Here is a 57,671-nt window from a genome sequence, read left to right on the forward strand (position 1 = left end):
ATAGAGATCCGTTAGATGCTTACGGAAATACCACCGACTTAAATTGGATGGCAGGATCGCAATATGTCTACAGTTTCGGAAAATGTATCTTTATGCCTTCCGACCTGACTGCCGGAGTCGAATTCAATCAGGACAAACTGGGAGATAACATGTGGGGATATAATCGTACGGTAGACCAGAAAGTGAATATCGGTAGTGCTTTTCTTCAGAACGAATGGAAGAATAAGCACTGGGGATTCCTTATTGGCGGTCGTCTGGATAAACATAATCTGATTGACCATGTGATATTCAGTCCGCGTGCCAATCTGCGTTATAATCCGACGGAGAATATCAATCTTCGTTTCAGTTACTCGTCCGGTTTCCGTGCTCCTCAGGCTTTCGACGAAGATTTGCACGTGGAGAATGTGGGCGGTAATGTGGCGATGGTCGAACTGGCGGACCGTCTGAAAGAGGAAAGGTCGCAGAGCTTGAGTGCTTCTGCGGATATTTATCACCGTTTGGGTGCGTTTCAGGTTAACTTCCTGTTAGAAGGATTCTATACAAAGTTGTCGGATGTTTTTGCTCTTACCGACGGAGAGGTAGTGAACGGAATCTTGACACGTACACGCTACAATGCACCGGGAGCCCGTGTGATGGGATTGACATTGGAAGGAAAGGTGGCTTATCTGACTAAATTTCAGATTCAGGCAGGAGTCACTTTGCAACAGAGCCATTACAATGAACCGCACGTATGGAATAAGAAGGCTCCGGCTGTGAAAAAAATGATGCGTACACCGAATACTTACGGTTATTTTACGGCAACCTACACCCCGATAAAACCATTGTCTGTGGCTCTTTCCGGTACGTATACCGGTTCGATGCTGGTTCCCCATGAACCTGTGCCGGGATTCCTTGAACATCCGACAACGGTGAATACCAACGATTTCTTCGACATCGGTCTGAAGGCTGCTTATGATTTCAAACTTTACAAGTCGACGAACTTGCAGGTGAATGTCGGTATACAGAATATTTTCAATGCTTACCAGAACGACTTCGACAAAGGAGCCGACCGTGACTCCGGTTATATTTATGGCCCGTCGTTGCCGAGAAGTTTCTTTGCCGGGGTGAAGATCAGTTATTAAGGTTCGGGTAAAATCTAAAACATGGCTCGGGACTTTGGGGTTCCAGCCATGAAGCAGTCCGTTTCCAGTGTTTGAATTGTATATCACATGCATGATTGACAATGATCCTGTTTTCATGGGGGAATGGCACGGTTTAGAAAAGGATATACAAGAAAAAGTGAAGAATGAAGGAGTATGGCCGAAAATAGGATGGGAAAATCCCATTCATGATGAGAATTGTAGTGGGACAAGGTAACATAGTAACATAACGTAAGTTCGATATAAAATCAGGAAATGAAAAGTTACCCGTCATTGATAAAATTCATATCAATGGCGGGTTGCATCACACATGACCACATACGCATAAGTAAATCGGTTCTCCGGATTTATTCAATCCGGTTTCTTTTGATTGCCTAATCGGATTCATCGCTTTGCCTATTCCAACTTCGTATAACTATAGTTTCCCTTGTGCATGACTATAGTCTCCCTTGCGTATAACTATAGTCATACGCAAAGTACGTAAGCATTCAGTAAACCACGTTGCAATTTTTGTGAAATTAGTTCCGAATCGGTGCTATTCGTAGTCGATTCGGAACTAATAGTATCTATTCGGAACAAGTTTGATTGGATTTTACCCAATTACGTGGTAGAAGTTCTTCCATATTCTTCTCATCCCTTTCATAATATGGAATTTTGCTCAGGACATCTTCCATCCAGATTCTGGGGTCTACTTCTGCTGATTTGCAGGTTGAAATCAGTGAGTATACGATGGCAGCCCTGTATGCTGATGCATCGTTTCCGCAGAACAGATAGTTCTTTCTTCCCAAAGCCAAAGGTCTTATGGCATTTTCTATACGGTTGTCATCAATTTCGATTCTTCCGTCGTTTACGTATCTGGAAAGTCTTGGAAGGAGCGTGTACGTATATTCGATGGCTTTACCCATACGGCTTTTAGGAAGCACTCTAAGATAGGTGTCCTGCAGCCACTTTTCAAATTCAAGTATCAGCGGATAGGCCTCACTGATACGTTTTTCCTTACGCTCTTCAGCTGTGAGCCCTGCATCATTGGCTTCAGATTCTATCTTGTACAACTTGCCGATGTAGTGTATTGCCTGTGTGGCCAGGGTCCTGTTCTCTTCCAGGGCATCCACGTACTTCCTTCTGACATGTGCCCAACAGCCGACCATAGTGATTCCTTTCACCTGCTCAAACTGTTCGTAAGCTGCATAGCCGTCACATTGCACAATGCCATGGTAACATCCCAGCAGTTCACGGGCTACAGTCCCCGAACGGCTGCCACGGTCATAATGGAACATGACGTCCCCCGTGATGCCGTCGCGTACGCACCACTCATACCCCTTTTTCGCCTTATGTTTCTCATTGTCCAGCACAGGAATGACACTCTCGTCCACTTGTATATACTCACTGGAGAGTATCTTCTGTTTGAGCAGGTTGTACAGCAACCTGAGTTTCTCCACCGCCATTTCATACCATCCGCACATGGTAGATTCGCTTATGCTGATTCCTGATTCGCGATACTGCTGTATCAGACGATAGAACGGGAGATGATACATGAACTTGCCGATGATAATGTCTGTCAGGACCGAGGCGCCTGCCATACATTTACTGACCGGAACAAGAGGTAGAGGGTGAATCAGGATCTGTCTTTCCTCGGGGTATTTCTCCATATCGGACTTACTTATCACTTTGTGACGGACAGTCTTCAGGATATACAATTTTGCCGGAACACGTTCCAGGCGTGAACTCTCTTCCTTTCCGATTTCAATGAAATCATCCTTAAGCCTGCCTTCCTCGTCTGTTGTCCCTTCGGGGTAAAGATCAACAACCTCTACCGCAAGAGAAGATGTATCCAAGGGCTTGCGGGCCGGCTTCTCCTTGACTTTTATGGTTCTGGTGATTTCTTCATCGCTTTTGCGGACTTCCTCCTCCATCCGGGATATTTCCATGGAGGACATTTCAGCTTTTGAGAACAGGAACAGTTGGTTGGGATCAAGCGGAAGATTCTTCTCGCTCATCCGGCCAAAGACTTTTTTCCGAAGCCAGTACAGCGACTGTTCCAGTGAGGAAACCCTGCTGATAAGCGCCGCTTTATCCTGACGGAGCTGCTCTAATTCTTCCAATAAGGCTTTTTCCTGTTCCTCTGTAAGCATCTGCATCTCATTTTTTCACAATGTAAATATACTAAAATCCAATGACATACAAAAGCAAACAGAGTAAAAAATCCGATACTATTTTCGAAGTTTCTGCAGGTTTTCAAGTCTCGTGCGACGGGAGTCACGGGCTTCCATGATACCCTCCACTATCATGACAAGTTCCCGCCATTCTATATTTGTACAGACCTCATTGTCGTTGGCAGAATCAGGTTTACCTAAGGTACCGGCTTCCAGAAGTTTGGAATATAACACCATGCCGCCAGGCTCCCAATGCAGGAGTTTTATACGGTCACGGGCACGGTTTATGAAGATATACACGTTGCCGTTACAGGGGTCCTGACCCATGGCGTCGGTGATGATACCGCTGAGGGTATGGAAGCTTTTGCGCATATCAGTTGGGCGGTTATACAACAGATAGCGCATACTGTCATTAAGGCTGAACATGGCTGCAGGCCCGGATGATTGAAAACAGTTCCTTTTCATTTAGCTCACCACAAATGCGTATGGCACTACCGGCCGGTGTACGTATTTCTATCTCTTTCAATCCGCTTGGCGTGGTCGGTGTACTTTTCTGTTTCCGTCCGGTTGTACCGGCAAATGAAGGAACCGGAACAAAAAATCCGCTATGCGGAAGCTCGATAAACTCACCTTGAGCCGTTTTACCAGATGATTGCTCGGCGGCATAACGGGATTTGCTGTCATAAAACCGCCATACAGGGATATTGAGTTCCTCTAATCTTGACTTATAAGTCACTTTGTGCTCTTTGCAGTAGTTCATTATTTCTACTACTTCTTCTCGTGTCATCATAACTTGGCTTTTTGGACGTAAAGTTAATGATGGAAGGTGGAGACGAAAATACGTGGTTTACCGAATGCTTACCAAAGTACACTATAGTTATACGAAATAAAATTGCCTAACGGACAGCATCCTGGCAGGCAATTGTCCCAATTTAGAGATGCATGTGGGAATCATCATCTATAGAACCGTCTCAACGGGCCCTCATCATGCAATTCTCAATCAGAGAGGCTCCATTGCCATGGCTCATAATATAATGTAAGTTCGAAATTACTCAAAACAAATTCAGTTGCCTGTCCTTGATGAAATCCAATTCAATGGCGGGCTTTTTCTCAAAGAAGCAATACGCTGCGATGGCAGAAAGTGCATTCGCTATAAAGTTGTTGAAAAACCGATGCCTGGAATGCTCTATTTGTGCGATATTCTTCAATTCGTCATTTAGGAGATAAGTTTAGGGAACAGGTGGGGCAGATGTTTACTCACATACACCTTGTAATAATGCTTGAAGCATCTGAAACCGCCGGAATGAAACAAGATAAGAATAACCCTGATTTCCGTATCACTCAACCGGTTTAGCCTTATTACGATGCTTATGATTCTTCTCCGCAACCATATATTTTGCCTGCTGCAATGCAAATTCTTTGCAGAAATCATCTGCCATACAATAAATATCTGTAACTTTATCCTCTGAGAACATAGTGGTAATCGTTTAAATGTTATTTGGGGACACTATAAATTGAATACTTTTATTGCTATGTTCTTATTATTCAAGGATATATTTTAATCTGTTATATCGAACTCACGTTATGTTAGATGTTGTTTTGATTGCGATAAGTACCGTTTGTTTGATAGCCGGGCTCGTCGGTTGCATACTTCCTATGCTGCCCGGTCCGCCTGTCGCTTATTTGGGATTAGTCATTCTCCATTTTACGGATAAGGTGCAGTATTCTACCACGCAATTAATCGTGTGGTTATTGATTGTAGCTGTTTTGCAAGTATTGGATTATTTCATTCCGATGTTGGGAAGCAAGTATAGTGGCGGTAGTAAATGGGGTAATTGGGGATGCATCATCGGAACGTTGGTCGGACTTTTTTTCTTGCCTTGGGGCATTATTCTCGGTCCGTTTTTCGGGGCAATGATGGGTGAATTATTAGCGAATAAAGAGTTTTCGCAGGCATTCAAATCAGGTGTGGGCTCTTTACTCGGATTTATATTCGGAACTTTACTGAAGTTGGTTGTCTGCGGTTATTTCTGCTGTCAATTTATTACAGCTCTTGTTCGATAACCTGTTTGATGTTGCCCGTCGTTCGTGAGATAAGCTATCGGTTGAAAAATAAAGCGGCTGCCAAACAGGTATCGGTAATTAGAAGTCAAGGGAGTTTTGACACACTCTTGATTTTCAATCTCTGAGACTTTGTCAGACACTCCCTTTACTTATATTCGATTGATATTCAGCTCCTTATTTGACCGGAATCTTATCGATACGTTTCTGATGGCGGCCACCCTCAAATTTTGTAGAGAAGAACTCTGTCAGAATCATATCCGCTTCTTCCATGTTGATGAAGCGTCCCGGCATCACCAGAACATTCGCGTCATTGTGTTGACGGGCCAGGTGCGCAATTTCTGCATTCCAGCAGAGCGCAGCGCGAATTTCCCGGTGTTTGTTCAGTGTCATACTGATTCCGTTTCCACTGCCGCAGATTGCGATACCTGGATAACATTCTCCCGATTCTACTGCAAGAGCCAGTGGATGAGCATAATCCGGATAGTCTACGCTAGCGGTAGAGTTGGTCCCGAAATCCTTGTAAGCCCAGCCTTTTGCTTCCAGCCAGCCGCGAACAAACTCTTTCAGTTCAAAACCGGCATGGTCGCATGCTAATCCGATTGTTTTCATTAGAGCATTGCTTTTACTTGGTTATATACGTTCTCGGCAGTGAATCCCAGTTTCTCATCCAACACTTTGTAAGGAGCGGAGAAACCGAAAGATTCCAATCCCCAGATTTTACCGCGATACCCTACCAACCCTTGAAGATTAATGGGCAATCCGGCGGTCATACCGAAAATCTTCGCATCTGACGGAAGAACAGCTTCCTGATATTCTTTCGGTTGGCTGCGGAACAAACCTTCTGACGGAGCAGATACAATGCGTACCTTCACACCTTCTTTGCGAAGCAACTCTGTGCCGGCTACCAATGTAGCAACTTCAGAACCTGAAGCCACCAGAATCACATCCGGATTTTCGTCAGAACCTGCTACAATATAGGCACCCTTGGTAGCTTGTTCGTAATCGGTTCCTGCCGGTAAGTTGGCAATATTCTGGCGGGAGAAGATCAATCCTGTGGGAGTAGACATATTCTCCATGGCTAGTTTCCATGCAACAGTTGTTTCTTCTGCATCGGCCGGACGAAGTACCAGCATGGAGTTATGCCCCTTGTGGTTCTTCAGTTTTTCCATCAGGCGGATTTGTGCTTCCTGTTCTACCGGTTCGTGCGTAGGACCGTCTTCACCTACGCGGAAAGCATCGTGTGTCCAGATGAATTTCACCGGTTGTTCCATCAATGCAGCCATACGTATGGCGGGTTTCATGTAGTCGGAGAATACGAAGAATGTACCGCAAGCAGCGATTACACCACCGTGGAGTGACATCCCGATACAGATACAAGCCATTGTCAATTCGGATACGCCTGCCTGGAAGAATGCTCCGCTGAAATCACCCTTCTTGAATGAATGGGTCTTTTTCAGGAAACCGTCAGTCTTGTCAGAGTTGGAAAGGTCGGCAGAAGCAACGATCATGTTTTCTACTTGTGTGGCAAGTGCGCCCAGTACAGTGGCAGACGCAGCACGAGTGGCGATACCTGCTTTCTGTTCGATGGCAGCCCAAGCCACTTTCGGAGCTTTGCCCGAGAAGAAGAGTTCCAGTTTTGCGGCTTGTTCCGGGTTTGCTTTCGCCCATGCAGCTTTTACGGCATATTTCTTTGCTACGATTTTCTTCAGCTCTTCTGCACGTTTGGCATACAGTTCGGCTACTTCCGGGAATATGACGAACGGATGGGTAGGGTCACCACCCAAGTTCTTGATTGTATTTACATAAGCGTCACCGCCGAGAGGGGCACCGTGTGTAGCGCAGTTGGCTTCATAGCTGCTGCCATCTGCCTTGCGTGCACCTTTACCCATGACCGTTTTACCGATAATCAGTGTCGGGCGTTCTTTTTCAGCTTGTGCTTCTTGGATTGCTGCGCGGATTTCGTCAGGATCATTACCGTTGATGCTGAGTACCTTCCATCCCCATGCTTCATATTTCATGGCAGTATCTTCAACGGTTACATCTTTCGTTTCAGTAGAAAGTTGGATATCGTTGGAGTCATAAAACATGATCAGGTTATCCAATCCCAGTGCACCGGCAACACGTCCGGCACCTTGAGAGATTTCTTCCTGGATGCCACCGTCAGAGATGTAAGCATAGATTGTTTGGTTCATCACCTCGTTGAAACGGGCTTTCAGAAACTTGGCAGCAATGGCGGCACCGACTGCAAAAGTGTGTCCTTGTCCCAATGGACCGGAGGTGTTTTCAATGCCACGCATGATATCCACTTCGGGGTGTCCCGGGGTGGGGCTTCCCCATTGACGGAATTCTTTCAGTTCGTCCAATGTAAATTTGCCTGTCAACGCCAGTGTAGAATAAAGCATCGGAGACATATGCCCCGGGTCCAGAAAGAAGCGGTCGCGTCCTTCCCAACGGGGATTTTCCGGATCGTATACTAGAAATTCAGAGAAGAGCACGTTTACAAAATCAGCACCGCCCATGGCGCCACCCGGGTGACCGGAATTGGCTTTCTCAACCATTGAAGCGGCAAGAATACGGATGTTATCCGCTGCACGATTCATAAGCTTGTTATCGTTCATATCATTCATATTTAATTGATTTCTGTCAGATTGCTGGCAAAGATAACTCTTTATGCGGATTTAACAATCTAAAAGAACCATCTTTTTTATCGGCGGTTTTACAATCCTCTTGTTTGCGATACAATGAGTAAATCCCCTAAAACTATTGTAGCTCTAAAGTAACAATGGATTTGGCTGGAAGTTTTACCTTCATCGTACCTTTATTGATCTTTACCTCTTTGAACGGTGCCGGCTTTACCATATCAGGGTTTTCAAAAGAATTGTAATCGGTCAGTTTGGCAGAGGTCAGGATCTCTCCGACCGCCTTTTGGGCTTTCGTATCACCCAGCTTGATAGTGATTTCCTGTGCTTCGTCAGCATCTACATTGGAAAGAGAAAGGTGGATCACTCCATCCTTGTTTTGGGAAGCTGTGGCGCTTACCATCGGCACGGTACGGTTATCACGTACACTCATTTTTTCGCAAGTCAGGTCGATGGGAAGATAAGTAGCATCCTGATGTACTTTATACATCTTGAAAACATAATAAGTGGGAGTAAGCACCATTGCTTTGTCTTTCGTCAGGATCATGGATTGAAGTACATTGACAATCTGTGCGATGTTTGCCATCTTCAGGCGGTCTGTGTATTTATGGAAGACGTCAAGGCTTAAAGAAGCCACGAAAGCATCACGCAATGTGTTCTGCTGATACAGATGTCCTTTGATGGTTCCGGGTTCTTCATCCCACCAGGTTCCCCATTCATCGAGTAAAAGAGCGATCTTCTTGTCCTTGTCATATTTATCCATGATGGCGCAATGTTTCTTGAGTACATCTTCCACTTCCAGACATTTACCCATCGTCCAGTAATAATCATCTTTGTTGAATTGAGTGGCCGATCCTTTACTGCCGCTCCATCCCGTTACGGTGTAATAGTGGAGTGAAATCCCCTGCATACGATGTCCTACACGATTCATCAATACGTCTGTCCAGTGATAGTCGTAATCACTTGCACCGCTGGCAATTTTGAACAGGCGGTTGCCGTCGTAGTTGCGGCAATAAGTAGAATAACGGCGGTATAGGTCCGCATAATATTCCGGACGCATACTGCCACCACAGCCCCAGCTTTCGTTTCCTACTCCCAAGTACTTGAGTTTCCATGCTTTGTCACGACCATTCTTACGACGAAGATTGGCCATGGGAGAGTCTCCGTCCGAGGTTATATACTCCACCCATTTGGCAAGTTCTTCTACGGTGCCACTGCCCACATTTCCACTTACATAAGGCTCGCAACCCAGCATCTCGCAAAGATTCAGGAACTCATGTGTACCGAAACTGTTATCTTCAATCGTTCCGCCCCAGTTGTTATTCACCATCTTCGGGCGTTTTTCTTTCGGACCAATGCCATCCATCCAATGATATTCATCGGCAAAGCAGCCGCCCGGCCAGCGTAGAACGGGAATGGCCAAGTCTTTTAATGCATTGAATACATCTGTACGGTATCCTTTGATATTGGGTATATCCGAGTTTTCGCCTACCCAAAGACCACCGTAGATACATGAGCCCAGGTGTTCGGCAAACTGCCCGTAGATCTCTTTCGGGATAATTTCTTTGCCTTGGTCGACATGTACGGTTAGGGTCGCACTCTTTTGTGCGGAAAGAGACACTGATGCTGCCAACAAGGCTGTACTGACTAATAGTTTTGTTTTCATAAATGGTATTTGTTTAATGATTATAGATGTTTGATTTTGGTGATGATTACTTCTTTTTGAACGTTTATTTTAGTAAACGCACTTCGTAAATGGCAGGTGTCCATTCCGTTCCATCCGGAATGAAACGTATCGGGCAACTGCTTGTGTTCAGTTTTTGAGGCAGGTCGTAAGAAAAGGTGATAAAGTCCTCTTTGTCCGCTTCACTGATCGTTGGCTTAACAGCCAACTTTTCGTTATTCAGAAGAATAGTCACTTTGTTACGGTCATCTTTCCGTATTGTAATTAGGAGACGACTTGCTTCCTCTTTCACTTTCAGTTGATAGCCGAACCAGCCTTTGGCACGACGGAAATGCCGATCTTTATTCATTCCGGTTTCTGCCTGCTCATATTGGATGCCATGGTCGGACTCCGGCTGCTGTTCACCGGGGAAGATAAGATCAATGGTTTGATTCGCTAATTCGGTTGCTTTTCGTTCAGCTGTTGCCAGTTCTTCCTGAATTGCTTTGGACTGCTCCTCGCTTGCTTGCCGGAAATAAACGGCATAACGGGAATTATGCAGGCGGAAGAAGGGAATAAGTTCCAATGATTTGCCTTGTGCAGGATAAACATCTCCGTTGTAGCTGAAAGCAATCCGGCTGCTCTGTTTTTTGTGAAGAGATTTACGGATTGAATCGGGATTTCCTATCAACATCGGAACTTGCTGCAAAGGAATTTGTTGGGCATGGGCGATATGTCCGCCACGACTGTCATCGGCATATAAACCATCGAGGTGTTCAGTGCCTGTGGAAGCTGCAAGAACGATAGGACCGTATAGGAAAGCATAATAATCTTTCTTGTCGGGAATCTGTTCCATGCTGACTCTCATCGGTAAATTGAAAGTAACGATATCTCCTTTCTTCCATTTGCGGGAGAGAGGAAGATACTGATTACCTTTTGCCATTATGAATATTTTTCTTTTTCCATTGATGCTGATACTATAACTTTCTGATTGGTTAGCCCATTCCGGGATACGTACCATTAAAGTACGTTTTTTCTGGGGTGCTTCATCTATTCGTAAAGTTACTTTGCCGTCATCGGGGAAACGGGTTTCCTGTGTCAAAATGATACCTTGCTCTTTCCAGGTCAGTTGTGAAGGGATGAAGAGATTGATATAAAGCGTATCTTTCTGATGTGCATAAATAAATTCACCGTATTTGGTATGATTCTCCAAGCCGGAACCAACACAGCACCACATTGATGTTTCCGGTTGTGAGTACACACGATAGTGTCCCGGGCGCATAGGAGTGAAATAGACAAATCCACCTTTATTCGGTTCTTGGGACGCTAGGATGTGATTGTAAAGCGCACGCTCGTAATAATTTACGTAGTTGGGATCGGGTTCGTTTGTCTGATTCGGATTGCGAGAATTCTGATAAAGCATTTTAGTAAGACGGAGCATGTTGTAAGTATTACAGGTCTCTGGTCCTTGAATATCGTTCAGCATGGATGTGAAGTCGTCAGACGGGTGGAAATGTTCGCGGACACTATTTCCTCCGATGCAGACGGAACGGTGATTGACTACCGTATTCCAAAAGAAACGGGTGGCATGATCCCATTCTGCAGCATGATTCCAATTTTTGTCATCTTGCGAAAGTTCGGCTATTCGTTTGTAACCGATCACTTTGGGAATCTGTGTGTTGGCGTGCATACCTGTCAGCTTGTCTTCATCTTTGATAAGTGGGTTTAAGATAAGCTTATGAGAGAAACGGCGTGCCAGCTCCAGATATTTCTTGTCGCCTGTGATTGCAGCCACATCAGCGAAAGTCTCATTTAATCCGCCATGTTCGCTGCGAAGCATATCCTGAATTTGTTCGTCGCTCAAACCGGAAGTGATGTCAATCATCCAGTCTGTAAGGTCGATCAGCATTTTGCGTGCCAGCTCGCTTCCTGCATGCAGGTAAGCATCCCGCAGTCCGGCATACGTCTTATGGATATTGTATAGCGGTACCCATTTGCCGTTAAGGTCGAAACCTCCGGCACGGATCTTTCCGGCTTTTATATTTTCCCAAAGTTGGAGGCTTCCCGGAGTTCCTCCGATGAATCCTGTGCCTACAGCTTGCTGTGCACGATACAACTCATTCAGCATATAACTGAGGCGGTTGTAAACGGTAGTATCTCCGGTAGCGGCATACATCATGGCGAGTGCGGATAGATAATGTCCGCCGATATGTCCGTCCAGTCCGGTATTTTCCCAGTTGGTGTAGCTAGGAGCTTTAGGTTGCAATCCTGCTTCGCGTAGAAAAGGAGCGAGCAGACGATCGGGGTTTAAGGCAAGTATATAATGTAAATCAGTCTGTTGGGCTTGCAGGAACGGGCTATCCAATAGTTTCACATTCTGTAAAGGGAAGTATGACACCTGTGGAGCATTTTGTGCTTTGGCCAGTGAGGTGGACAGGACAAGGGCAAGTATGAATGAGGTGGTTTTCATGATCATAGTTTCCTCTTGTCCCTCTCCTCTTTGGGAGAGGGACAAGAGGGTAGTTAATGTTAATATTCAGTGGATTGGGGTTCTTGATAAACAGCGGTTTGTCGAGGGGATGTCAAAATTTCTTTTTTGAGGAAATTACCCCTGCTATAGCTATCGGTGGCAGGGGTAAATCTTTATATTTAGGCATTATGACACACTCTTAATTGCCAACTATTTAAATTTGACCGCAGCCTCTTCGATGGGCAATCCTGCCTTGTAGTTTTCGATGTATGTATTAAAACCGGCTACATCTTCGGGGGTAGGTGATACCTCGACCCCGGCATCTCCGATAAATACACTTTCATCCAGGAAGTCGGCAAGAGATTGTTGCTTTTTGTTGTTCACGAGGTAAGAGCCTAACAGGGCGATACCCCAGGCACCACCTTCACCGGCTGTTTCCATTACCGAAATAGGCGAGTTGATGGCTGCTGCGAGGATTCTTTGACCTACTCCCTTTGTTCTGAACAGTCCTCCATGACCTGTAATTCTATCCACTTTGATTTTTTCTTTGTTGAACAGGATGTCATTACCAATCTTGAGAACGCTTATTGAAGCATATAAATGAGCCCGCATAAAGTTGGCCAAATTGAACTTGTCATTGGCAGAACGTACAAACAACGGTCTTCCGTCCGCAAGTCCTGTTACAGGTTCGCCTGAAATATAGTTGTATGAAAGAAGTCCTCCGCAATCTGCGTCACCGGTAAGTGCGATATGGTAGAGTTTGCTATAGATTTCATCCATATTTACAGGTATGCCCAGAAGTTCCTGATATTCTTTAAACAGGTTGACCCATGCATTGAGATCGGAAGTACAGTTGTTGCAATGTACCATGGCTACGAGGCTTCCGTCAGGAGTTGTGACCAGGTCGATCATTTCGTACGGCTGGGACAGGTCTTTCTCCAATACAATCATGGAGAATGAAGAAGTACCAGCCGATACGTTTCCGGTGCGCTGTTTCACAGCATTGGTTGCCACCATACCGGTGCCGGCGTCTCCTTCCGGAGGACAAACGGGTATCCCTGCTTTTAAATGCCCCGATACGTCAAGCTTTTTACTTCCTTCCGGTGTGAGGACACCTGCGTTTTCACCTGCCGATAACACTTTAGGCAGAATATCCTGCAGCTTCCAGCTATATTCTTTCGGAGCGATCAGCTTGTCGAACTTAGCCATCATTTCGGCAGAATAGTTGTGGGTAGTCGGATCTATGGGAAGCATACCCGAGGCATCACCTATTCCCAACACCTTTTCACCCGTGATCTGCCAATGCACATAACCAGCCAGAGTGGTCAGGAAATCAATCTCGTTAACGTGTGCCTCATTGTCCAAAATAGCTTGATACAAGTGGGAAATGCTCCACCGCAGAGGGATATTATAGACAAACAGTTCGGATAAAGCAGCCGCTGCACGACCTGTATTGGTATTTCTCCAAGTGCGGAAAGGCACGAGGATTTCCTCTTTTTGGTTGAATGCCATATAACCATGCATCATGGCACTGACGCCGATGGCAGCCAGCGTCTTGATCTCTATGCCGTATGCGTTCTTTACGTTCGTACGAAGATCGGCATAGCAATCTTGCAGCCCTGACCAGATAGCTTCAATGCTATATGTCCAAAGTCCGTCAACTAGCTGGTTTTCCCAAGTGTGGCTACCTTGAGCGATTGGCCTGTTTTCCTGGTCAATCAAGACAGCTTTTATTCGTGTTGAACCGAGTTCTATACCAAGAATAGCTTTACCTGCCTCGATGGTTGATTTTGCATCTAATTTCATGTTGAAATCCATATTTTAGGTTTAGCAAAGTGCTTTATTCAACAGGTAATAAACTTCGTTCATGCGGAGTTCTTTCTTGAAGCAGCTGATCGTAGTATCCTTGTTGATATGCACCATTTCGATACCTGCGATTTCAGCATAATCTTCCCAATATTCTGCTGTCAGGTCGTAAGAGAAGCAAGAGTGGTGAGTACCACCGGCGAGGATCCATGCACCCGCACCCACTTCAAGGTTTGGCATCGGAATCCAGAGAGCAGAAGCAACCGGTAACTTAGGCAGCGGTTTCGGTTCGATACATTCTACGTCATTCACGATCAGACGGAAACGGTTACCCATATCTACAACAGTAGCGGTGCAGCCCGTACCTACTTTGGAAGTGAAGACCAAACGTGCAGTCTGACTCTTGCGGATACCTATACCAAGGAAGTGCACTTCCAGACGAGGTTTGTTGGCCGCGATAAGCGGGCAAACTTCCAACATGTGTGACTGAAGAATGGAGCTGTTTGCACCATCGAAGTTCAGCGTATAATCTTCCAGGAATGAACAGCCTTTAGGAAGTCCCTGATTCATAACCCATACGGTGCGGTAAAGAGCAGCCGATTTCCAGTCGCCTTCAGCACCGAATCCGTAACCTTCCGCCATTAGACGTTGTGAAGCGAGCCCCGGGATCTGATCGAAACCATTGTATTCGATGTCGCCCAAATCATCGAAGTTGGTAGTGAATCCTTTCGCACCTTTAGCTTTCAGGATAGCACGAAGGGCCAATTCTGCTTTAGCAGCATTCCATACTTTCCGATAAGCTTCAGTTGATTTATCTTCCAGAGAAGCATCGTGATCGTATTCCTTGAAGTAAGTAGCTACCAATGCATCTACATCTTCATTCTTGATGTCCTTGTGATATTCCATCAATTCGCTTACCGGACAGTAATCTACGTGGTAACCCATGCGTTGTTCAGCTTCCACTTTATCGCCATCGGTTACAGCAACATTATTCATCTGGTCACCGAAACGGATAATCAGCATATCCTGTGAATCTGCCCAACCGGCACAAACACGCATCCAAACAGCAATCTTATGCAAAGTCTCTTCTTCTTTCCAGTAACCTACCACCACTTTACGCCGGATACGCATACGGGTACAGATATGTCCGAATTCGCGGTCACCGTGAGCTGACTGGTTCAGGTTCATGAAGTCCATGTCCATTGTATCCCAAGGAATTTCCTTGTTGAATTGAGTATGCAGGTGCAACAGAGGCTTCTTCAACTGTTGCAAACCGTGAATCCACATTTTAGCAGGTGAGAACGTATGCATCCAAGTGATAACACCTGCACACTTTTCGTCATTGTTGGCTGCTTTGAAAACAGCTTCCACTTCTTTAGAAGAATTGACTGTTCCTTTGTATATCACCTTTACAGGGAGTTTACCGGATTCGTTCAATCCGTTAACCATTTCGTTGGAGTGTGCGTCTACTGCGATCACTGCGTCGCCTCCGTACAAAAGCTGTGCTCCTGTTACGAACCATACTTCATATTGATCAAATGCGTTCATAATGTTATTGCTTTAATTGTTATTATTCTAATCTTTAATTATTTCTGTCCGTAATAAGCATTCGGACCATGCTTGCGGCTGAAATGTTTCTCTATCAGCAGCGGATTCATTGTTAATTTGGGATTTACCGCATAAGCGATACTTGCCATTTTAGCGACCTGTTCCATAACCACAGCATTGTGTACGGCATCGTGCGCGTCTTTTCCCCAAGAGAAAGGACCGTGATTTTTCACCAACACTCCCGGGGTGTGTATAGGATTCAAGCCTTCAAAACGTTTCACTATCACGTTACCGGTTTCCAGCTCGTAAGCACCTTCCACTTCCGCTTTCGTCATATCCGCTGTGCAGGGAATGGCATCATGGAAGTAATCAGCATGAGTGGTTCCGATATTCGGAATGTCACATCCGGCTTGTGCCCAGGCAGTAGCATAGGTGGAGTGTGTATGTACCACTCCTCCGATTTCCGGAAATGCTTTGTAAAGTACTACGTGGGTAGGGGTGTCTGAAGACGGTTTCAGTCGGCCTTCAACGACCTTGCCATTCAGATCCACTACTACCATATCTTCGGCTTTCATGTCATCATAACTTACACCGCTGGGCTTGATTACCACCAGTCTGCTTTCACGGTCGATAGCAGAAACATTGCCCCAGGTAAAGATGACTAATCCATGCTTTACCAATTCGAGATTGGCATGAAATACTTTTTCTTTTAGATCTTCCAGCATAACGATTAGATTTTAAATTTCGGGTCTTTTCGATAGACCTTGCTGTTGAACTTATACAAGGCAGCACCGCGTTTGGAACCCAGTTTGTCAATTTTATCAGTCTTTTCGATGTAATCCATTTCGGCAACACGTTTGCGGAAGTTCCGTTTATCTATCGTTTCACCGTAAATGGCTTCATATAAACTTTGTAGTTGGGATAGCGTAAAAAGTTTCGGAAGCAGATTGAATCCGATAGGTTCCACGGATGCCTTCTGTTTCATCAGTTCCCGTGCTTTTTTTACCATTTCAGGATGGTCGAAGATAAGCGGGGGAAGTTCGTTCATATTTACCCAGTAGGCGTTGTGTTTCTGAACCAGTCTCCGGTCATACTCATTGATGTTAATCAATGCATAGTAAGCCACGGAAATAACTCGTTCACCCGGATCACGGTCAACAGCACCAAAAGCTCCTACCTGTTCCATATAAACGTTTTCCAGTCCGGTAAGCTCATACAAGACACGTTTGGCGGCATCATCCACACTTTCGCCTTTCTGCACAAATCCTCCCATCAGTGACCATTCCCCCATTGCCGGTTCAAAGTTTCTTTTCAATAAGAGCAAGCTGATTTCCCCCTCGTTAAAACCGAAGATGATACAGTCTATACCGATATAGAAGGTAGGATTCGAGTTGTAATAGTTGTTCATCATTAATCGGAATAAGTTTATTAATTACCAGAAATACCAGTAGAAAGCTCCTGTAATAGCCAGGATAATTGCTGTGTGAATGATATCCCAGTGATTCCAGCTGGCACGGGTAGCCGCCTTTTGTTCTTTAGTAGCTGTACCGAACACCAGTCCCTGAATCTTTTCTGCTGCCGGGGCCTTTGTTGTCAGGCTGACTACGATTACTACAATGATACAGAATAGGAACATCCATCCGCAGAAGAACAGCCAGTTCATATCAAAGAACAAATATTTGAAGGTAGAGTCTGCCACTTCACCAGCGTTGCTATAGTATACTTTAGCACCCAGGCGCGTCAGGCCGATGACCATACCGGAAATCAATCCCCACATCCCACCTTGAGCTGAAGTACGTTTCCAGCAGACACCCAGCAAGAACGCAGCGGCAATACCTGGAGCCAAAACAGACTGGACATCCTGCAAATAGGTGTAGAGCACATCACCTACACTACGCATGATAGGAATCCAGAGAATACCTAAAATGACGATTACAACTGTTGCAACTTGGCCGATACCGACCAGTCTCTTTTCTGGAGTCTCCGGTCTGAAACGTTTGTAAAAGTCGATAGTGAACAACATGGCCGATGAGTTGAACAAAGATGCAAGAGAACTCATTAAAGCGGCAAGAATGCCACATACTACCAGACCTTTCACACCGGCAGGAAGTAATTTGGCAACCAATGTAGGGAAAGCTGCGTCGGCATTTGCTGTTCCGTTAGCCAGTAGCGGAAGGAAGCCTTCGCCACCGGCACCGATATATTTCTGATGTAATGCAAATGCAATCATGCCCGGAATCAGGAAAAGGAATACAGGTAACAGTTTCAGGTAAGCACCGAAGATAGTACCACGACGGGCTTCTTGCTCATTTTTTCCTGAAAGTACACGCTGTACAATAAACTGGTCAGTACACCAGTACCAGAATCCAATGATAGCTGAACCGATCAAAGCGCCCAACCATGGGAAGTTTGCGTCATCATTGCTACGAATCAGGTTAGTCATGGTGTCACCATAATCATTTACAGTCACAGCACCGCAGACTCTCATCATTTCATTCCATCCGCCCAGTTCTTTGAAACCAAGCACAAGGATAATTAATGACCCTAATAATAGAATCGGAGTTTGAAGAACAGAAGTATAAAGAACAGATTTCATACCTCCGAAGATGGTATAAAGTGCGGTCAACACTACCAGACCGATAGCTGCGATCCAAAAGAAATCGATTCCCCACAGTTCTTTGATACCGAATACCTGTTGAAATACCAAGCCGCCGGCATATACGGTTACGGCTACTTTAGTCAGTACATAACTTACCAATGAAATAACTGATAAGATTGTACGTGATTGAGGATTATAACGACGTTCGAGAAATTCCGGCATTGTATATACCATGCTGCGTGAATAGAAAGGTACGAATACCCATCCCAAAATCAAAATCATCCATCCCTGAATTTCCCAGTGAGCCATGGCCATACCACTGGACGCACCGGCTCCTGCCAGTCCGATCAAGTGTTCCGACCCAATGTTCGATGCGAAAATAGAGGCACCGATCGCAAGCCATGTTGCGTCGCGTCCGCCTAAAAAATAATCTGCCGAGTCATTTTGTTTTTGTCTGACTACCCAAATAATAATACCAATCAGAGCCAGGAAAAAGACTCCGATTACCAGCCAATCCAATGCTTCCACGATAAATATGATTTATGAGTTAATATTATCTCTCTACAGAGAATTTGAAAATACATTCACTGTTGTAAGTCTGTCCCGGTTCCAGAACGACAGACGGCCAGTCTGCCTTGTTGGGGCTGTCAGGATAGTGCTGTGTTTCCAGGCATACGGAAGCACGCTGGTTGTAAACGATACCTTTCTTACCGGTTACGGTTCCATCGAGAAAGTTACCTGTATAAACTTGTATACCCGGTTCGTTGGTATATACTTCCAAAGTAATGCCACTTTCGGGTGAAGTAAGTCTGGCGGCTACTTGAGAAAGATCTCCCGGAGTGTTCAATACCCAGTTATGATCGTATCCGTTTCCATTCTTTAATTGAACGAAATCATAATTATTGATATCTTTACCTACGGCTTTCGGAGTAGTAAAATCCATCGGGGTGTCCTTAACCGGAGCAATTTCGCCTGTAGTCATAAAGGTGCTGTCTACCGGAGTATAGTAGTCTGCATTCACATACATGATATGGTCGGTTGAAATCTTAGACGGATCACCCGAAAGATTGAAATAAGAGTGGTTGGTCATGTTGATGATCGTCTTTTTATCAGTAGTTGCGCTGTATTTGATGTCGATAGCGTTGTCATCAGTCAGTTTGTAGGTCACTTTAGCTGTTACATTACCCGGGAAATTAGCATCTCCATCCGGTGAAATACGAGTTAGCTCCAGTGTTGTCAGATCGATAAGATTGGCTTTATAAACCTGATATTGCCAGCCTTTCGGACCTCCGTGCAAGCAGTGCCCGTAGTTGTTTTGTGGCAACTGGATCGTATCGCCATCCAATACAAAACGTCCCTGATTGATACGGTTTGCATAGCGTCCGATAGAAGCACCGAAGTCACTGGGAATATTGATATAATCGGCAATGCTGTCAAAACCTAAAACAACATCTCGCATCTGACCGTTTTTGTCGGGTACCATGACAGACACGATACGTCCTCCGAAGTTAGTGATACATACTTCCATGCCTGCCTTATTCTTTAATGTGTAAAGAGCTGTTTGGGCATTATTCACTTCTGTTTGAAATTTTACCGGGTCAAGACCAGACAAAGTCAGCTCGGAAGCCGGCTTGTTTTTGCACGAAGCCAGCATCAGCACGGAAATTCCTGCAAGTAGAAAATGTTTTTTCATGGTTTTATTTTTAATGTAAATGAGATGTTTACCTTATTTTGGGTGTAAAAGTAACACTTTTGTTTGGTGTATCAAATACACTCTTATATGTTATGCAGCATAAAAGGTATGTTTTATAATTTTTCCACACCTTGATTATATATAAATGTACGCTTTCCGGTGTTTCATATTCGTATTATATGATTGTAATGAATAGGTGTTTTTTTATCTGATTTCGTATTATAAATACAGATACCGGATGGAAATTTTTACAAATGAATGGATTTTGGTCTTTTTTGACCGATAAACATCTGTTTATGATAAAATCGGGTACGCGGAAAAATGGGAATCTGATTATCTTTGCAATTTAATTATATATAATTTTTATTGAAAACCATGAGAAGATACACAGAATTACTGGCTACATTAGCCTTATCTGCTGGCATGGCACTTCATGCACAAACCAATGAAATAGTGATTCAGACTAAGAAGTTGGGGGCTGAAATCCAACCTACTATGTACGGACTCTTTTTTGAAGACATCAATTATGCTGCCGATGGCGGATTATACGCGGAACTGGTAAAGAACCGCTCGTTCGAGTTCCCCCAGCATCTGATGGGATGGAATACCTATGGCAAAGTGACTTTGCAGGATGACGGCCCTTTTGAGCGCAATCCGCATTATGTGCGTCTTGATAATCCGGGGCATGCTCACAAGCATACCGGACTGGATAACGAAGGCTTTTTCGGTATTGGCGTCAAGAAAGGAGAGGAGTATCGCTTTTCTGTTTGGGCGCGTTTGCCGCTAGGAAGTACGAAAGAAACATTGAGAATCGAACTTGTCGATACTAAATCAATGGGGGAACGTCAGGCTTTTGCTGCGGAGAATCTGACGATTGACTCCAACGAATGGAAAAAGTATCAAGTCATCCTGAAGCCCGGTATTACCCATCCAAAATCCGTACTCCGCATTTTCCTTACTTCTAAAGGAACGGTTGATTTGGAGCACGTTTCTCTTTTCCCGGTTGATACCTGGAAAGGGCATGAAAATGGTCTTCGCAAAGATTTAGCACAAGCATTGGCGGATATTCATCCCGGAGTCTTCCGCTTCCCCGGTGGTTGTATCGTAGAAGGTACGGATCTCGAAACCCGTTATGACTGGAAGAAATCCGTGGGGCCGGTAGAAAACCGTCCATTGAACGAAAACCGCTGGCAATATACCTTTACCCATCGTTTCTTCCCGGATTATTATCAGAGCTATGGATTAGGATTCTACGAATACTTCCTATTGTCCGAAGAAATGGGTGCAGCGCCTCTTCCGATCCTGAATTGCGGTCTTTCCTGTCAATATCAGAATAATGGTTCGAAAGCTCACGTTGCGGTTTGTGATCTGGATAGCTATATTCAGGATGCACTCGATCTGATCGAATTTGCCAATGGTGACGTTAATACTACATGGGGGAAGGTACGTGCCGATATGGGACATCCCACTCCATTTAATCTGCAGTTTATCGGTATCGGTAACGAACAATGGGGAAAAGAATATCCCGAACGTCTTGAACCGTTTATCAAAGCCATTCGTAAGGCGCATCCGGAAATCAAAATCGTAGGTAGCTCCGGTCCGAACTCCGAAGGAAAAGAATTCGATTACTTGTGGCCTGAAATGAAGCGTTTGAAAGTAGATCTGGTAGACGAACACTTCTATCGTCCCGAAAGCTGGTTCCTCAGTCAGGGAGCACGCTATGATAATTACGACCGCAAAGGACCGAAAGTATTTGCCGGCGAATATGCTTGCCACGGAAAAGGAAAGAAATGGAACCACTTCCATGCTGCCTTGCTCGAAGCTGCATTCATGACAGGTTTGGAACGCAATGCTGATGTCGTACACATGGCTACTTATGCCCCGCTTTTCGCTCACGTAGAAGGATGGCAATGGCGTCCTGACATGATCTGGTTTGACAACAACCGCTCGGTTAAGACCGTAAGCTACTATGTACAGCAGCTTTTTAGCGAGAACAAGGGATCGCATGTACTTCCACTTACAATGGACAATAAACCCCTTATGGGAGGAGAGGGGCAGAACGGTCTTTTTGCGAGTGCTGTCTATGATGAGAATCCGGATGAGATTGTGGTAAAGGTGGCCAATACTTCTGACACGGCCCAATCACTTGATTTCACCTTCAAAGGGCTGGGCAAGAAACAACGTATCACAGGTATTACAGTCACGACACTTTCCTCTTCAGATCTTGATGCCGATAATACTCTTGACGACCCTGAGAAAATAATGCCCTTAGTTGACAGGACTGATATTAATACCACCGAAGGTTGGTCGACAGAAATTGCCCCGAGTACCTTCTGTGTATTCCGATTCTCAAAAAAATAATCCAATTTGCCTACTGGTATGGATAATTTGGAAACACTTGCAAGACTTTTCGCTCAAAGAAGGTGTGTCGTAATGAACGATACGCCTTCTTTTTTTCATCACCTATAAAGAATCAGTAAACCTTCTTCAAGCTGCGCTCTTTTGAAGATTTGTTTGATAAATGTGTTCCCCCCATCTGAAAAGAGCGGGTACAAGTTTATAAAACAGTTTAATCATCCAGTCTATACCTTCTTTTCTCATTTTTGCACACATCTTTTTTATATTGAAGGCAATGGCCAAGAATGCGAAGTCCATAAAGACCTTCTCCTTTCCAAAATGGCGGAAACGTTTGTAGTTCATATTATATTTTATTTGCCCGAACACAGCTTCCGGTTCTATACATCTTTGCCCTCTGTGTTTCAGTCCTTCTTCGGAACATAGTAATTCTTTGGCTTTCTGCCTGTATTTCCTGAGTCTGTGATTCAGTTCTATTGTCCTGTTTCCCTTTGCCTTAAAACATGAAGGTGCGCATTTTGACACACCTTCTTTTTGTTGCTTGTGAGGAAATAAAATATAACCTTCACTTTTTGCGGGGTAGTAGAAATTTAGTGGGGATACCTATAAAGTCTGGTAATACAGCAAATGAAGAAATTCTTGTCGATTACGTCTCTTAGGTTGGATCGGAAAAGTTTACTCCGAGCGTTGAACGATTCAGTTATGGCGTTTGAAGCCCTACTGTTATAAAAGTTCAGGGTGTCCTCATCGTATTCACACAGCTCTTCTTTGATGCCAATGTTTTTTACTTGACTAAAGCATCGCTTTAGCCGGTCTAAAGCAATGCTTTTCATTCCTTAAAGCTACGCTTTAGAGAGTTAATCAGAGATACATTCATTCCGAAAGTTTGATGCACGAACGAATGTTATTACCGATCCTCTCCCTATTGATTTCGTCAATTCCTCTTTCATCCTATCACCGTCTTCCTGAAACTCCCTATTTATCGTATTTACAGAGCGGTGATAGGTTGTTATTAACCTATCACCTCATCTGTCACCTATCACCGCCTGTTTTTTGACAGCCCGATTTGTTTCAAGATGTTTCAATTGCTTGAAAACACTTTGTTTCAATAGGGTGAACACTTTGTTTCAATAGGGTGGAACACTCTGTTTCAACACGGTGAACACTTTGTTCCAAGGCGCGAAACACTTTGTTCCATGCCGCAAAACACTTTCAAAGGTGACTTATACTAGAAATGGTTGTCACTTTTAGAGGCTAGTTACTAAATAAGTTGTCACATTCTGTTATTCATAACTAAAACAGTTGTTAGTTTCTTCCCTTTGCTCCTAAGATAGTTGTCATACGTAAAAACAATGGACAAATCTGAGTGTGCTCGGGCTCTCGGTAAAAGTCAATAGGGTTCGACACCCTATTGGCTTTTGTGAGACAATGGCTTAAACCGTCATGTCCCGGGTTCTCGGTATCGCAAATATAGTATTTATTTATCATATGGAACCTTATTTTTTCCACAATGATTTTCCCGGCACCTCTCCATGATATACGTCCATGGGTTTTTTCATACCTATGCTCATATGCGGTCGTCCATTATTATAGAAGTCAATCATTCGCGTAATCTGCTCCCGTGCCATCTCTTTATCCCTGAACAGCGACATGCCGTATATCCATTCCGTTTTCAGGATGCCATTCATCCTTTCTGCTACCGCATTGTCCGTCGGGTTGTAATCTTCAGTCATGCTCACACGTATATGATGAGTGACCAGTGTGTCGATATAGGCATCGCAGGCATACTGTACCCCCCGGTCGGAATGGTGGATTGTGCCGCAAAGATTGCCACCTCCAGCCTCATTGATGGCCTGTTCCAGTGCCTGTAGCGTATATTCGGCATGCAAACTGGGAGAGAGCACCCATCCTAAAACGGCATGTGAGTACATGTCCGTTACAAGATGGAGGTAGCATACGCCACCTTCAATCCAGATGTAAGTGATGTCACATACCCAGATATGGTTCGGGTATTGTGCCGTTACCCCCTTGATCAGATTCGGATACTTCTTGTAAAGATGGTGGGAGTCCGTCGTATGCCTGGGTTTCTTCGGGGGCAGCATAAGGCGTTCCGAACGCAGCAGATGAAGGAAGGCATCCCGCCCTCCGGTTATCTCGCTTCCATAAAGGGAGCGGAGCTCATGGTATAATTTCAAACCACCGATGCCCGGAGCCTTTGAGCGGTAGAAGAAGACGGCATCCAAGATGGCTGTTCTGATCTGATGACGCGACAAAAGATTTTTTTTCTTTTTGTAATAGGCCTGGGAAGACATGCCAAACAGTCCGCAAAGGGTTTTCACACTGATGTGAGGAAACTCTTCACGAAGGCCGGTGACTATTTGGCACCATCTTTTTTTAAGATGGAAATCCCTTCTTCTCTTTCTGTGAGTTCAATCAGTCTTTCAAAGGCATGGGAACGAAGTTTTTCAAGTTCCAAAGCCTTTCTCAGACGCAAATTTTCCGCTTCAAGAAGTTCTTCTTTAGATTTTGATTTTGGATTCTTTTTCATTTGAAGATCTGACAGAAGTTCGGGGGACAAAGATAAGGAATCCGAATCAATTGCATAACACTTTTGCCAACGCAGAATATAAGTATGGTTGGGTAAACCCCATTTCTTGGCAGTAGCAAACATTGACAAACCGCTACTGAAGTAATCACGGAGAACTTCCAATTTGAAAGTCTCAGAATAAATCTTACGAGATAATTTAGACATAATTTTTCTTTTTTTATGTCTCTAAAAAGGTGTCAACCTAAATCCGTATAAGACAAAACAAATCGGCTTTCAAAAAAATAGGCGGTGATAGGTGATAGATGAGGTGATAGGTTAGTAGCAACCTATCACCGCTCTGTAAATACGATGAATAGGGAGTTTCAGGAAGACGGTGATAGGATGAAAGAGGATTTTCGTTTTTATGTATGAGAGAGCCGTGTATCTCACTGCCAAAAACTTGATCGGACTCAGCCTCTGTTCTCGTTATAAAATAAGGGCGTTTTTCCGGTCACATCCACCCTCTGCTGGGCAAATAAAGTAACCGGAAACTCCACAACAGAAGGTAGTGCTCTTCTACAGTGTACTTTTTTACCTATTCGCTAAGTGCTATACGCGCTTTTTTTTACTTTCTCCCAACTCACACTCTCCGCTCCTGAATGTCGAGGATGCGTTGCGCCTTGATTATGCTGTTTGCTCATTTCTTGTTCAAACAAGGGGAATGCAGGTCCTAGTATACGCGGTATGCCGATTGGGTTGCATCACCAATTTTAGCAAATCAACCATTAAATGCTTGATTCCTTTGGGTGAGATAGGATATAGTTGCTTGAGAAGTTCCTCCTTACCTGTATCTTTGCTAAGAGTAGCGCTATTGAATCGTTGAAAGACTTTTGTGTATGAGCTTGTACAGCACGTGATAAGAAGTAGTAATAGCTGTTTTTCATTCAGAGTTTATTTACGATATGAGTACTAAAAAGCCTTTTTATCCGTTACTTCAAAGGAATTACCATATTCCATGATTTTGTAGCGTTATCAAATCCGCCGGGACCATCCATTGTTGCAAAGAAGGCATGTGTGGCTTTTCCATTCTCAAAGAGAAGGAACGGGCGTTCCAGTTGTCCTTGCATTTCAACTTTTCCATCCTCCCATTCTACGGTGCGTGAATAGGCTTTCGGGTCTTTATCTACAGTCCAATGGATGCCGTCGGTTGAGTGAGCCATGACTCCGCCACCTCTTTCGCCAGTATATTTGGCTACGTGATCTTTGAAAATGGCATGATACCCTTTAGAGTCTTTCCATAAAAACGGATCTTCGGCTTCTCCCTGACCGTCTACTTGGAAGATGGGCTGATCATTGTTCAATACCGTATAAGGTCCTTCAATGTTGGGAGCATAAGCGATTCCTAATGCCATGTCCGAGTATTTGCCGTTTTCAGTATGAGCCCTTCCTTTGAAAATCATCATTACAGAACCGTCTTCTTGAATAACAGGCGAAGGGTTGGATACTAAATAACTATAGAAAGTATTGGCTTTTGTCTTTAATATCGGTTCATCGAAACGTTTCCAAGGACCGTAAGGAGAATCTGCAACAGCCAGTCCGATGCGTTTATTGACACGTCCGACGATGCACCATGGGCTGCTTAATGTCAGTTTATTATAAGTCGGTTCACCGAATGGGTGGGTGGAACCCATATATATAAGGTAATATTTGTTCTTGTACTTCAGGATACGCGGATTATGAGTGGAGCGTCCGTCCCAATATTGCGCACCACGTGCCGGCAGGGCAATGTCGCAGAATTGGTAAGGGCCTTCAGGTGTGCCGGATACGGCATGTACGATTTCTGAGGCAATCATCCATCCCGGATGGAAAGGTAGTGACTTCGGGAAACGGGAAACAAACATGTGATATTTTCCGTCTTCTCCTTTGATAACAGAGCTTCCCCAACTCCAATATCCTTCACATTCAAAAGCCGGAGTGCGGGGAGCTTTGTCCAATCGATGAAACAACTCATTATGCGATTGTTGTTTCATGACCAGTAAGTTTTCTAGTTTTTGAGCATGAGTATGTATCGCATATAGCACAAAGATTAAGGATAAAAGAGTCGGATGATAAGTTTTCACAGCCATTACTTTAATTTTTAACTAGTTTTCGGAAGCAAAGAAAGTATTTTTTCTTCTAAAGAAAGTGCTATTTAAGTCCTAAATAAGTGCTTCTTTAATCCAAAAACTGTTTTAAACCATCTTTTCGTCACTTTTTCCTTTTCGATATGCTTGCGGCACTACTTGATATTTTTCTTTGAAACTTTTGCTGAACTGCCGTGGAGACGAAAAGTCTAGTTTGTCGGATATTTCCGATATATTCAGTTCCGGATGTTCTTTCAATAAGATTGCCGCCCGTTTTAAACGGATAGTCACAATGAAGTCATACGGAGTTTTGCCGGTGATGTCTTTCAGTTTGGTGAATAGCTTGCTTCGTACGATTCCTATTTCACGGGCAAGCATATCTACATTGAATTCTATGTTGTCTATATGCTGGTCTATAATTTTCATGGCTTTGTCTATAAACTCCTTGTCCATTGGATTGGTAGCTATAATTTGTGGAGTTTCTTGCGGATGCTTGCTGAATTTTTCTTGTAACATGATCCGGTTGTTTATCAGATTGTTGCAACGGGATAACAGAATGTTGACATTGAATGGTTTGGTTATGTAGTCATCGGCACCCAGGCGCAACCCTTCCATACTATGCTCGATAGACGTTCTTGCCGTGAGGAGTACCACCGGAATGTGGCAGGTTTCTAAATTCTCCTTGACTAGCTTGCATAAGTCAGTTCCCGACATTTTAGGCATTACAACATCGCTTAGTATAAGATGAGGATGCTCCGATTGTACTTTCTCCCATCCATCTTCTCCATCGCAAGCGGTGAACACTTGATAGAATGGGGCGAATATGTCGGCGAGCATTTCCATCTGACCGATGATAAGTGTCAATGGAGTACGGGACTCATGGGAGATATTCGTAAAGAAACGGAGTTTCGTCTGGTTAAGCTGTTCAATATCTTCCGCATGCTTTTGTTCGTATCTCAGAGACCCTTGAAGTTTGATACGATTCTTATAAGTGCGGACGATGAAATAGAGGATGATACTGATGCAGAGCGTATAAAGTAGGTAAGACCAAGCGGTGCGGTAGAACGGCGGTAATATTTTAATGTCGAGATGACTTGTTTGTGAATTTGCGGCTGGGGTAGTCCAGAATAGAGAACCCGATATCTGTAGTGAATAAGATCTTATTCGGAGAAAGCTCGCATACATCATATACACAGTTACTTCCCAAGCCATTCTTTTGCTCATCGAAGTTTTCGAAGTCGTTCGTTTCATGCTTATATAAATCGACACCGCTTTCGGAAGTACAGAACCATAGTCTTTTCTGGCTGTCTTCATAGATACGTCCGATATGATTGCTGATGATACGATGTTCTAACGCATGGTTATGTTTATAGTTTTCTGTTTTCTTGGTATCGCTCCGATAGGCATAGACACCTTCTCCGTTTCCGCAGATCCAAAGTGTTCCCTGATAATCTACATGAACTGATACGGTACCTCTAATAGGACTATCTTGACTATCTTGAAATAAAAGGAGTGCCTTTTCAGTTTGGGGATTAAACAGGCAGACTCCTTTGTGAGTGGCAAGAAGAAGATTGTCTTTGTAAGGAACAATTTCTCGGATAATATTTGAGGGGAGAGTACCCTTGTCGCTATTTGTATGATACCGGATGAATTTGTTACTGCGAAGATCCAGCTTGTTCAATCCTCCCATGTGGGTGCCTACCCATACTTTCCCTGTAGAATCTTGAAGATATTGGTAATGTTCCCTTGTGGAAGGAGATGAACGGGTTCTTGCTTTTTATCGATCCGGAACAGTCCGTGTTCTTCCGTTCTATTAATCAATTCATCTAAATGAATTATGCGGTTGTACAAGTGTGATTTGATACTTGCCAGTTAGCTATGAAAATAATAGATGGAAGTCATTGCAATTCGTTGATTATTAATTTGATATAAGAGAAATACAGCTTTTCTTCAGGAAAAGACAAAAACATCCTATTGTTTTTAGTGAACTTATCTTAAAAATAGGATGTTTTTAGGTTTAACTATTTGATTATTATCTCTGTGATATTTTGTATTCCCCCCCCCCCCTATAGTACTTAAAAATAATACAAAAATATGGTAAGGGTTTATTCGGTTCGCTTACAGGAGTTTGTCAGAAAGAACTCGTTCAACGCATTTTCATAGTTTCCGTGAACCAGAATGTGATGATTGCCCAATGGATTCTTTAGGAAATACTCAGCGGGAGTATTCATACGGATGCGTACTTGCGTGCGGCACATATTGATATAATTCGTATTTTCGGATAATGTTCCGGTAGACAGGTAGTATTCATCCAGACATTCACCGCCGCACTTTATGATAGTCACGTCTCCTGTCGGAAGCAATCCCTGAATGGCAATACCTTTTTCCGTCTCGAAATGATTGCGGATAATATACCTTTCCGTTTGTTTGAGCCCGATGGTACAGTGGGCTAATATAAGTTCGTTGGTACGTGCATTAATCATGGAAGGGTTTGCCATGAATCCGTCTTTTCCGGTCAGAGACTTCACAGCCAGCAAAGTAAAGATTGATTGAAGATCTCCTTCGCAGCCTGCCATTATGCCATCGTCATTCAGCAAGGACAATGCCAGACAGCCGGTAGTGTCGATTTGCTCAATCAGTTTGAAGCAACCTAATGTCAATGCTTCCAGCTTCTCTTCTTCGCATACCTTCTTGATAGCCCGGTATAGCCGCATCGCTTTGATGATGTCTTCGGGAGTTCCCTCGCGGCAGGCAAGAGCTTGCGAAGCGACTGCGGCACAGGAAGCACCTACCTGTTCATCCGTTATTTGTTGAAAATGTTCATAAATCCGTTCCAATGGAATGTCTATGTATTCGATGCCCCAGCGGCGTTTTGCCAGCAGATAGTCAACATTACTGGCAACCAGCCAAGGTGAAGGAGAACCGATAACTCCGATACGTTTACCGAATAAAGAGCGTTGTGCCTGGAAATTATTATAAAGTGTGTGGATACGCAGGATGATGCCTGGTAGTTCACCGTGTAGAATCTCACTTTTCATTCCACGTCCCCGCAGCCAGGTAGAGATCTCCAATGCAGCTGCAAGGGAGTTCTGCATACCGTCCGCCAGTAAAATGGCAGGGCGGGGAAGGTCTTCGAAATGCTGTATGACCAGCCTTTCCACCCCACCGGTTGCGATGAAAATGATTTTGAAATCATCACTATTAAGTTTGTCCATATCTTGATAGTCGACTAGCTTTACAGTGTAATATTTTTCAATCTCGCTTAAAATAGCTTTGTGCGAGCCTCTTAGCGAGGACTGTTTGTGAAAGATTGACGCAAATGAGATAAGGTGTATGGTCATTATGATATTGTTTTAAGTTTTCCGTATTACAAATGTATAGCTTTCTTTTCAAAATCCCATAACGATTTTAATCTTACTAAGGTTTTTAAAGTTTTTATGTCTCTGTATTCAAATTATTGCGTACATTTGCAGCTCCAAATAGAAAAAGTAAATAGTAATTAGTAATTTGCAATTAAAATTATGCCAACCATATCCATTCGCGGAAACGAGATGCCTGCATCTCCTATTAGAAAACTGGCTCCTTTGGCAGATGCGGCCAAGCAACGCGGAGTCCATGTATTTCACCTGAACATCGGACAGCCTGATCTGCCCACTCCTCAGGCCGCGATTGACGCGATACGCAATATTGACCGTAAAGTTCTGGAATATAGCCCCAGTGCCGGTTATCGTAGCTATCGCGAGAAATTAGTGGGATATTATGCGAAGTTTAATATCAATCTGACTGCAGACGATATAATCATTACATCGGGAGGTTCGGAAGCCGTACTTTTTTCCTTCCTTTCCTGTCTGAATCCGGGAGATGAAATTATCGTTCCGGAACCTGCATATGCTAACTATATGGCATTTGCCATCTCTGCCGGAGCAAAGATTCGCACTATTGCTACGACCATTGAAGAGGGTTTTTCCCTTCCGAAAGTAGAAAAGTTTGAAGAACTGATTAATGAACGTACCAAAGCAATCCTGATTTGTAATCCGAATAATCCGACCGGTTATTTGTATACTCGTCGTGAAATGAATCAGATTCGTGACTTGGTGAAGAAGTATGATCTGTTTCTTTTCTCCGATGAGGTATATCGTGAGTTTATATATACGGGATCTCCTTATATCTCTGCCTGCCATCTGGAAGGAATTGAGAATAATGTCGTACTGATTGACTCCGTGTCCAAACGTTATTCAGAATGTGGTATCCGTATCGGTGCGTTGATTACCAAAAACAAAGAAATACGTGATGCTGTCATGAAGTTCTGCCAGGCACGCCTCAGTCCTCCATTGATTGGACAGCTTGCCGCAGAGGCCTCTTTAGATGCTCCGGAAGAATATTATCGTGAAACGTATGATGAATACGTTGAGCGTCGTAAATGCCTGATTGACGGTTTAAACCGTATTCCCGGTGTTTATTCACCCATTCCGATGGGAGCTTTCTATACAGTGGCTAAGCTTCCGGTGGACGACTCCGATAAGTTCTGTGCGTGGTGCCTTTCTGATTTTGAGTATGAAGGTCAGACTGTATTCATGGCTCCGGCTTCTGGTTTTTATACCACTCCGGGTTCCGGAATCAATCAGGTTCGTATTGCTTATGTATTGAAGAAAGAAGATTTAACCCGTGCACTTTTGGTCTTGCAGAAGGCTTTGGAGGAGTATCCGGGAAGAACAGAATAAATTTACGTATTAGGTATTAATCGTAGTTTTCAGGATGTTTGTTGCTGCTATACTTGATACCTAATACTTGAACCTAATACTTAAACAAATGTCTCTATCACTTTTTATAGCTCGACGTATCTATCGTGAAAGCGATGGCGGAAAGCAGGTGTCACGTCCTGCAGTCCTCATTGCGATGGCAGGTATTGCTATCGGTTTGGCTGTAATGATTATTGCGGTGGCGGTAGTTGTCGGGTTTAAAAGTGAAGTGAGAAATAAAGTTATAGGATTCGGATCGCATATTCAGATTACTAATCTGGATGCGGTCAGTTCTTACGAAACTCATCCGATTGTGGTAGGAGACAGTATGATGACTGCTCTTGCTGATTATCCGGGGATAAGCCATGTACAGCGTTTTTCTACCAAACCGGGAATGATTAAGACTGATGATGCTTTTCAGGGAATGGTATTAAAAGGCGTGGGGCCGGAATTTGACCCTCATTTTATAAAGGAATATTTGGTGGAAGGCGAGATTCCGGTTTTCAGTGATTCTGTTTCTTCCAATCAGGTGCTTATTTCCAAGGCGTTGTCCACTAAGATGAAGTTGAAACAGGGGGACAAGATATACACCTATTATATACAGGACGATATCCGTGCCCGACGTCTGACAATTGCCGGAATTTATCAAACGAACTTTTCTGAATACGACAATCTCTTTTTATTGACGGATCTTAATCTGGTGAATCGATTGAACGGTTGGCAACCGGAACAGGTGACCGGTGTAGAGTTACAGGTGAAAGATTACGATAAACTGGAGGATATAACATACGAAATCGCAACTGACATAGATAGCCAGATGGATAAACTGGGTGGTGTGTATTATGTGCGTAATATCGAACAGTTGAATCCGCAGATCTTTGCTTGGCTTGACTTATTGGATTTGAATGTATGGGTCATTCTATTTCTGATGATAGGGGTTGCCGGTTTTACTATGATTTCCGGTCTGTTGATAATCATCATCGAACGAACCAATATGATTGGTATTCTAAAAGCATTAGGAGCCAACAATTTCATGATTCGTAGAACCTTTCTTTGGTTTGCAGTCTTTTTGATTGGTAAAGGAATGCTTTGGGGTAATGCCATTGGTTTGGCATTTTGTGTTCTTCAATCCCGATTCGGACTCTTTAAACTCGATCCGGAGACATACTACGTAGATACTGTTCCGATTTCTTTTAATATTCTACTTTTTGTTTTGATTAATCTGGGCACTTTGTTTGCTTCTGTATTGATGTTGATCGGTCCTTCATATCTGATTACTAAGATCAATCCGGCAAGCTCTATGAGATACGAATAATCCTCTTTTTCCTATCTTCTCATGAAATCCCCTTTTCCCCGGAAGAAACGGCAGAGTTTGAACTTTAATGACTGTACAGGTTGGATCAGGTCGAAAACAGGTAATGAGAAATAGTATTTTCGTCCTCCCCCCATTTCTTTGGTCGTGCAATTGATAATGACAGCTTGTACCGTAAAGCGCAGTAGCCAGATCAGAAATGCGATACCTGCTACCAACCAGTGGAAATTTAGAATCCCGAATGCAATACCTGCGATACAGGCAATATAGAATAACAAGCGGGAGAAGGTCTCAAATCCCAGGAGGTAACGCTGTATTCCATGGTAGAATTTGGCAGTAGCCATATAGCTGACTTTTTCTTCTTTCCAATCTTTGTAGCGATATACGGGTTGTATTCGTGTGGTAGCGTTGAAGTCCGTTTCTACACGGGTATTGGAGGAGGTAGCTAGCTCATTAATGAATAAATCATCTTCTCCACGTTGCAGATTCAGGTATTTGGAGAAACCTTTCTGTTGAAAGAATAGTTCTTTCCGGTAAGCCAGGTTGCGTCCGATACCGATATAAGGTTTTCCGGCTAGAGCAAATCCCAGATAACGCAAAGACTGGAATAAAGTATCGAATGAAGTACGTTTGTGCAACCATCCCTTTGTGCGGTCGTATCCGCTATATCCCAACACGATTTGAGTCTGTGGAGTGAAATTACGTGCCATCAGTTTTAACCACTGGTTGCTGGCGGGCATACAGTTTGTTTCCGTAAATACCAGCCAATCATGTTTGCTGGCTTTGATACCCAACGTTAGAGCCAGTTTCTTATGACTGATATAACGTGCACTTTTGGGCGTAAAACTATGGTAAAGATGAGGATATTTTTCTTCCATCACTCCCAGTATATCCTCGGTGTCATCTGTGGAAGCATCATTGATGACAATCACTTCAAATTGCGGATAGTCCTGTTCCAGAATAGCAGGTAGAATTTTACGAAGATTTTCAGCCTCATTGCGTGCGCAGAGAATCACGGAAAGTGGAGGCAGTTCTCGTGTGAAATGTGTTTCTTCTTCTTTGCCTACAGCCTTATTGTGGAGATGTATCCGGTTGTACAGACTGAAATAATAAATGAGCTGAATGATAAAAAGAATACCTGCCGCTGATAAAAGAATCAGTTCGACAGTATTGAATGTAAATGTTTCCATCAAATTTTAGTGTCGTTTTTACAGCTGCAAAAGTACACAATTTTTTGGTAGTTCCGTTATCTCGATGGGAGGTTATTTCGCAGGTCGAGATATTCTTTCTTAAACATATCCACAAAAAGAAAGAATAATGAAAGCAACAGCGGACCGAAGATGACTCCCATAAACCCGAATATAGGCAAGCCGATGACTACTCCGAAAATAGTGATAAGCGGATGTGTATCCGCCATCTTCTTTTGGAGGATGAACCGAATGAGATTGTCTGATTGCGATACAATGATAGCTCCATAGCCCAAAAGCCCGATGGCGTTAAACCAGTCTCCATTGATGGCAAGATAAGCGGCTACGGGAAACCATACCAATGCTGTGCCTACCATCGGAATGATAGTTGCAAAGCTGGTCAGGAATCCCAGCATCAGTATGTTGGGTGCTCCGAAAAGCAGATAGCCTATCATAGCCACGCCTCCCTGGATGATAGCCAGTAAGGGAATACCGATGGCATTGGAACGGACAATCATATTGATTTCTTGAATGACTTCCTGCGTATTGGTTTCATTAAATGGCAGAATGTCATTGACATAAGTTTCCATCTTTTTTCCTCCGATCAGCATGAAGTAAAGCACAAAGATCATGACGAACAGGTTGATGGCAAGGCTGCTGATGCTTTCCATTATAATTTGTCCGATACGGGGAAGTATGGACATGATGAATGAAAGCGTATCTTTTCCCAATACATCGTATCCTGTTTTCTCTTTGATGAATTCTGCTACCTGTTGAATAGGTGCAATATAGGTTTGTGGATCCAGATTGATGTCCTGTAATTTGTTTGCCACCATCCAGACAGTCAATCCCAAAGGGATAAGAAAGACGAAAATCGTTTCTGTGGTAATCAGCAGTGCGCTGATGCTTCGTTTCAGCTTTCGTTTTTCTACCAGATGATTCATCTGTCCGCGTACTAGAATGTAGATGGTGAGTGCTCCCAGTAATCCCCCCAAGAAAGGAGTGATTTGGCGGAAGATGATGACTCCCATAAACAGGATGATGACAATGAGGGAATATTTCCAGTATTGTTCTTTGGTGCTCATATCGTGTAAAATTCGTTTATATGATAATAAACACTCGAAGGGCGTGAATGGTTTGTTTTACAGTGAAATGTCGATATGAATAATCCCTGAATCTACTCCTTCGGATATTCGTTAATATCCGGTGGAGTTATGTTAAATGTTAACGAATCTGTTTGTTTTATTAAACCATGTTATAAGATATGCCTCTTTACTCCGAAAATTTGGAGATATGTGGAAAGTACGTATCTTTGCAACATGTTTTTCATAGTATTAGATTTAAGGTTAATAAAAAAGATTGGCTGTCTGGGATAGATAGCCTTTTTTTATGCCCTTTATTTTCATTCTATTTTTCAGGATCAGTAGAAAAATAGTGGGGATACATTATTAAGAGATGAAGGGCTGATGGGATTTGCCGATACATTGTGGAATGTTATTATTGAACCTTGAACCGTATTTTACTTTCGTTCTTCCTTTCAAAGATGGTAAAACCAAAGCGACTTATATTAGGGAAAGAAATACATTGGATAAATATGTGAAGCCTTGGATGTGGCAAAGTGTTCGTTGTTTTTATATCGATAAACAAGGTGATAAGTTGAGATGCAAATACCGAATATACATTTACTCAATTATTTGCACTAGATTGTTTACAATTTGGTTACCGTGGATGTTATGACAGATTAGAAGAAAATAACATCGATTTGAATCAGGGAGCGGAATCCACCGTTTGCTATTTGATGGCAATATTGTCCTAAATAAATTGGGGGGAACAAATAAAAAGGAAGTAGAACTAAGGTAAAATGACTACCTTAGTAGCAAGCTACCAACTCATCTACTTCCTATGGCAAATATAACACTTTTCGCACAGGTAATATCACATCTCCCGAAAGAAAATATCAGGAAAATCATAAAATCTTCGGGGTCAGACAAGCATTGCAAGGGCTACAATACATGGAGTCAGTTTGTTAGCATGATTTTCAGCCAATTCTCAGGATGTGATTCAGTCAGAGATATCTCAAACGGGCTGAAATCAGCCACCGGCAACCTCAATCATTTGGGAATCAACCGTGCACCATCCAAGTCAACGGTAGCATATCAGAACGCCAACCGAGACAGTTCGGTTTTTCGCGGCATATTCTACTCGTTGTTTCAGTATTTCGGACAGCAAGCCCTATGGCAACGAAGAAAGTTCCGTTTCAAGATGCCGATAAAACTGCTCGACTCCACATTGGTGTCATTGACTCTGTCAATATATGACTGGGCACATTACACTACCACCAAGGGGGCGGTCAAGATGCACACGCTATTGGACTATGACAGTCTTTTGCCGGAGTTCGTGAATATCACCGATGGCAAAACCACCGACAACAAAGCTGCTTTTGATATTGAGTTACATCCGTATAGTATTGTAGTAGCCGACCGAGGCTACTGTGACTACTCATTGCTGAATAATTGGGACAGCAGCAACGTGTTCTTTGTAGTGCGTCATAAAGACAATATCCGGTACAAAGCCATAGAGGAGTTGCCTTTGCCTGAAAAACACGCTCAGAATGTACTTATTGACGAAATAATCGAGTTCGAACTCTCGGCGGCCAAATCCAAATATCCCAAACGTTTACGTCGCATCGCAGTATGGAACGATGAACACGGTTTTGAAATTGAGTTACTCACAAACAACTTCACATTGGCAGCATCAAGCATAGCGGCTCTGTACAAGGCTCGGTGGAACATAGAAATCTTCTTTCGCAACCTCAAGCAACTGCTACGCATCAAGAGCTTTATCGGCACATCCCGCAATGCCGTAGAGACCCAAATATGGACTGCTATGACTACAATGCTGATTCTGACATGGCTAAAGCACATCGCAAGATACAAATGGGCATTGGCTAACCTTGTGGTCACGCTCCGGCTGAACACATTTACCAAAATCGACCTCCAAAAATGGCTTGATCAACCATTTACACCACCTCCCGAAACCATCGAAAACGATTAGGGGGGATTGATTTTGAACTCTCGAGGCTATACTTAACAGTATAGTCAGTTAGCTCATGCTCAAAATTTATTTAGGACAATATTGATTTGATGGCGAGATTTTCTCTTTTATCTGATTAATTCCGTATATTTGCAGGCATAAACTGCAATATTATGAAACCGGTATTTATTAAGGTGCTTCGTGTACTGATGCTTTTTATAGTTATTGTTTCGTGTGCCATCGGTTATGCTGTTTATGAGGATACGTTGGTCAGTTGGTGGATACCTGTCGGGGTGGCTTTGGTGATTGCTATTCTTACATTTCCTTTTTATAAAAAGTGGACATGGTTGACGGCAAGAAGTAATAAATCTCTCAATCTGCTTTGTCATCTGGTTTGTGTGGGAGCTTTCAGCTATGCATTGTTTTTGGTGGGAAACTATTGTCTGGCGGATCCTGCTTCCACGCAGGACGAAAAAGTTGTTGTACAGAAGAAACTTCAGAAGACGTATAAGAAGACACGGCGGGTAGGTAAGTGGCGTTATGTGTCGGATGGTGTGCATAAGGAATATTATTTACAGGTGGCTTTTGAGAATGGAACCGTGGAAACGTTACACGTATCACTTTCTACCTATAATAAGACTCGGCAAGGCAAAACAAAGATACTGACTTTGCAGAAAGGATTCTTCGGGCTTCCGGTGATAACGAAAGGACTTTAAAAATATAATTTGCTGCAGTAACTCCCGGAACTGTTTTCTCTTGTAGTCTGTTATATTCTTTGCTAAGTTCTTCCAGAATCGTGTGTACCGTTAAATGAGGGATCCGTGTGATACCTTCGTCGTTTCTCTGTTTTACACTTTATCCAAGTGGCTATCTTATCTCAAAGGATGTGCTATTCCTTATCAGCCTGATCATCGGAGAATCGTAAAAATAGGCGTTAACTGTGATAGTGAGACAAGAAGTATGGGTGATTGGAAACCGTATAAGTCACCTATCACCTGGATAAAGCCTTGAAACTATTAGTTTCCCTGCTTGAAACTACAGTTTCCCCGCCTTGAAACAAAGTGTTTTGCGCCTTGAAACAAAGTGTTCACCGTGTTGAAACAAAGTGTTCACCGTGTTGAAACAAAGTGTTCAGCGCTTTGAAACAAAGTGTTCCACCATATTGAAACAAAGTGTTCAGCGCTTTGAAAGTGTTCCACCATATTGAAACAAAGTGTTCCACCATATTGAAACAGAGTGGTTTGCTGAAGTAACAACAAACACAAAATAGCATACGAGTTTACTTGTGGGATTGAAAGAGTAGTTTATCATGTTGTCAGACCATCATGAGCTAAAACAGATATGTTGCAGATACTTGACCTGCAACATATCTGCAACAGGTATCTGCAACGCCATAAGCCATTATATTTCAATTAGATACAACGAAATTGTTGCAGATGGCAGATAATTACCATAAATATATTCTTTTGTGTAGGAATCGGATGTAGGTTCCTCCGCTATTCCTTTCTGACGAAAAATCCTACGAATATATTCCTGTTGTTCAAGCGACAAATCTCCCTCTTTACGGTAAAAGCGGTAATATATCCCGCGTCCGATAAAGATAATTGACTGACAGACAAACATCAACCAATTACCCGGCTCGCATTGGACCGGATAAGGGGCAGTATGGCTATATTTTTATCTTAAATGAGAACCGTGATTGAACACTAAAATTTCTCTATTATTCTTTGGAGGAAATAAAAATAAACACTACTTTTGCCGCGATAAAATGAGTATTCACCCTTTAAAAACAGATGGAAAGGGTATTAATTATGTTGGAGTTATAATATTATCAAAATTAGGACTAAGTTGTCTTGTCGGGATGATGAGGCTTTGCAATTTATTGTTTTTACATTGAACCTATGGTTCTTATATTGACCGCAAATCTACTAACAAGCGGTAATGGTTGATTAGTCCTGCAATCCTTTTTATATTTTAAATTAATCACTTCAATGCGATGGTGGGTATTTCATATCCATATCCAAAAGCATTGGTATCACGTGTATTGCATTATCGTCTGCCGATGAGGTCGATAGGGAATGCTGTATGCGAACGAAAAAAGAGTATGGGAATACGATTAAAAGATTTAAGCAAACTGGGATACCGGGATAATGTTGCCCGTAGTCTGGTAGTGGACATTGTGAGCAAACATTGCAAACACGACACTAAAGAACAGATTGAAATGACATTGAGCGATATACTCGAGCATCCCGAATCTTACAAAAATAACGAAATTTGGAATAAGCTGGCCGAACGCCTTTCGCCTACTATAATAGCGAAAGAGTTGATAGCTTATGATTTATTGGACGAGCCGTTGATGTATAAAACCTATGGAGGTAAATTTATCGAAACGCTTGCTAAACAACAGATGAACTTGGCTATGCGCTTACCCGTAACGGTAGCCGGAGCATTGATGCCTGACGCTCATGCCGGATACGGGTTACCTATCGGTGGAGTGCTTGCTACGGATAATGCGGTGATTCCGTATGCAGTAGGGGTTGATATCGGCTGTCGAATGAGTATGACGGTATTTGATGCTAGCGCTGACTTCCTGAAACGATATATCTGTCAGATGAAAGAAGCCTTGAAGGATTTTACTCATTTCGGTATGGATGGCGGATTGGGTTTTGAACAGGAACATGAGGTGTTGGATAGGGAAGAATTCCGTTTGACTCCTTTGTTGAGGGATTTGCATGGAAAGGCAGTACGTCAACTGGGGAGTTCCGGTGGTGGTAACCATTTTGTAGAGTTCGGAGAGATCGCTCTGCAAGAAAATAATGTGTTGAATCTTCCGGAAGGAAATTATCTGGCATTGTTATCACATTCCGGTTCACGAGGTTTGGGAGCTGCCATTGCCAAACATTACAGTCTGTTGGCATGTGAGGTGTGCAGGCTTCCACGTGAAGCGCAGCATTTTGCTTGGTTGGATTTAAACACTGAAGCAGGGCAGGAGTATTGGATGAGTATGAATTTGGCAGGCGATTATGCCCGTGCCTGTCATGAACGGATTCATTTGAATTTGGCGAAAGCATTAGGGTTGAAGCCGCTCGCTAATGTCAACAATCATCATAACTTTGCTTGGAGAGAGGAAATAACATCGGGACGTATGGCAATCGTCCATCGTAAAGGGGCTACTCCGGCGCAAAAGGGACAAGCGGGATTTATTCCCGGAAGTATGGCCACCCCGGGTTATTTGGTTTGTGGCAAAGGGGCGGAAGAAGCGTTGAATTCGGCTTCTCATGGAGCCGGTAGGGCGATGTCCCGTCAGAAAGCAAAAGATAGTTTTACGCAATCGGCTTTGAGGAAGCAGCTGTCGCAGGCGGGAGTGACTTTGATTGGCGGGAGCGTGGAAGAAATGCCACTGGCATATAAGTACATTGACAGAGTGATGTATACTCAGGAGACACTGGTAGAGGTGCAGGGTAAATTTATGCCTCGCATCGTTCGAATGAATAAGGAGTGATATGATGAAAGAAAAAGTATATTTACAGATCACTTCCGGTAGGGGACCTGCCGAGTGTTGCCGGGTAGTGGCATTGGTGTTCGAAAGAATAGTGAGACAAGCGCAAGCGAGAGGATTGAAGGTGGAAATGATAGAGCGGAAAGTAGGTCCGGTGAACCGGACATTGCTCTCAGTTGTCATTTCCCTCCAAGGAGTGGCTTGTGGTGAAGTAGTGGATGAATGGGAAGGAACTGTGCAATGGATAGCTCAAAGTCCGTATCGCATTTATCACAAACGGAAAAACTGGTTTGTCAGTGTTCATTCATTTGTCTTGTCCGAGAATCAGGAGGTTACGGAACGAGATTTTCGTTACGAAACCTTGCGTGCCTCGGGACCTGGCGGACAACACGTCAACAAGACAGAGTCGGCAGTCCGTGCGGTGCATATTCCTACGGGAATGAGTGTGGTAGCTTCCGACCAACGCTCGCAATGGCAGAATAAGAAACTGGCAACGGAACGTTTGTTGGTGAAACTCTCGTCCTGGACGATGGAGCAGGCAATGATTCAGGCACAGGAGAACTGGGACAATCACAATCATCTGAAACGGGGAAATCCGGTGAAGGTGATTCAGGAGTCACTCATTTAACTATGTGGGAAGAATTTAGTATTTAATTAAAAAGAAGAAAATGATGTCAGAGAAATATGGTCGTACTTATCACTATCCATTCTCTCCCGGAACGACTAGTGACGACCGGATTAACCATACGTATTGGGAGGACATCCAACGGATTCGAACATTGGTGCATACCGAGAAGCTGGATGGAGAGAATAATTGTTTAAGTCAGTGGGGTGTCTTTGCCCGTTCGCATGTTGCTCCCACTACTTCCCCCTGGACGAGGCAATTGCGTGAGCGTTGGGAATTGATAAAGAATGATTTGGGTGATATAGAAATCTTTGGAGAGAATCTATATGCTGTTCATTCCATAGAATATCAGCGATTAGAAACGCATTTTTATGTCTTTGCAGTCCGTTGTATGGATCAGTGGCTGTCATGGGAAGAAGTAAAGTTTTATGCAGCTTTATTTGACTTTCCTACTGTTCCGGAGTTGAAGATAGAGCCTGTTTCCGGTTTGACACCGGAACTTTTAAAACAGGAAATCATCCGTATGTCACAAGAACCGGCTATCTTCGGCTCTTGTGATCCGTGGATGAAAGAGCCTTGTAGTCGTGAAGGAGTAGTCAGCCGCAATATCGCGGAATATCCGGTAAGCGAATTTGCACATAATGTGTTTAAGTATGTGCGAAAAGGACATGTTAGAACAGACGAGCATTGGACACGTAACTGGAAGCGCGCTCCGCTTGTTTGGGAGTTTAATAATGAAAAGGAGAAATAAAGATGAATTGGAAATTGATAGAAGATAAATCGTGGTGTTCACTCGAACAACAGTTCGGGTGGGTACGCGAAATGAATACTGTTCCGCAGGATATTCGCTATCATGCGGAGGGCAGTGTAGCCGAACATACCCGTATGGTATTGAAGGCATTGCAGCAGTCTTCTGCTTATCATTCTCTTTCTACTTTGGAGAAGGAAATCATTTGGACATCTGCCTTGTTGCATGATGTTGAAAAACGTTCAACTTCCGTGAATGAAGGAAAGGGGCGGGTATCTGCTAAAGGACACGCCAGAAAAGGAGAGTACACTGCCCGTACTATTTTATACCGGGATTGCCTTGTTCCATTCCATATCCGGGAACAGATTGTATCTTTAGTTCGGTATCATGGATTGCCTGTTTGGTTGATGGAGAGACCTGACCCTGTAAAGAAACTATGTGAAGCTTCTTTACGGGTAGATACTTCATTGCTGAAGATGTTGGCCGACGCTGATATCAGAGGACGTATTTGTGAAGATCAGAACGAACTGCTGGAAGCATTGGAGCTGTTTGAGATTTTCTGCCGTGAACAGGATTGTTGGAAGAAACCGAGAGATTTTGCCACTGATTATGCACGTTTTCATTACTTCCATACTGAAGGCAGTTATATTGATTATATCCCTCACGAGCAGTTTAAATGTGAAGTGACAATGTTGTCGGGACTTCCGGGAATGGGGAAAGATTATTATATTCAATCAGCTGGCATAGATGTTCCGGTGGTGAGTTTGGACATCATTCGTCGAAAACACAAATTGAGTCCCACGGATAAGTTTGCGAATGGATGGGTGGTGCAAACTGCGAAAGAGGAAGCCAGAACGTATCTTCGCAAAGGACAGGACTTTGTTTGGAATGCTACTAACATAACTCGTCTGATGCGTGCCCAACTGATTGATTTGTTTGTTGATTATGGTGCAAAAGTAAAGATAGTCTATTTGGAACAACCATACCACATTTGGCGTCAGCAAAATAAAAGTAGGGAATATGCACTTTCTGAATCTGTATTGGATAAGATGTTGGATAAACTGGAGGTTCCTCAACTGACGGAAGCCCATGAAGTGGTATATCATGTGGTATAAAAGTAACGTGAGACGCAGGATGTACCTTAAAGTATTGTTATCTCTTTTCTGATATAATATCTGAATTATATGTGTGGTATACAGGTAAAAAGGCTATTAAAAGTGGTATAAAGAATTTTAATAAAGGTGATGCGAGATATGGGATTTATTGGCTAATTTTACACCGATTTTGAAACAATATGAAAACTAACAATGCTGAGAAATAGAATGAACATATTATCAAAGGTCACAATTTGGGGTAATAAACGCCCTGAGTTTGTGTCGGATGTTCATGTCTTCGACATTGAACCTCGTTTTGTAAATACTTTCCAACGAACATAATAAGGTACATTTTACTGTACTTTGATTTAGAATAGAGCAGAAATAGTTGGGGAGTCCTTACCAAACTTTCCAACTATTTTGTTTTATACCCATTTGTGGTAGTTGTCTTTGTGATGCTCCTCTGTCGTTTCCGTCTGATGGGTACTTGATAACTTGATTATTAACGTGCAGTGACGCACATAAATTGAGAAGAAATGAATTACAAATTTGATGGTAGCAAGGTGTTCTTTACATCTGATACACACTTTTATCACGGGAATATCATTCGTTTCTGTAACAGACCGTTTAAGGATGTGGAAATGATGAATGAAACTATTATCTCCAATTGGAATAATACGGTTGGGCAGAATAATATTGTTTTTCACTTGGGTGACTTTTGTCTTGGAGGTTCCGCTGAATGGACTAAAATACTTGACAGACTGAACGGCAAGATATATCTGATTATGGGCAACCACGATTTGAAGAATATGCGTCAGGGCTATGTCGATAGATTTGAACATGTAGCAATGCAAATGCACATAGAAGTGAACAAGCAGAAAATATATTTGAATCATTATCCGTTTCTGTGTTTTGATGGCGGATACAAAGATGTGTGGCAATTGTTTGGTCATGTGCATACAAGAAAGAATAATACCGGAGTTGATGCCTTTCGGCTTCAGTACCTTTATCCGACACAGTATGATGTCGGGGTAGATAACAACAACTTCACACCTGTATCATTTGAACAGGTTAAGAGAACTATAAATAAGCAAATAGAAGATGGAGGAAAGTAAAATGAAGATACAATATATGAGCGACCTGCATTTGGAGTTTAGTGATAACAGTAGGTGGTTGCAACATAATGAATTGCCTGTGATGGGAGACATACTGGTACTTGCAGGTGATATATTTTATTTAAAGAATAAGATTGAGCCTTTGACGAATTTTTGGAAATGGGCATCAGCCAATTATCGTCAGGTACTTATTGTTCCCGGAAACCATGAATATTACAATTATTGTGATGTGATGGATAGGGGATTACAGTGGAAATGGATGTTCAAGGAAAATGTCGGGTATTATCAGAATCAAGTGATACGGATAGATGACACAGATTTTATCATGAGTACTTTGTGGTCTCAAATTTCTCTTGTTGATGAATATTTTGTGTGGAAAGGCATGAATGATTTTCGACAGATAATGTATCACGGGAAACTGCTTCAGACAGAAGAATTCAACCAGATGCATACTTTCTGTTTGGATTTCATCAAGCAAAGTCTGGCAGAAAGTACCGCAAGACACATTGTGGTTGTGACACATCATCTTCCGACATTGGAGGTGGTAGCCAATCATCATAAGGGATCTGTGTTGAATAGTGCATTTGCCACCGATTTGAGCAGACTTATATCCGATAACGATATTGATGCATGGATTTATGGTCATTCACATACCAATATTGATGTTGAAATAAATGGTACAAAGGTGGTTTGTAATCAAATGGGATATGTCTTTCAAAATGAACATACAACCAATGGCTTTGACCCAAGCAAACGTATAGTTTTGTGATAGGTGATTGCTTATCCAGCAATTAGTCTAATGCCTTAATATGTGTTATATAGTAAAATGTTGGATATCTTTATCTGCTCAAAACCAAGGTGGATAGGGAATATGTTATTTTCTTCCATCATCTTGTAGTATTATTAGAATTATAGACGGTCAAGCCTTTAACTGTCAGAAGGTATTTCTGGCGGGGATGGCGAGGCTTGTCAGGGTGGAGCATAGAAACAAATCCCTCTTTTATGGCTGGATTAAGTGAATATTCCATAAAATTTTCACGATCCTTTAATCCTACGGCAGCCATCATTTCTTTGACGGATAATTTGTTGTTTGCAATAGCTGTTATTAAGCGACAGATATTCTCGTTATCTATCTGCAATAGATTATATGAATTTGTCTGGGTGCTTGTCGGGGTGGAGACCACTATGTTTTCAGGAGTATTGACGATCAAAAAACGATTTCTTAATTCATTACCTCTTCCATCAATAGATTACGAAAGAATCGTTCCAAATACATAGAATCCCTTTTTATCCCTTTTTGGATGTTTTGGTAATTGGCTCTTACTAAAGCATTACGGAAATACCAAGAATGTTTAGCGAAAAGGTCATTTTCAACATTGAATCCCATTGAACGTAAATATTGAATGATAAACACTGCTGTAGTTCGGGTATTACCTTCCCCAAACGGATGAATCTGCCACAACCCGGATACAAATTGGGTGATATGATTGACTATTTGATAAATGTCCAATCCGGTATAATCAAACGCCTTTTCTTGTTCGAAGTCATATTCTATGGCTCTGCGGATGTCTGGAGCGGAGACATAGAATACGGTATCACCACGAAGCACCCATTCCTTTTTGGTAATATTGTAATCTCTAATTTGTCCGGCAAACTTGAATACACCATTGAATATTCTTCGATGTATGGCGGTTAGTCCAGCTACGGTAAAAGCAAATGAACGCTCATTCAATAGCTTGGTAATATTGGCTGATACCTTGTCCGCTTCCTCTGTTTTGTTATCCTTTTCTGTACGAACATCTTTTGATTCATAGTAACTATTGATAAGTTGTTGTACTTCATCAATCGTTATATCCCCTTCAATATGCTTACGAGCTGTTTCAATGAGATATTCAGAGGGTTTTAAGCCATCTACCGCCTGAAGTCCTATTGCTGTTTGCCAGGCATAGCCTTTTTCACGCTTTTGTGGCTCACCTTGTTGGATGTATTCGTTGAAGTTAATCATTCCTAAATTTTTATATGAAATAACGATAATCATATGTGATGCCATTGTAATCTCTCAATAGATTTCCTATTTGAGCAAGAGTGTTAGAAGTATCTATTGTTGCTGGCAATTTTGTATATAAATTAAATGAGTTCCAATTCATTTTAGTGAATCCTATAATTTCTTTGGCAATAGTTGCCAAGTCACCATGACCATAATATTTAGTTATCTTTAGTGGTGATGGTATACAGCGGCCTCCTTGATAATACCTTCTGTTTTCTTTTATAGATGGAACTACTCCATGAGTCCATAATAAGGCATTTCTTCCTGATAATTTAATACAAGTACCTCTATCTATAGGATACCAATCTGATGTTAATTGTCTGTTGCTAATTCTTTGAGCAATAAATTTTATATTGTATTCTTGTGTAATTGTTATCAAATCTATTTTAGTGATTCCTGCTTGTTTTAATGCATTTGTTATCCCTTCGATTTCTTCCTCTCTAAATGGAGTACGTTTATGAATTACCACTCTTTGAGGAAGTTTATCCATTGCACATTGGAATAGATTAAGAATATCCATTCCAAACTTATATGCTTCTTCAAAATTTAAATACGGATTTTTCTTTTTATCAAATTGAAGATGGTCAACTTTTGATAGTTTATATCTTAATCCTTGTCCTTGTGCATTATATATGTGGCTACATCCAAGAACAACCTCTGTCTTTCCGTTAGGACGTTTTTTTATACTGTAACCAATCCCCGCATAAGCGGTATTTGTGTCTAAGTCTGCTAATGTCCAAGGAGTTCTTAGAGTTTTACGAATAAAGCCAATGACAACCACCATGCTATCTCACATTCCATTTTGTCGTATAGAGTGTTCTCTTCTATAATTTGAGTTGTGAAATTATGTTGGGCAGCAAATGCTTTAATGTAATTGTGTAAATCAAAAAATTCTCCGTTATGATAAAACTGCCTATAATTACTCCAAGAGTTTGGTATAAATATGGTTATTACAATTCCCGGAAAATGTTTTGCAAGGCTTTTAGAACTCATGCAAATATATCTTACTAGCTCCACAGCATTTATAGGGTTATCAGTTGTAGATATCCACCTTTCAGAATTTATATCTGGAATATCCAATCTACAATTATAAATGCTGTTAAAAGCGATGTAATCATGGATGTAATCAGAAGATTTTGATGTGAATATTGTAGTATTTAACTTTTTAATAAAGGTGTTGAATTTTTTAGCAAAAGAAACGGGACATACAATACCAAGACGTACATCTTGAGGGAAAATATCATAGTGATTTGCGTCATATGGCTTGTGATTTGATAATCCTCTCATTGGATTGTCATCATAGAAGGGCCTATTAATAATGGAGTTTACAAATTCAAGTTTAGGCTCATCAATTTGTATCCCATGATATATAGACTGATTTGTATTGTATGTTTGAGGTGTATCGATTCTAATATGATTTTGTCCATTATAATGTATTTCAGCGAAACCACGATTAGGGGATAACTGAAATTTAAATCCGCTATTTGAGTTTACAGGAATATCGAATGATATTCTGTTATTTTCAAATAAAATATTGCACCACATTTGAAGTTTTTCTTCATATTCCTGATTTCTCATTTTATCCAAATATCTGCGGCTATATTCTTGCTTTTTTTCTTTTTCAATAACTTTGTTTGATTCAAGGTATATTGATGGTGTTATTGAAAATAGAGCATACTTTTGTTGTTGTGGAATAAACGATAATCCACATTCAATCGCTTCGTGGACAGATATATCTTGTTCGCTAAACAAAATTTTGTCTCTCCATAATAAGTTTCGTTTGCTGTTGATTATAATCGCGAAAACGAAACGTACAATTTTCTAAAACGAAACGTACAATTTTCACTATTTTTTCAGCCCATCAAAGCAAAGGCATTTAATCACCATTCAAGCGGTAATTAAATGCCTTTTGAACATATGCAAAAAGCGCGAAAAACGTTGTTTTTCATCTGCATTTTGTCTGCACTTTATTTGTTCAATTCGTAGAAAACCACTATCTTTGCTTAGTAATTAAGAGATCGTTTTGCATAGGTTTGCCCCGTTAGCAAGCCTTTTATGTAACCAGCTTATCAAGCAGGCGAACAATGTTTGCCTTTATCTTGTGCCTGTCTCTTTGCCACTCTATTTGTTCCATCCCTTTGTCATATTCGGGATAAGGCTTTTCTTTCATCTTAAACTGAAAATGCTTGCACAAAGGATAAATGTAACGGTAGGTTTTCACCACGAACACATCCAGGTCACCAAGCAAGAAGGCTACATTTGAACGCACGTAGCCGGATGGTGATGTCGTATTTGTGAGTATTTGGTTATGGATAAACTCGCCCGTTCGCCTATTGCGCAGAAAACGCGTGTAATGAAAGCCGTAATATTTGAAGTTGGCCGCCTTGTAAATTGTTCCGCAGCCTAAACGACCATCGGCGAAACTTTGTATAGCCACGATATTCTCATCCATTTTGCGGATCAACTTGATGCTGGCGGCAATTAGCACGGTTTCCGCATTCTTCCCGAGGCAGTCGCCAATCCACAAACGGTTTAATTCGCATATCCACGCTTTCGGACTCGGGTGATGGAATAATCTTACTTTGGGATTCTTCATGTAACCGTAAACCGCAACACCGAGGCATTTGTCCGGTTCATCGGCGCGGAAGATACTGAAGTTAAACACTCCAAAGCCGCCAAAGTTCCATTTATGGGAATAATGGTGTTCAAGCACCATTTGGCGGGCAAGTTCCTTTGTCACGGGTTTGATAAGCAGGTCGCCGAGCGATGAGGTTTGTTTCAGGACAAACAGATTTTCTTTAATCATTCAGCATATTGATAGCGTTTTAATGTTTCATGAATATTTCCCTCACGATCCTTTTGCCGGGTGGCGCACGATGAGTGGTTCCTGCGGGTTGTCGGGTGGAGCCGTGATAGCGACGAACGATCGCAAGAGATACGGTGACTGTTCCGGCGCATGGCATCGGGCCACACTCCGCACGTTGAACGAGCGGATGATACCGTTTTTTCTTTCTTCATCCCCCGTCGCCATGTGGACATGGAGCGCAAAACCGCGCAGCATGGCGGAATCATCACGGACTGTCCGCGGTGATGCGCCAATTGAGAATGTACGGATGATCGGTTTCATTGCTTACTGTTTACGGGCTATTATTTTAAATTGGCAATAACGGTCGTTCATCACACTCTTGCACAGTTTTTCGGCGTATCCGCCATCGCTTTGAGGCTGATAGGAGCGGTTGTTACCCGAGGAGACGGGGATGCCGTCATCATCATACTGTACCACGCCGCCGGACTTGCAGACAAAGTAGTCGCCGAAGAGTTGTGCGGGTATCCACGGCTGTGCGGGCACCCGTGTGTCGTCGAACATGATGGCGATGCGGTATTCGGGATCATCGGCGGGCGGTATGAATGTGTCGGTATCGTTGGCCGCCACGAAACTCTCGTCGGGCACAACGGTCCGTCCGCGGTATCGGATGGGGCTCTCACCCGTGTTGAGATAGACACCACCGCTTTGCAGGGAGTCTGCCGCCTGCAGCGTGGAGAATATGACGGGGGTCGAGCGCAGGTAGCACACGTTTTCGATGTTGGGGTCTTCGAGTGTGTGAAGTGTACCCGTATCCGTGCCGTTAAGCCCGGATACGAACGTGGTACCCTCCTCGTCAACCGCCAGCACGTTTCCCGTGACATAAACGGCGTTGCGGTATGCCACGTTTCCATCTACTACGTACCGGCCTTGCGGCAGGAGGTCTCCGGGGGCGAATGTGCGGTCGGTCACGGGGCGGTCGTTGAGTACGATGCCGTGCGAACCGAACAGGGAGGTGAACGATGCGAGTATACCGGTAACGGATGCCCGTGCGGTGTCGAGTCTGATGATTTTACTGAGCACTTCGCCCACCGTGTCGCTGCTTGTCTCATCCAGACAGATGGCTCCGCCTACAATGGTGAGTATGCCGGCCGCACTCTGCTCGTCCCATGTGCCGGCTATACCTATACTGTTATCCATGATGGGTATGGAGAGTGCGGGAGGCAAGGCACCCAGATAGGAATCGGTAATGCCCGGCAGGAATCCGGCGGGATTGGCGGCCGGGCTGTCGGCTCGAAGTGTCAGATCACCTGCTCCGGGATTGTTAAAAAGTTCTTCCGCCGTTTGCGCTGTGAAGATGCAGCGGGTGAACACGGGCATGAGTTCCTCTCTCACACCCCGTCCGCGGCATTGCCCGAGCAGACTGTCACGTCGCGCTTCTCCCCCGGATGCTTCGGTAATGAGTTCCTCACCGTCGAGGAACCAGCGGCAATCGGCAGTGAACAGGCACTCCTCGAAACGCAACGGTTCGTCGGCGTAGAAATCGCACCGGGCAAGAATGCTTGTACGGATAATTTCGATGCCGTACGATTCCCGCCTACGGTGTCCGATGGGGACGTTATGGACAGTGAAGTGAGACACTTCTCCATTACCCGCATAGCATATTTTCCTATCTCCGCAGATCTTGGGGCTGTCTATCACCACATGGTGTATGCCTCTTTTCCCGCCGATGCACCCCATGTATAAGGGTGAGTTGCGTATGATAACGCTATGGTCGCCCACACCCCATGAGTGCTGCGTCCACCCGAAATATCCTCCCCAGGCACGTCCCACCCCGGCATATCCCCATGCGCCGTATCGTATCATGGCGGTGTAGGTGGCCGGCGCGCAATTCTCCACGATGATGTCATTCAGCGTGAAGCCATGAATGAGATAGGTGTCTTGCCCGTCGAATGTGGCCGCTCCCATGTAGTCTCCTTGTATGCGGGTATCGTGGTCTCCATCGGACATGTCCTCGCAGAATCGTCCTCGGCAGATGATTTCTTTCGCCGCGGTTCCGTGTCCCCTATACGCCTTTCCCAGTGTCTGATAGGGATTATCCGGGGTTCCTGTGCCGATGAGGTCGTTTCCCGCGTATGAGTCCACATAGACACACCGGGCGTTTCGTGTCCGCCACAAATAAGGTCTCATTCCTCACCTCCTTTCACCGTTTCCACATTGATGACATCCCCGCGTCGTCCCCATGTGGGTTGTTGCGGGTCGATATACTCGCGGCGGATGGTTACACGCCACGCCTTATTTTCAATCACCCACCTTATGGGGCGCCCGAACCGGTCGGTTTGAGGCATGACCTTTCCCGTTTCTTCGGTATTCATGGCCAGAAGAGGATAGATTTCTTCGTATATCCACCTCATGGCGGATTCGGTTTGCGAAGTGTGGGGGTCTGTCTGCCACGTCACTCCTTCTTTTATTTTGATTTCCATTCGATATTGGTTTAGAGATTATACATCAGAGGCACGCCGGTGAGGCCGGCTCATCACACATCTTATTCCGACGGCCGCCGCGGCTTCGTTGACGCGTTGGATTTCCCATGTGGCGAGTTGTCCCGGTTCAATCAGTATCGCCTGCGGGTTTTCGGGATCGACCTCCCGGCGTACCGTGTTCCCGGCGGTTATCCACAGGTGTGCCACGTTGAACAGACGCACCTCTTTCATCGTCACCGCATACGCCTCCATGTTGACATCCTGAATGGCGACTCCCGTCTGCCCGAAGTCGAGCGTGTAGCTGCGGTCGGCAAGCGAGTCGCGCAGGTTCTCGAGGGTCTTTCTCAAGCCTTCCTCGGCATCGGTGGCACGTTTTGTCTCATCGCTTATTTCTTCGTGACAAGCGGTCGCGATGGTTTTCCGTAGTTCTTCCAGCATGCCGGTCAGCGTCTCCGCATCGGTCACCCCTTGGAGAAACGCTTCCATCTCCCGCCATCGGTTGATCGTACTGTCGGCCGTGTCCTTTGCTTCCAAAAAGGTCTTAATTGTATTCGCCAAAGCCCATAACGTGCTGTAATTCGCGCCCAAAGCGGAAAACGTGCTTTCCAGAGAAGCGCAGGGATCCGTGGGGTGCAGACACCCTCGCAGGCTTTCCGCATCGGCGTTGGCCGTGTCGATCTCCGCCTGCTGTCGTATGTCCGTGGCTTGCAAGTCGTCCATGTCGTCCGAAACGCGCCTGAACTCTTTCTCGGCCACGGCTGTATGTTGGTCGAACTCCGTGCGCAGCATACTGTGTCTTTTTTCCAAAGCCACACCGGAGGAGTGGTCGTATTTCGCATTTAGCTGTTCAGGGAGATCCTCCACGTTGGCAAGGGGCAGTTTGTCTTCCGTCTTATGCAGAAAACTGTCTATCCAGTCCGCGAACTGTTCTTCAATCGGGTATTTTCCGCGTTTGAACCATTGTTTTAATGTTGAACGTAATCTGATAGCCATTGTGATATTATTTATTTAAGTCGCATGATATAAGCCAGAACATAATACGGGGGACGGTTTTCATGTTGCGCACCACCGCCCTTGCCTTCCGTGTCATGCCTGTAATAGAACAGATGCTTGTTGTCATAATCCGTATCATTTGACCCGATATTGTTGTTCGTCACGATGGTGTCGTAGTTCTGGCCGTCGTGGGCTTCCGGATAATAATAATCCTTGAACGTATGCGCATGGTTCGGCATTTCATTGATGGTAAGGGCATGTTTTTTCTCACCGCCTGCCGTGCCTTTCGTCTTGTAGTCATTATCACTGTCGTGGTAGCCCACGACAAAACGGCCGCGCAGATCGGGAAGACGGAAAAAGCCGCTGGTCGTAGTGTACCGTGTACCGTTGGCACTGTAAGCATTGTTAAAGGTCGTACCCAAAGCCTTGTACAGGTCGGGATAGTCCTTTGTGCTTAATTGCCGCCCGTCACAAAGGGCGTAACCGTCAGGCTCGGTTTTTCCCGCCCATAGCAGCACGATACCCAAAGGTGCGGGGGTGAATTTTGCCGCCTCCTCTTGCAGGTCTTCTTTCAGGTCGGCAATAGCCTGATTAAGTGCGTCAGAAGTCTGCACATTCTTGAAGTCCTCCCATCTGAAATTTTCATAGCCCACACCCGCGGCAAGCGTCCGTTTCGTGTAGGCTTTCGGATAATCGTATCCTTGCGCCGTCACGGGTATATCCTCTTGTTTCACATACATGCCGCTGCCGACCGCACCGCCCTCGAAACGCAAAACTTCACCGGCGGGAAAAGCCGCCGTCCGTACAAATACATAACCCTCGGAACGCTTTGTGCCGTCCTGTGAAAGGTCGCAGCCGCGCAGGATTACTTTGTCGCCGGCGATGTTGCCCAATATAGCGACAAGCGCGATATTGGTCTGCAAGGCGTCCAGCGTCTCACAGTCCAGCGGAAAATCCTTGTTTCCCTGTGTCAGGTAATTACCTGTGATTTTATCCATTATCTTTTTTATTTGTAGTTTATAGTCCAACGTTTTGAAGCAAGTTTGTAAGTGTCCACGATTGCGTTCATACGATTTTCATCCACCCGGTCGCGCAGGCTTATCGGTACCGTGACCCAAAAATCGTAACCATTCACACCACCGAAGCCGCGGCGGTTAAGGATAAAAGCAGTTCCCATGATATGCGAAGGTAGCAGTATGAACCGCTCCTGCTCGCGTTGGAAAATGCGTTGTCCCTGCAATGACACGCTCCATTCGTCCTCCACCAGAATACGGCGTTCCACAGGGTCGAACGTGTCATTCAGGACGGCACGCAGGTGGCACACCTGCCCGTTATGCGACAGCCTGTATTGCTTATCCTGACGCCAGCGCATGAAATTTCCGTAAACGATGTTCACACCCTGCACCATGCTTTGCGCAAAGGCGGCAATCAGAGGCCTGCGGTAGTGCGTGGGCAGCAACAGCAACGCCAGACGTTTTATTTTAAGGTCATAGAGGCTCATTTGTAAGGTGTCATGTTAAGTTTGATATTTCCAGCTTTGAAATAACCCGACGCAGGTGTGTAACGGGCGTTTATCTTCGTGGGCGTACCCTCGCCGCTTACCATCGTTTCAGACCCGCGCAACTCGACAATGCGCACCCCGTCGATGGCTTGCAGACAATCCACAAGTGCCATGTTGGTGTATTCACCGTTGAAAGGCAGGTTTTCGATATAGGCGATAATGGCTTCACGGCAGGCCGTCTCGACATTTTCGGACAGCAGCATCGCGTCAAAATATACGTCCGCCTCGCAATTGAATGCGTCAGGAGGCCGGTTTACGAGGTTCACACGCACGCCGGCGTCTTTTATTTCCGCAATGTAGGCCGCAAGCTGCCCCTCCGTATCGGTATCGAGCGGCTGCCGCTTTCCCCGGCATCACCCGCCACCTTGATGGTAAGGATGGAGGCATCGGCATTTTCTGTGGCCGCGGCATATTTTACCACGTGGGCGGTCTCGATGTCACCGTCACTCATGCCCTCCGTGTCGTAGTGATCCGTATCGGGAACGAGGGTTTTGTCTTTTATGAAACCCAGCACCTTGTCCCTGTACCATTTGGGGCGGTGAGGCATGATAGCCTCGATGCGTTCCTCCACGTCCTTTTTATGCCTGTCAAAAAGGTTTTCAAGTACCCATGTGGCACAAGCCACGATATAGAACAGCAGGCTCTCAACGCTTACCTTGCTGAAATGCGAGGAAAAAGCCGTCCCCGTCTCAAAACCATAGGCGCGCGCAACATCCGAATTGCGCATGAAGTCGGTCGTCATACTGTCTTTTATGTCCGAGATTGTTCTTGCCATATCCCAATTATTTAGCTTACAATAAAATCTATTTCTATTCCCATGAAGTTGATGCCCTCCTGTGCGAGTGCGGCCATTTCGTCCGCACTCAATGCCGTGGCGGGTTGCAGGTTCTGCACACTGTAACGGCGCACCGTGTCGGCATTTTCGACGGCAACCGTATCAAGAACCTGCCCGTCCTGCAAGGTATCTGTCAGGCTTATGCCGTTTGCTTCGGAAAGCCTGAAAGCGGCTTCCATGCTGCCCGAAGTCTCCACGGCCATGTCGAGCAGGCTCTGTCTGTCCTTTACTGTTACTTCCATCATTCCACTGTTATAATGTTATCTTCCGTTATGCTCACTTTCCGGACGTCAAGCCCGCAGGCCTCCAGCATTTTTTTTGACCTGACCCCGCCACATGACATCCACCTCGCCGCCAAGCATTTTTTTCACTTCGCCGCCAATAAGCGGAAATTCTTTCCACTCGCCACGCATGACAATAAGGACACCCTCGACAATCTGGCTGTCAGTGTTACCGATTACGACACTGCCGCGCTCTATCAGCAGGTCGCCACTTTCCGCGTCTATCAGTATGCCGTTCATCCGTGTTTCACTTTTTCGTTTTCATAATCACCCCGCTGTGTAGGCGTCAGCAGGTTGCCCGCCCAGTTCCCCGTCAATGCGGATAACGCCGCACCGCCATCCTGCGGAACGGCCACCCATGCGGAAAAGATGTTTTTCAACTCGTTGATGTCATTCTCTATGGCGTTGAAATGTTCAGTCAGCTGCTCGACCTTAACCGTGCCGCCGAAGCCGCCGCTGTTCAGTGTTATGCCCTCTGTTGTCAGTTCCGCACCGGTATCGTCGCCCATCAGCACGCGCACACCGTCTTTGTCGGCTGAAATCCGGGCGGTGTCGCCACTGATTACCACCTCGACGCTTTCCACTTCGTCGGTTAGCAACACCACCCCCGCAGCACCGTCGGCCACAAAACCGACAACCACATAACTACCCACTTTCGGGTACGTCACCACTCCGAACGTGCTTTCCTGATTGGCTTGCAGGTTCACGCCCAGAAGCGGCGCGCTTTCGTCCAATGGCGTGCAGTCCACCGTGCGCGCCGTCTTGTCCACGGTGTCCACCGTGCAGACAAGGCTCGCGCTCTGGCGGCCGCCCTGTGCCAACTGCCTGATGGTTTCTTTTATATTGTTCATTCTTCTACTCGTTGGCCGAGCGTGATTTCCTGACGGAAGCCGCCCGTGCCGTATTTGATTATATTTTTCTTTACCTGATAGACACCTTTTTTCTCGCCGTCTATCTTGATGCCGATGGCGTCCAGCTTATCGAGCAGACTGTAACCGAACGTCTTGAAACTGCCCGTAAGGCCGTCACGTTTAAGACGCTTGATTTCCTGCTGCGCCCACGCTTTGAGTTCGGCTTCCTGCTTGTTGTAGGTATGGAGGGTACGGTGTTCGCCGTCGGCGTCGCCCACCTCCACCCTGATTTTTTTGTTATTCGGCATTAGGCTGACCGCTTTGATGCGCAGCCGCATGTTTTCAGCCTTTTGCTGTTCCAGGTTCCGGTCGTCGATGATATTTACACCCGTGGCGAAAACCTGCGTCGGGCGGCTGTCCCTCTCGAACAGGACACTGCAATAAAGCACGGGGCTGCCGTCCTCGTAGCGGAAGAACGAGCGGACGCCGTTTTCCTGCAAGTGGCCGAGAAGCGATGCCACGGTGTCCGCCGTGACACGGTACTGGCCGAGGTTCTGTTCACCCATCACGCGCAGCGGGTAGTTCAGGCCTTGTTCTTTCAACAGGGTTTCAAGGTTCACGCTCTTGTAGGCTTTCTTCTGTGCCTGCATCTGTTTCAACTTGAACATTTCGTCCTCGCAGGTAATAACGACGGGCGTCTTAAAACCTACGTCACGCACGTAACCCACAAAGGTCAACTGCAAATCCCCGTCGTAGCCCAGCCACACTTTCACCCCGTCGCCGCGCTGCACGGGTATCTCGGCAGCACCGTCCCACTTGATTTTTTTGGGCAATGTCAGACGGCATTCATCCGTCACTTTTCGGTGTCGCGGGTGATTTCCACCTCCGTGACCTTTTCAAGCCGCCAAGACTTCGCGCCTGTGATTTCTATTTTTGCCGTCAGCCTGTACATCGTTTGAATGCCGTTTAATTACTGTTTAATACTCTGTACTGTACACGTTATAATCCCCGTCGCTCATGGCCGAAATGCTCGCGCTTTGGTAGTTGCTCGCCGTGTCCTGCGATACAGAAAAACTCTTTATCACGATACTACCGATGTCGAATATCTCTAAAAAGACGCTGTGCACGTCGATGGCCGCCTTTTCGTCGAAAAAGGCGCGAAGCTCGCGCAGCCCGTCTTCGGGTGTATTCGTCCAGCGATGACTCGCTCGGACAGCGACCACACCGACAACGATGTTTATCTGGTAGTCGCCCTCGTTGATGTATTCTTTCACCGTGCCGTCCATGCCGACCATACTGCGTGGTGACGATGTTTTTCGCGCGGCTGATGGCGCCACGTCGTAGGTGGCGAGCGTCTGGCCGTCTGCTCGCGCAGTGCATTTCGCATAACGCATACCGCCCCTCCCAATAACTTTTATCGGTTATCGGGCTGCTGACCTCGTGCGGAGTGATACCGCCACCGTGGCCGTCCCAATTAGGGGCTTGCCCCGTGCGCGAGGGTTGCATCCTGTACAGCAGCCCTTTCGCCTGTGTGGCCGCGCCCGCAGCTATGAACATGAAACTTATCGGTGTCATACTACATTGCCAAATTTACGTCGTTAAGGGCGGACAACAGGGCTTCGCCCACCATGTCCTTGACCTTTCCCAAGTCTTCGGACAGATTGGTGGTGTGTATCTCGAAACGCT

General features: G+C 44.3%; 51 protein-coding genes and 4 pseudogenes (2 of these 55 cut by a window edge). 14 read left to right on the forward strand and 41 right to left on the reverse strand.

Annotation, left to right across the window (positions count from 1 at the left end; all coding sequences use genetic code 11):
• Positions 1–1,121 carry the end of a TonB-dependent receptor domain-containing protein gene (locus tag AB9N12_RS14515; protein WP_369892722.1) on the forward strand. It extends 1,207 nt beyond the left edge of the window, so the window shows 1,121 of its 2,328 coding nt (coding positions 1,208–2,328); the start codon falls outside the window, past its left edge; its stop codon occupies positions 1,119–1,121.
• A 584-nt stretch (positions 1,122–1,705) separates the two neighbouring features.
• Here the strand turns inward: AB9N12_RS14515 and AB9N12_RS14520 are convergent.
• The 5 genes and pseudogenes from AB9N12_RS14520 to AB9N12_RS14540 form a co-directional block, all read right to left on the reverse strand.
• The gene (locus AB9N12_RS14520) at positions 1,706–3,271 is read right to left on the reverse strand and encodes an IS66 family transposase (RefSeq protein ID WP_369892453.1); all 1,566 of its coding nucleotides are present in this window, start codon (positions 3,269–3,271) and stop codon (positions 1,706–1,708) included.
• 78 nt (positions 3,272–3,349) lie between these two features.
• Positions 3,350–3,718, reverse strand: coding sequence for an IS66 family insertion sequence element accessory protein TnpB (tnpB, locus tag AB9N12_RS14525; RefSeq protein WP_072542649.1), 369 nt, complete (start codon positions 3,716–3,718; stop codon positions 3,350–3,352).
• The gene (locus AB9N12_RS14530) at positions 3,705–4,082 is read right to left on the reverse strand and encodes a hypothetical protein (protein WP_369890454.1); all 378 of its coding nucleotides are present in this window, start codon (positions 4,080–4,082) and stop codon (positions 3,705–3,707) included. Before AB9N12_RS14530 ends, tnpB begins: the two co-directional genes overlap by 14 nt.
• Before the next feature lie 262 nt (positions 4,083–4,344).
• Positions 4,345–4,506, reverse strand: a pseudogene (locus tag AB9N12_RS14535) (IS982 family transposase); the annotation flags it as partial.
• 123 nt (positions 4,507–4,629) lie between these two features.
• Complete coding sequence (locus AB9N12_RS14540; RefSeq protein WP_369892723.1) at positions 4,630–4,767, reverse strand: hypothetical protein; 138 nt, start codon at positions 4,765–4,767, stop codon at positions 4,630–4,632.
• Between the two features lie 109 nt (positions 4,768–4,876).
• Here AB9N12_RS14540 and AB9N12_RS14545 point away from each other — a divergent pair, with 109 nt between their 5' ends.
• Positions 4,877–5,356: a DUF456 domain-containing protein gene (locus AB9N12_RS14545; protein WP_369892724.1), complete on the forward strand. Its 480-nt coding sequence runs from the start codon at positions 4,877–4,879 to the stop codon at positions 5,354–5,356.
• A 174-nt stretch (positions 5,357–5,530) separates the two neighbouring features.
• Here AB9N12_RS14545 and rpiB read toward each other — a convergent pair whose 3' ends face one another.
• The 10 genes from rpiB to AB9N12_RS14595 all read right to left on the reverse strand — a co-directional run bounded on the left by rpiB (position 5,531) and on the right by AB9N12_RS14595 (position 19,774).
• Positions 5,531–5,965, reverse strand: a complete 435-nt coding sequence (gene rpiB, locus AB9N12_RS14550; RefSeq protein WP_369892725.1) for a ribose 5-phosphate isomerase B — start codon at positions 5,963–5,965, stop codon at positions 5,531–5,533.
• Positions 5,965–7,974 carry a transketolase family protein gene (locus tag AB9N12_RS14555; protein WP_369892726.1) on the reverse strand — a complete coding sequence of 670 codons (2,010 nt, stop codon included), beginning with the start codon at positions 7,972–7,974 and terminating at the stop codon, positions 5,965–5,967. Before AB9N12_RS14555 ends, rpiB begins: the two co-directional genes overlap by 1 nt.
• A gap of 142 nt (positions 7,975–8,116) precedes the next feature.
• Entirely contained in the window at positions 8,117–9,661 is a 1,545-nt protein-coding gene (locus AB9N12_RS14560; protein ID WP_369892727.1) for an alpha-N-arabinofuranosidase, read from the reverse strand.
• 64 nt (positions 9,662–9,725) lie between these two features.
• Positions 9,726–12,128 carry a beta-L-arabinofuranosidase domain-containing protein gene (locus AB9N12_RS14565; RefSeq protein ID WP_369892728.1) on the reverse strand — a complete coding sequence of 801 codons (2,403 nt, stop codon included), beginning with the start codon at positions 12,126–12,128 and terminating at the stop codon, positions 9,726–9,728.
• Between the two features lie 210 nt (positions 12,129–12,338).
• Positions 12,339–13,934, reverse strand: coding sequence for a xylulokinase (locus AB9N12_RS14570; RefSeq protein WP_369892729.1), 1,596 nt, complete (start codon positions 13,932–13,934; stop codon positions 12,339–12,341).
• A gap of 21 nt (positions 13,935–13,955) precedes the next feature.
• Positions 13,956–15,482: an L-arabinose isomerase gene (araA, locus tag AB9N12_RS14575; RefSeq protein WP_369892730.1), complete on the reverse strand. Its 1,527-nt coding sequence runs from the start codon at positions 15,480–15,482 to the stop codon at positions 13,956–13,958.
• Between the two features lie 38 nt (positions 15,483–15,520).
• Positions 15,521–16,207, reverse strand: a complete 687-nt coding sequence (locus AB9N12_RS14580; protein ID WP_369892731.1) for an L-ribulose-5-phosphate 4-epimerase — start codon at positions 16,205–16,207, stop codon at positions 15,521–15,523.
• 5 nt (positions 16,208–16,212) lie between these two features.
• Entirely contained in the window at positions 16,213–16,890 is a 678-nt protein-coding gene (locus tag AB9N12_RS14585; protein ID WP_369892899.1) for an NUDIX domain-containing protein, read from the reverse strand.
• Positions 16,891–16,914: 24 nt separating this feature from the next.
• A complete protein-coding gene (locus AB9N12_RS14590; RefSeq protein ID WP_369892732.1) occupies positions 16,915–18,609 on the reverse strand; it encodes a sodium:solute symporter in 1,695 nt (564 codons plus the stop codon).
• Positions 18,610–18,634: 25 nt separating this feature from the next.
• On the reverse strand, positions 18,635–19,774 hold the full coding sequence (locus AB9N12_RS14595) for an aldose epimerase family protein (protein WP_369892733.1): 1,140 nt from the start codon (positions 19,772–19,774) through the stop codon (positions 18,635–18,637).
• Between the two features lie 375 nt (positions 19,775–20,149).
• Between AB9N12_RS14595 and AB9N12_RS14600 the strand changes: the two genes are divergently transcribed.
• Entirely contained in the window at positions 20,150–22,135 is a 1,986-nt protein-coding gene (locus AB9N12_RS14600) for an alpha-L-arabinofuranosidase C-terminal domain-containing protein (protein WP_369892734.1), read from the forward strand.
• 126 nt (positions 22,136–22,261) lie between these two features.
• On the opposite strand, the pseudogene AB9N12_RS14605 reads toward AB9N12_RS14600, so the two are convergent.
• The 6 genes and pseudogenes from AB9N12_RS14605 to AB9N12_RS14630 form a co-directional block, all read right to left on the reverse strand.
• A pseudogene (locus tag AB9N12_RS14605) lies at positions 22,262–22,642 on the reverse strand (transposase); the annotation flags it as partial.
• A 983-nt stretch (positions 22,643–23,625) separates the two neighbouring features.
• The gene (locus tag AB9N12_RS14610) at positions 23,626–24,468 is read right to left on the reverse strand and encodes an IS3 family transposase (RefSeq protein ID WP_369889013.1); all 843 of its coding nucleotides are present in this window, start codon (positions 24,466–24,468) and stop codon (positions 23,626–23,628) included.
• Positions 24,469–24,503: 35 nt separating this feature from the next.
• Positions 24,504–24,881, reverse strand: coding sequence for a hypothetical protein (locus AB9N12_RS14615; protein WP_369889012.1), 378 nt, complete (start codon positions 24,879–24,881; stop codon positions 24,504–24,506).
• 764 nt (positions 24,882–25,645) lie between these two features.
• Positions 25,646–26,686, reverse strand: coding sequence for a glycoside hydrolase family protein (locus AB9N12_RS14620; RefSeq protein ID WP_369892735.1), 1,041 nt, complete (start codon positions 26,684–26,686; stop codon positions 25,646–25,648).
• A gap of 201 nt (positions 26,687–26,887) precedes the next feature.
• A pseudogene (locus AB9N12_RS14625) lies at positions 26,888–28,091 on the reverse strand (response regulator); the annotation flags it as partial.
• 793 nt (positions 28,092–28,884) lie between these two features.
• Complete coding sequence (locus tag AB9N12_RS14630; protein WP_369892736.1) at positions 28,885–30,120, reverse strand: fucose isomerase; 1,236 nt, start codon at positions 30,118–30,120, stop codon at positions 28,885–28,887.
• A gap of 180 nt (positions 30,121–30,300) precedes the next feature.
• Here AB9N12_RS14630 and AB9N12_RS14635 point away from each other — a divergent pair, with 180 nt between their 5' ends.
• Both AB9N12_RS14635 and AB9N12_RS14640 read left to right on the forward strand, forming a co-directional pair.
• Positions 30,301–31,500, forward strand: a complete 1,200-nt coding sequence (locus tag AB9N12_RS14635; protein WP_369892737.1) for a pyridoxal phosphate-dependent aminotransferase — start codon at positions 30,301–30,303, stop codon at positions 31,498–31,500.
• 88 nt (positions 31,501–31,588) lie between these two features.
• A complete protein-coding gene (locus AB9N12_RS14640; protein WP_369892738.1) occupies positions 31,589–32,833 on the forward strand; it encodes an ABC transporter permease in 1,245 nt (414 codons plus the stop codon).
• 11 nt (positions 32,834–32,844) lie between these two features.
• Here the strand turns inward: AB9N12_RS14640 and AB9N12_RS14645 are convergent, their stop codons facing one another.
• Together AB9N12_RS14645 and AB9N12_RS14650 are read right to left on the reverse strand one after the other, a co-directional pair.
• Entirely contained in the window at positions 32,845–34,020 is a 1,176-nt protein-coding gene (locus tag AB9N12_RS14645; RefSeq protein ID WP_369892739.1) for a glycosyltransferase, read from the reverse strand.
• Positions 34,021–34,076: 56 nt separating this feature from the next.
• On the reverse strand, positions 34,077–35,102 hold the full coding sequence (locus AB9N12_RS14650) for an AI-2E family transporter (RefSeq protein ID WP_369892740.1): 1,026 nt from the start codon (positions 35,100–35,102) through the stop codon (positions 34,077–34,079).
• Positions 35,103–35,919: 817 nt separating this feature from the next.
• Between AB9N12_RS14650 and AB9N12_RS14655 the strand changes: the two genes are divergently transcribed.
• Positions 35,920–37,071 (forward strand): IS4 family transposase, encoded by a 1,152-nt coding sequence (locus tag AB9N12_RS14655; protein ID WP_369888970.1) that lies wholly within the window; start codon positions 35,920–35,922, stop codon positions 37,069–37,071.
• 152 nt (positions 37,072–37,223) lie between these two features.
• Positions 37,224–37,766: a hypothetical protein gene (locus tag AB9N12_RS14660; RefSeq protein WP_369892741.1), complete on the forward strand. Its 543-nt coding sequence runs from the start codon at positions 37,224–37,226 to the stop codon at positions 37,764–37,766.
• A 685-nt stretch (positions 37,767–38,451) separates the two neighbouring features.
• On the opposite strand, the gene AB9N12_RS14665 is transcribed toward AB9N12_RS14660, so the two are convergent.
• Positions 38,452–38,673 carry a DUF6078 family protein gene (locus AB9N12_RS14665; RefSeq protein WP_369892900.1) on the reverse strand — a complete coding sequence of 74 codons (222 nt, stop codon included), beginning with the start codon at positions 38,671–38,673 and terminating at the stop codon, positions 38,452–38,454.
• A 481-nt stretch (positions 38,674–39,154) separates the two neighbouring features.
• On the opposite strand from AB9N12_RS14665, the gene AB9N12_RS14670 reads away from it, so the two are divergent.
• From AB9N12_RS14670 to AB9N12_RS14695, 6 genes are all read left to right on the forward strand, one after another.
• On the forward strand, positions 39,155–40,552 hold the full coding sequence (locus AB9N12_RS14670; protein ID WP_369892742.1) for an RtcB family protein: 1,398 nt from the start codon (positions 39,155–39,157) through the stop codon (positions 40,550–40,552).
• A 4-nt stretch (positions 40,553–40,556) separates the two neighbouring features.
• Entirely contained in the window at positions 40,557–41,177 is a 621-nt protein-coding gene (gene prfH, locus AB9N12_RS14675; RefSeq protein ID WP_369892901.1) for a peptide chain release factor H, read from the forward strand.
• Positions 41,178–41,217: 40 nt separating this feature from the next.
• Positions 41,218–41,925 carry an RNA ligase family protein gene (locus AB9N12_RS14680; RefSeq protein WP_369892743.1) on the forward strand — a complete coding sequence of 236 codons (708 nt, stop codon included), beginning with the start codon at positions 41,218–41,220 and terminating at the stop codon, positions 41,923–41,925.
• A 2-nt stretch (positions 41,926–41,927) separates the two neighbouring features.
• Positions 41,928–43,037, forward strand: coding sequence for an AAA family ATPase (locus AB9N12_RS14685; RefSeq protein ID WP_369892744.1), 1,110 nt, complete (start codon positions 41,928–41,930; stop codon positions 43,035–43,037).
• Positions 43,038–43,552: 515 nt separating this feature from the next.
• A complete protein-coding gene (locus AB9N12_RS14690) occupies positions 43,553–44,131 on the forward strand; it encodes a metallophosphoesterase (RefSeq protein WP_369892745.1) in 579 nt (192 codons plus the stop codon).
• A gap of 1 nt (position 44,132) precedes the next feature.
• Positions 44,133–44,900, forward strand: a complete 768-nt coding sequence (locus AB9N12_RS14695) for a metallophosphoesterase (protein WP_369892902.1) — start codon at positions 44,133–44,135, stop codon at positions 44,898–44,900.
• 118 nt (positions 44,901–45,018) lie between these two features.
• Here AB9N12_RS14695 and AB9N12_RS14700 read toward each other — a convergent pair.
• The 4 genes and pseudogenes from AB9N12_RS14700 to AB9N12_RS14715 all read right to left on the reverse strand — a co-directional run bounded on the left by AB9N12_RS14700 (position 45,019) and on the right by AB9N12_RS14715 (position 48,984).
• Positions 45,019–46,136 (reverse strand): annotated as a pseudogene (locus tag AB9N12_RS14700) (Fic family protein).
• Positions 46,137–46,146: 10 nt separating this feature from the next.
• On the reverse strand, positions 46,147–46,962 hold the full coding sequence (locus AB9N12_RS14705; RefSeq protein WP_369892746.1) for a hypothetical protein: 816 nt from the start codon (positions 46,960–46,962) through the stop codon (positions 46,147–46,149).
• The gene (locus AB9N12_RS14710) at positions 46,926–47,930 is read right to left on the reverse strand and encodes a hypothetical protein (protein WP_369892747.1); all 1,005 of its coding nucleotides are present in this window, start codon (positions 47,928–47,930) and stop codon (positions 46,926–46,928) included. Before AB9N12_RS14710 ends, AB9N12_RS14705 begins: the two co-directional genes overlap by 37 nt.
• 301 nt (positions 47,931–48,231) lie before the next feature.
• Positions 48,232–48,984 (reverse strand): hypothetical protein, encoded by a 753-nt coding sequence (locus AB9N12_RS14715; RefSeq protein ID WP_369892748.1) that lies wholly within the window; start codon positions 48,982–48,984, stop codon positions 48,232–48,234.
• A gap of 22 nt (positions 48,985–49,006) precedes the next feature.
• Here AB9N12_RS14715 and AB9N12_RS14720 point away from each other — a divergent pair, with 22 nt between their 5' ends.
• A complete protein-coding gene (locus AB9N12_RS14720; RefSeq protein WP_369892749.1) occupies positions 49,007–49,345 on the forward strand; it encodes a hypothetical protein in 339 nt (112 codons plus the stop codon).
• Here AB9N12_RS14720 and AB9N12_RS14725 read toward each other — a convergent pair.
• From AB9N12_RS14725 to AB9N12_RS14785, 13 genes are all read right to left on the reverse strand, one after another.
• Complete coding sequence (locus AB9N12_RS14725; protein WP_369892750.1) at positions 49,309–51,171, reverse strand: hypothetical protein; 1,863 nt, start codon at positions 51,169–51,171, stop codon at positions 49,309–49,311. The genes AB9N12_RS14720 and AB9N12_RS14725 overlap by 37 nt on opposite strands.
• Positions 51,168–51,464, reverse strand: coding sequence for a hypothetical protein (locus AB9N12_RS14730; protein WP_369892751.1), 297 nt, complete (start codon positions 51,462–51,464; stop codon positions 51,168–51,170). Before AB9N12_RS14730 ends, AB9N12_RS14725 begins: the two co-directional genes overlap by 4 nt.
• An 18-nt stretch (positions 51,465–51,482) precedes the next feature.
• Positions 51,483–52,457 carry a hypothetical protein gene (locus AB9N12_RS14735; protein ID WP_369892752.1) on the reverse strand — a complete coding sequence of 325 codons (975 nt, stop codon included), beginning with the start codon at positions 52,455–52,457 and terminating at the stop codon, positions 51,483–51,485.
• Positions 52,458–52,468: 11 nt separating this feature from the next.
• Entirely contained in the window at positions 52,469–53,455 is a 987-nt protein-coding gene (locus AB9N12_RS14740; protein ID WP_369892753.1) for a tail fiber protein, read from the reverse strand.
• 8 nt (positions 53,456–53,463) lie between these two features.
• On the reverse strand, positions 53,464–53,958 hold the full coding sequence (locus AB9N12_RS14745) for a hypothetical protein (RefSeq protein ID WP_369892754.1): 495 nt from the start codon (positions 53,956–53,958) through the stop codon (positions 53,464–53,466).
• Positions 53,955–54,290 (reverse strand): hypothetical protein, encoded by a 336-nt coding sequence (locus AB9N12_RS14750; RefSeq protein WP_369892755.1) that lies wholly within the window; start codon positions 54,288–54,290, stop codon positions 53,955–53,957. The genes AB9N12_RS14745 and AB9N12_RS14750 overlap by 4 nt, the downstream gene beginning before the upstream one ends.
• An 11-nt stretch (positions 54,291–54,301) precedes the next feature.
• Positions 54,302–54,793 (reverse strand): hypothetical protein, encoded by a 492-nt coding sequence (locus AB9N12_RS14755; RefSeq protein ID WP_369892756.1) that lies wholly within the window; start codon positions 54,791–54,793, stop codon positions 54,302–54,304.
• 11 nt (positions 54,794–54,804) lie between these two features.
• Positions 54,805–55,098 (reverse strand): hypothetical protein, encoded by a 294-nt coding sequence (locus tag AB9N12_RS14760; RefSeq protein ID WP_369892757.1) that lies wholly within the window; start codon positions 55,096–55,098, stop codon positions 54,805–54,807.
• A 45-nt stretch (positions 55,099–55,143) separates the two neighbouring features.
• Positions 55,144–55,374 carry a hypothetical protein gene (locus AB9N12_RS14765; RefSeq protein WP_369892758.1) on the reverse strand — a complete coding sequence of 77 codons (231 nt, stop codon included), beginning with the start codon at positions 55,372–55,374 and terminating at the stop codon, positions 55,144–55,146.
• Positions 55,371–55,985 (reverse strand): hypothetical protein, encoded by a 615-nt coding sequence (locus tag AB9N12_RS14770; RefSeq protein ID WP_369892759.1) that lies wholly within the window; start codon positions 55,983–55,985, stop codon positions 55,371–55,373. Before AB9N12_RS14770 ends, AB9N12_RS14765 begins: the two co-directional genes overlap by 4 nt.
• The gene (locus AB9N12_RS14775; protein WP_369892760.1) at positions 55,982–56,818 is read right to left on the reverse strand and encodes a hypothetical protein; all 837 of its coding nucleotides are present in this window, start codon (positions 56,816–56,818) and stop codon (positions 55,982–55,984) included. The genes AB9N12_RS14770 and AB9N12_RS14775 overlap by 4 nt, the downstream gene beginning before the upstream one ends.
• Before the next feature lie 144 nt (positions 56,819–56,962).
• Complete coding sequence (locus AB9N12_RS14780; protein ID WP_369892761.1) at positions 56,963–57,379, reverse strand: DUF6046 domain-containing protein; 417 nt, start codon at positions 57,377–57,379, stop codon at positions 56,963–56,965.
• A gap of 182 nt (positions 57,380–57,561) precedes the next feature.
• On the reverse strand, positions 57,562–57,671 hold the end of the coding sequence (locus tag AB9N12_RS14785) for a hypothetical protein (protein WP_369892762.1). The gene runs 226 nt beyond the window's last position; only the last 110 of its 336 coding nucleotides appear in the window; its start codon lies beyond the right edge, outside the window; the stop codon is at positions 57,562–57,564.

The organism is Bacteroides sp. AN502(2024) (assembly GCF_041227145.1).
Taxonomy (GTDB): Bacteria; Bacteroidota; Bacteroidia; order Bacteroidales; family Bacteroidaceae; genus Bacteroides.

What these genes read in the sequence shown, in the direction of transcription:
- AB9N12_RS14620 (WP_369892735.1), bottom strand. Translation starts at nt 26,686, where the DNA reads ATGAAACAACAATCGCATAATGAGTTGTTTCATCGATTGGACAAAGCT.
- AB9N12_RS14715 (WP_369892748.1), bottom strand. Translation starts at nt 48,984, where the DNA reads ATGATTAAAGAAAATCTGTTTGTCCTGAAACAAACCTCATCGCTCGGC.
- AB9N12_RS14730 (WP_369892751.1), bottom strand. Translation starts at nt 51,464, where the DNA reads ATGGAAATCAAAATAAAAGAAGGAGTGACGTGGCAGACAGACCCCCAC.
- AB9N12_RS14670 (WP_369892742.1), top strand. Translation starts at nt 39,155, where the DNA reads ATGGGAATACGATTAAAAGATTTAAGCAAACTGGGATACCGGGATAAT.
- AB9N12_RS14770 (WP_369892759.1), bottom strand. Translation starts at nt 55,985, where the DNA reads ATGAACAATATAAAAGAAACCATCAGGCAGTTGGCACAGGGCGGCCGC.
- AB9N12_RS14760 (WP_369892757.1), bottom strand. Translation starts at nt 55,098, where the DNA reads ATGATGGAAGTAACAGTAAAGGACAGACAGAGCCTGCTCGACATGGCC.
- AB9N12_RS14705 (WP_369892746.1), bottom strand. Translation starts at nt 46,962, where the DNA reads ATGGTGGTTGTCATTGGCTTTATTCGTAAAACTCTAAGAACTCCTTGG.
- AB9N12_RS14600 (WP_369892734.1), top strand. Translation starts at nt 20,150, where the DNA reads ATGAGAAGATACACAGAATTACTGGCTACATTAGCCTTATCTGCTGGC.
- AB9N12_RS14765 (WP_369892758.1), bottom strand. Translation starts at nt 55,374, where the DNA reads ATGAACGGCATACTGATAGACGCGGAAAGTGGCGACCTGCTGATAGAG.
- araA (WP_369892730.1), bottom strand. Translation starts at nt 15,482, where the DNA reads ATGAACGCATTTGATCAATATGAAGTATGGTTCGTAACAGGAGCACAG.
- AB9N12_RS14530 (WP_369890454.1), bottom strand. Translation starts at nt 4,082, where the DNA reads ATGATGACACGAGAAGAAGTAGTAGAAATAATGAACTACTGCAAAGAG.
- rpiB (WP_369892725.1), bottom strand. Translation starts at nt 5,965, where the DNA reads ATGAAAACAATCGGATTAGCATGCGACCATGCCGGTTTTGAACTGAAA.
- AB9N12_RS14615 (WP_369889012.1), bottom strand. Translation starts at nt 24,881, where the DNA reads ATGTCTAAATTATCTCGTAAGATTTATTCTGAGACTTTCAAATTGGAA.
- AB9N12_RS14735 (WP_369892752.1), bottom strand. Translation starts at nt 52,457, where the DNA reads ATGGCTATCAGATTACGTTCAACATTAAAACAATGGTTCAAACGCGGA.
- AB9N12_RS14665 (WP_369892900.1), bottom strand. Translation starts at nt 38,673, where the DNA reads ATGTTTGTCTGTCAGTCAATTATCTTTATCGGACGCGGGATATATTAC.
- AB9N12_RS14580 (WP_369892731.1), bottom strand. Translation starts at nt 16,207, where the DNA reads ATGCTGGAAGATCTAAAAGAAAAAGTATTTCATGCCAATCTCGAATTG.
- prfH (WP_369892901.1), top strand. Translation starts at nt 40,557, where the DNA reads ATGAAAGAAAAAGTATATTTACAGATCACTTCCGGTAGGGGACCTGCC.
- AB9N12_RS14570 (WP_369892729.1), bottom strand. Translation starts at nt 13,934, where the DNA reads ATGAAATTAGATGCAAAATCAACCATCGAGGCAGGTAAAGCTATTCTT.
- AB9N12_RS14640 (WP_369892738.1), top strand. Translation starts at nt 31,589, where the DNA reads ATGTCTCTATCACTTTTTATAGCTCGACGTATCTATCGTGAAAGCGAT.
- AB9N12_RS14685 (WP_369892744.1), top strand. Translation starts at nt 41,928, where the DNA reads ATGAATTGGAAATTGATAGAAGATAAATCGTGGTGTTCACTCGAACAA.
- AB9N12_RS14555 (WP_369892726.1), bottom strand. Translation starts at nt 7,974, where the DNA reads ATGAACGATAACAAGCTTATGAATCGTGCAGCGGATAACATCCGTATT.
- AB9N12_RS14655 (WP_369888970.1), top strand. Translation starts at nt 35,920, where the DNA reads ATGGCAAATATAACACTTTTCGCACAGGTAATATCACATCTCCCGAAA.
- AB9N12_RS14720 (WP_369892749.1), top strand. Translation starts at nt 49,007, where the DNA reads ATGTTTCATGAATATTTCCCTCACGATCCTTTTGCCGGGTGGCGCACG.
- AB9N12_RS14755 (WP_369892756.1), bottom strand. Translation starts at nt 54,793, where the DNA reads ATGGCAAGAACAATCTCGGACATAAAAGACAGTATGACGACCGACTTC.
- AB9N12_RS14725 (WP_369892750.1), bottom strand. Translation starts at nt 51,171, where the DNA reads ATGAGACCTTATTTGTGGCGGACACGAAACGCCCGGTGTGTCTATGTG.
- AB9N12_RS14595 (WP_369892733.1), bottom strand. Translation starts at nt 19,774, where the DNA reads ATGAAAAAACATTTTCTACTTGCAGGAATTTCCGTGCTGATGCTGGCT.
- AB9N12_RS14630 (WP_369892736.1), bottom strand. Translation starts at nt 30,120, where the DNA reads ATGACCATACACCTTATCTCATTTGCGTCAATCTTTCACAAACAGTCC.
- AB9N12_RS14740 (WP_369892753.1), bottom strand. Translation starts at nt 53,455, where the DNA reads ATGGATAAAATCACAGGTAATTACCTGACACAGGGAAACAAGGATTTT.
- AB9N12_RS14520 (WP_369892453.1), bottom strand. Translation starts at nt 3,271, where the DNA reads ATGCTTACAGAGGAACAGGAAAAAGCCTTATTGGAAGAATTAGAGCAG.
- AB9N12_RS14650 (WP_369892740.1), bottom strand. Translation starts at nt 35,102, where the DNA reads ATGAGCACCAAAGAACAATACTGGAAATATTCCCTCATTGTCATCATC.
- AB9N12_RS14660 (WP_369892741.1), top strand. Translation starts at nt 37,224, where the DNA reads ATGAAACCGGTATTTATTAAGGTGCTTCGTGTACTGATGCTTTTTATA.
- tnpB (WP_072542649.1), bottom strand. Translation starts at nt 3,718, where the DNA reads ATGTTCAGCCTTAATGACAGTATGCGCTATCTGTTGTATAACCGCCCA.
- AB9N12_RS14585 (WP_369892899.1), bottom strand. Translation starts at nt 16,890, where the DNA reads ATGAACAACTATTACAACTCGAATCCTACCTTCTATATCGGTATAGAC.
- AB9N12_RS14780 (WP_369892761.1), bottom strand. Translation starts at nt 57,379, where the DNA reads ATGCGTTATGCGAAATGCACTGCGCGAGCAGACGGCCAGACGCTCGCC.
- AB9N12_RS14560 (WP_369892727.1), bottom strand. Translation starts at nt 9,661, where the DNA reads ATGAAAACAAAACTATTAGTCAGTACAGCCTTGTTGGCAGCATCAGTG.
- AB9N12_RS14635 (WP_369892737.1), top strand. Translation starts at nt 30,301, where the DNA reads ATGCCAACCATATCCATTCGCGGAAACGAGATGCCTGCATCTCCTATT.
- AB9N12_RS14645 (WP_369892739.1), bottom strand. Translation starts at nt 34,020, where the DNA reads ATGGAAACATTTACATTCAATACTGTCGAACTGATTCTTTTATCAGCG.
- AB9N12_RS14545 (WP_369892724.1), top strand. Translation starts at nt 4,877, where the DNA reads ATGTTAGATGTTGTTTTGATTGCGATAAGTACCGTTTGTTTGATAGCC.
- AB9N12_RS14695 (WP_369892902.1), top strand. Translation starts at nt 44,133, where the DNA reads ATGAAGATACAATATATGAGCGACCTGCATTTGGAGTTTAGTGATAAC.
- AB9N12_RS14745 (WP_369892754.1), bottom strand. Translation starts at nt 53,958, where the DNA reads ATGAGCCTCTATGACCTTAAAATAAAACGTCTGGCGTTGCTGTTGCTG.
- AB9N12_RS14565 (WP_369892728.1), bottom strand. Translation starts at nt 12,128, where the DNA reads ATGAAAACCACCTCATTCATACTTGCCCTTGTCCTGTCCACCTCACTG.
- AB9N12_RS14540 (WP_369892723.1), bottom strand. Translation starts at nt 4,767, where the DNA reads ATGTTCTCAGAGGATAAAGTTACAGATATTTATTGTATGGCAGATGAT.
- AB9N12_RS14690 (WP_369892745.1), top strand. Translation starts at nt 43,553, where the DNA reads ATGAATTACAAATTTGATGGTAGCAAGGTGTTCTTTACATCTGATACA.
- AB9N12_RS14680 (WP_369892743.1), top strand. Translation starts at nt 41,218, where the DNA reads ATGATGTCAGAGAAATATGGTCGTACTTATCACTATCCATTCTCTCCC.